Genomic DNA, 57,671 nt, shown 5'->3' on the forward strand with positions numbered 1-57,671 from the left:
GCGGTCTCTTGTACCGGGTTCTGCGGTGAACCTGGTTCTTGCGGGTTCGGGTCCTGGGGAAAGTGACTAGTGTTCATATTTTCACCCTACCACCCCCCCATGAGGTCTAGCAGGTTTGGTGATGAAACCTGCATTATTAAGTACTCACAACGCATAATATGGACATTCCCGGGTGCTATGCGTAGCGTCCTGGCGCGCTATCAGACAGGTTAGGGTTTCTGCTCTCCCCCACCTCAAAACCACAAACACAGAACGGGCTACCGCCTACCCCACAGCCCGAGTGCGTGGGTAGACGATAGCCCGTCGGTATTCAAAACTCCAGATTCAAAGTTCCAGATTCAAAGTTTCAGCCGGTTAGACCGGCTCATGACGCTTCCCTAAAGACAGCGTCTTTTAGAACAGCGCCATGGTCAGTGCCGCACGCGCCTTGACGGTGCGCGGGTCAGATGCACCCACCACGTCGAAGAGCTGCACGAGGCGCTCGCGCACGCGCGCCTTATCGTCGGGGCCTACCGCGCTGAACAGGCGCAGCAGACGGTTGTACGCGTCCTCCACGTGGCCGCCCACCAGATCCAGGTCGGCTACATTGAATGCGGCGTCAATGTTCATGGGGTCTGCCGCGGCCGCCGCGCGTTCGGATGCCATGTCCAGGTCCTTCACGCGGGCGAGCAGTTCAACCTGTTCCAGGCCGAGCTTCGCTTCCTTATCGCCGGGGTTCTCGGTGATTGCCTTGCGGTATGCGGCGCGGGCGCCCTCCAGGTCGCCGCGGTCGAGGGCGGCGACGGCTTCTGCGTGCAGGGGCGGCAGGGGCTTTTCATCTTCGGGAACGACCGGGTCGAAGCCGCCGGGCAACTGGTACTGTGCCGCGAGCTGCAGAACCTGGGAGAGCACATCGCCGAGGTCTTCTGCGCTGACCGGGCCGGTGTAAATCGGTGCCGGGCGGCCCGCCAGAACGGCAACGCCCGCGGGCACGCCGCTCACGCCGAATGCCTGGGCAGCTTCGGGGAGCTTAGTGACATCCACGGCGGCGCAAATCATACTACCCGCGGCAGAGTCGACGAGCTTCTGCACGCCTTCGAGCATCTGCAGGGAGGAAGGCGAGTGCGGTGCGTAGAGCGCAAAAATCACGGCACCCTGGCTGGAGAGCTGCACGAACTTCTGGAACTCTTCGGGGGTGTTGACCTCGTAGCGCCAGGTGGGAGCGGAGGGGGTCTGCTCGCCACCCTGTGCACCAGCAGACTGTGCCGCTGCGTTCTGTACCGCGTTGGGGTTCAGTTCCATAGCGTTGCGTACGGAGGCGGGAATCTCCTGCGCCGCACCGTTCTGTGCTGCACCACCCTGGGCAACGTTACCCTGTGCCGCGTTCTGGGATGCGCCGCGGTCTGCCGGATCAAAAATAATGCTCATCCTGGGATCCTTTACGTTCTGTACCTATTGTTGCGTGCGGGCTAGATCCTTCACGCGTTCCTTCCTCTATTATCCCCACAATGCGCCGTTGCGAGCGCGCGTTCCCTGCCGCCTACGCTCTGAGCTCATGCCGGGGCTAGCGCGTAGGCTAATCCTTGAACAGCGCGCAGATACCTCTCCCACTTGCGCTCCCCTATCTCTAGCGTTCACCGATGACGCCGTAACAAAGTAAACCAGCCGGTAGAATGGCACAGTAGAGAAAAATACCCGGAAATGTTCCGGAAAGGAAGAGCATGAGCGAGAAGAAAGCCTCAGCAGCTCCCGAAGAGACGACATCGTCCCCCGAGACGCGTAAGAAGGAATCCCTCACCGACCAGCTGACGGAGACCTTCAGCGAGATAACCGAGAGCATTAGCCAGGTGCGTTCTAACCGCCGCCGTGCTTCCATGCCTCCTACGGATACCATTCCGGTGGTTCCCGCCGCTTCTGAGGATGCGCCTCCCGCACCGAAGGTGGTCGGCAACGGCAAGACCTCGATGATGCATAACCCGGTCGCTTTTGGTTTCCTCATGACCGTGGGCGTGGGTCTGGCGCTCTTCGCCTACTACATTTTCAATAATGTGGGTGCCCTGGTGGGTTGGGTGACCGGCGCTATTTTCATTGCTCTGGGTCTGGATCCGATTGTGCGCCGCCTGGAGTCTTGGGGCATTAAGCGCGGTATCGGCGTGATTGCTGTGCTTGCTGGTTTTGCTGGCGCTGTGACCGGCCTGGTCATGACGATTGGCCCGGTCATTAGCGAGCAGGCGTCTAAGTTTATCCAGTACGCGCCGGGTATTTATCAGAACACGATTGATTCTGATTGGTATCACGAGCTTGATCAGCGTTTTAACATCAGCACCTGGGTGAATGAGAACGTCCCGAAGTTCTTGGAATCAACGTTCTCTTCGTCGCAGGTCAATAGCTTCATGTCGAGCCTGGTTTCTGCGGGTTCTACCCTGGCGCAGAGCGTGACCGGCGTGATTATTGTGCTGTTCCTGTCCCTGTACTTCCTCACGTCGATGGACACGATTAAGGCGTGGGGTGTGCGTTTGGCGCCGGCGTCTAAGCGTGTGCGCGTCAAGTACATTACCGACAAGATTACTGAGTCGGTGGGTAACTATGTGATGGGCCAGGCGATGGTAGCCATTCTGAACGCCCTCTTCGCATTCTTCATAATGTTGTTCTTGGGCTTTAGCTTCCCGCAGTTGATGGCTTTGGTCGTTATGATTCTGGCGTTCATTCCGCTGGTTGGTGGCGTGATTGCGCTGATTTTGACCTCGCTGATTCTGCTGACTCAGGACTGGAGTCTGGCGCTGTGGTTTTCGGTGGCGTACTTCCTGTACTTGCAGGTGGAGGCGTACCTGATTTCTCCGCGTATTATGGCTCGCGCTGTCTCGGTTCCTGCCGGTGTTGCGATTATTTCGGTGGCTGCCGGTGGCGCGCTCTGGGGCGTGCTGGGCGCGCTGATCGCTATTCCGGTGGCGGCTTCCATGCTGATTTTGGTGCGTGAGGTGTTCATTCCTCGCCAAGACCAGCTGTAGTCACTTCCCAGTTGTGACCTCTAGGTTCTCTACGCGTTCACTGCTCTTCCACTGAGCAGGCATTTAAGACAAAAGGCGGCGGCTTTGGATGTTCTATCCAAAGCCGCCGCCTTGATGCTTTTACACAGAGCCTTTAGAGCTCAGTGATTTCTTCTGCCACCGGACCGTTGTACTCGGTGGGCAGTTCGGTGGGTGCACCGGTGACGATGCTGACCACGGTGTTCAGAACCTGCTGCACGGACTTCTCGCCCACCCACAGGTGCTTGCATCCCTCAAAGGGAATCACCTGAGTGCGCGGTACAGCCGCGAAACGCTCACGCGCCGCCGGAGGCTGCAGGTAGTCGTCATGCTCGGGCACCAGCGCGTACAGCGGGTTCGAGATCTTGTTCCACTCATCCAGCTCAGCCGGGTGCACGCGGTGCAGCGGCGGGGAGAGCAGAATAGCGCCGGTGAACTCGTTCGCGTATTCGGGCGCATACTTGAGCACCAGCTCGGTGCCGAAGGACCAGCCGACCAACCAGGGGTTCGGCAGGGCGCGCTCGCGTACGAATTTCAGGATTGCGTCGAAGTCCTTCTTCTCGGCAAAGCCGCCGTCAAAGACGCCTTCGCTGGTGCCGCGAATCGAGGAGGTACCGCGAGTGTTGAAACGCAGCACCGCAATGTTCGACAGCGCCGGCAGGCGGAAGGACGCCTTCTTGTACACGTGCGAGTCCATGTAGCCGCCGTGGGTGGGCAGCGGGTGGAAGGTCACCAGGGTTGCCTTGATGTCGCCTTCGGGCAGGGCGAGTTCACCGACGAGGCGCTTGCCGTCCGCGGTGGTGACGGTGAAGTTCTCGCGGCGTGCAGGCAGGACGGTACGTGCCTTAATGGGGGTGGGTTCAGCGGCGGTGCTGAAGACGTAGCGGGCGGGATCGAATTCCTGCTCGCGGGTGATATCGGCGGTGTTGCTCATTGCGTTCCTTCAAGAAATGGATTCGAGAATGTGGTCTTGGTCGAGAATGTAGTCTGGTCGAGAATGTAGTCTTGGGCTGCACCTTATGTGCAGTGTTCAGCCTATTTGCGGCGGATGCGCCAGCAGTGCTGATGCCAGTGCCTGCGCTCATCAATAGCGCGGCTACGGCCCATCGTGTGGCTTTCTTGCCACACCACCAGATGCGCTGTTCTGGGCGGAATCGATCGGTAGCATTCGGGGCAGGTGTAGGTTTTTTGGGCGTTGACGGCGGGAATGTATTGCACCAGCCAGTCGCCGTATCTGTCACGTTCCAATCGGGGCGCAGGGTCGAGGATCCTGCTGATATCACGCCCTGCGGGTGCTTGACGGTGCCACTTATCGCTGGTGGTGCCGGATACTCGCCTGCCGGGATGATTCTTACGTGCCATGAGCCCTATTCTACCGCGCCGCTCAGCTATCTCTACCTACCAGCCCTGCCACTGTTCGCTCTGCGCTCTTCCTCGCGCTGTACTCTTCTTTGCCCCGTGCTCTTCTTTGTCCTGCGCTCTTCCTCTCTCTGAGGCGGCACTCCCCCGCTCTGTACCGCGCCCCCCCTACTGTGCCCCGTACCGCGACCTGTACCAAGCTCGGGTTCCCTAGCTCATACCCTCACCTGCTAGAGCCAAACACTCGTACCTGCTAGAGTAGACGGATGCGTATTGTCATTGCTGAATGCTCCGTAGATTATGAGGGCCGCCTCCGCGCCCACCTGCCCCGCGCTACCCGCCTGCTGATGGTTAAGAATGACGGCTCCGTCCTCATTCACTCCGACGGCGGTTCCTACAAGCCTCTGAACTGGATGAGCCCTCCCTGCTCCCTGCTGGTGGCTGAGCGTGAGGACGTTCCGCAGAGCATCCGTGAGGACCTGGAGTCTGATGTTCAGCAACTGTGGACCGTTCAGGCGGCTAAGAGCGATGACCGCCTCATGATTCGTATCTACAAGATTGAGCACGAGTACACCACCGACCTGGGTGTTGACCCCGGCCTCATTAAGGACGGTGTGGAGGCTGATTTGCAGCGTCTGCTGGCTGAGCAGATCCACACTCTCGGTGAGGGCTATTCGCTTGTGCGCCGCGAGTACCCGACCGCTATCGGTCCGGTAGACATCATGGCGAAGGATGCGCACGGCGTCTCCGTGGCGGTGGAGCTCAAGCGTGTGGGCGATATTGACGGTGTGGAGCAGCTGACCCGTTACCTGGAGCTGCTCAACCGTGACCCGCTGCTGGCTCCGGTGCGCGGAGTGTTTGCGGCGCAGACGATTAAGCCGCAGGCTCGTACCCTGGCTGAGGACCGCGGTATCCGCTGCGTGAGCCTGGATTACGACGCGATGCGCGGCGTGGACGACTCGGCTGATCGCCTGTTCTAGCTGACCGTCTGTTCTAAGCGGCTCTAGCTAGGCGGCTACACATAGCTTGAGGGACGCCTCCCGATACATGGGAGGCGTCCCCTTTTCTGTGCGCATCATCTTTCTATGCGCGCTGTCGTTCTGCATGTGCTCTTCCTGCGCGCTCTCTTTCTGCGCGCGCTCTTTCTACGCACGTAGCCTACCCAGATACACCAATCGCCGGTGCCCCTCCCCTTTCGGGACGGAACACCGGCGAGGTGTACACAGTGGTCAATTCCCTTTACAGGGAACCGGCTTTAGATCTCTGCGTGCTTTGCAGCGATGGTCACGTGATCGTTCGAGACGGTCAAGAAACCTGCGTTGAGGATGGTCTTAATGGGCTCACCCTCAACAGGTTCAATGAGCAGCTCGCCGTCCTGTGCCAGCAGCGTGCAGGTGGGGATCATGCCCGGCAGGATGCCGAGGTCACCGCTGACGGAGCGTGCACGAACGTAGTTCGCTTCGCCAGTCCACACGACGCGTTCGCGGGAAACAACTTCAACTTTCAGAGCCATGATTACTTAGCTCCAGTCTGTGCCTTGATTTCCTCGTAGCGGCGCATAACGTCGTCCATACCACCAATGTTGTAGAACGCCTGCTCGGGGATGTGGTCGACATCGCCGTTGCAAATCATCTGGAAGGACTCGATGGTGTCCTTCAGCGGAACGGTCGAACCCTCGACACCGGTGAACTGCTTTGCAGTGTAGGTGTTCTGGGAGAGGAACTGCTCGATACGACGTGCACGTGCCACGACGATCTTCTGCTCCTCGGAGAGCTCGTCCACACCCAGAATCGCGATGATGTCCTGCAGTTCCTTGTTTTCCTGCAGAATAGCCTTCACGCGAATTGCGGTGTCGTAGTGCTCCTGACCGATGTACTGTGCGTCCAGAATTCGGGAGGTGGAGGACAGCGGGTCAATTGCCGGGTACAGACCGCGCGACGCGATTTCACGAGAGAGCTCGGTGGTCGCATCCAGGTGCGCGAAGGTGGTTGCCGGCGCCGGGTCAGTGTAGTCATCCGCAGGCACGTAAATTGCCTGCATGGAGGTGATGGAGTGACCGCGGGTGGAGGTAATACGCTCCTGCAGCAGACCCATTTCGTCCGCCAGGTTCGGCTGGTAACCCACTGCGGAGGGCATGCGGCCCAGCAGGGTGGACACCTCAGAACCTGCCTGAGTGAAACGGAAGATGTTGTCGATGAACAGCAGCACGTCCTGGTTCTGAACATCGCGGAAGTACTCCGCCATGGTCAGACCGGTCAGTGCCACGCGCAGACGGGTTCCCGGGGGCTCATCCATCTGGCCGAACACAAGAGCGGTGTCCTTCAGAACGCCTGCTTCTTCCATTTCGACCCACAGGTCATTACCCTCACGGGTACGCTCGCCAACACCGGTGAACACGGAGGTACCACCGAAGTTACGAGCCACACGGGTAATCATTTCCTGGATCAGCACGGTCTTACCCACGCCTGCACCACCGAACAGACCGATCTTACCGCCCTTGATGTAGGGGGTCAGAAGGTCGATGGACTTAATACCGGTCTCCAGCATTTCGGTGGAGCCTTCCAGCTCTGCAAAGCCGGGAGCGGCACGGTGGATCGGCCAGTAGGTGTCAGCCTTGATCTCGGAGTTCGGCACGTCGAGTGCGTCACCGAGAACGTTGAAGATGTGGCCCTTCACGCCGTCACCAACGGGGACGGAGATCGGTGCGCCGGTGTCGACTACAGCCTGACCGCGGACCAGGCCGTCAGTCTGCTGCAGGGAGATAGCGCGAACGATCGAGTCGCCCAGGTGCTGTGCGGTCTCGAAGGTGATGGTGCGGGTGCGACCGTCGAGGGTCAGCTCGGTGGTCAGAGCGTTGTAAATCTCGGGGACCTGACCGGCGGGGAACTCGACGTCGACCACGGGGCCGATGACGCGGGCAATACGACCCGTTGCGCCCTGAGTCGGTGCGGAGACCGATTCGTTGTAGGTGGCAGTCATATTTCTCACTTACTTAGAAAGTTTGGACAGTTGATGGCTTCGTTGGCGTACCAATACTAGGAGCCGAGGGCGTCTGCGCCGCCCACGATTTCGGAGAGCTCCTGAGTAATTTCCGCCTGACGTGCGTTGTTCATCAAACGGGTGTACTTGGTAATCAGCGTCTCAGCGTTGTCACCTGCGGTCTTCATTGCGCGCTGGCGGGATGCCAGCTCACTTGCTGCTGCCTGCAGGAGGCAGGAGAAGATACGGGATGCAACGTAGCGCGGCAGCAGCTCGTTGAGCACTTCCTCAGCGGAGGGCTCGAACTCGAAGGATGCCGCCTGCTCGTACTCAGCCTTGGTCAGTTCCTGGTCGGGAACGATTTCCTCGCCCATAGCCTTTGCGTCACCCACGTGGATGGGCAGCAGGCGCAGGATCTTGGGTTCCTGAACAACCATCGACTTGAACTCGGTGTACACGATGTGCAGTTCGTCCACGCCGCCCTCTTCGAAGGGCAGGTCGTAGGCTTCGAGCAGCGCGTCACGAATTTCGACGGCGGTTTCAACGCGAGGTGCATCGGTGTGGCCTTCCCACGCACGGGCGTAGGGGCGCTCACGGAACTCGAAGTAAGCCTTTGCCTTACGGCCAACCAGGTACAGCTGTACCTCCTGGCCGTTAGAGCGCAGCCTCTCAATCAGAGATTCGGTACGACGCAGGATAGCGGAGGAGTACGAACCTGCCAGGCCGCGGTCGCTGGTGACAACCAGGATTGCGGAGCGGCGGTGTTCGTAGGTTCCGAACTCGTGCGGCTTGTGAATCAGCGGGTGCTTGATGCCATGCTGAGTCGCAACCGCAGTCACCACGCGGGTCAGAGCGTTCGCGTAGGGGCCGGCTGCCTGAGCAGCGTTACGAGCCTTGTTAATGCGGGAGGTCGCGATCATCTCCATCGCCTTGAAGATCTTCTTCATAGACGACGTCGAAGCAATCTTCTGTCGGTAAACCCTAATCTGGGCTCCCATAGAGCTTCCTTTCTCCTTGCTTTCTGCCCCGCCCCAGCCTCATAGCTGAGGCGGGGAGAAGGCGAGGACTAATCGCTAACCGATGGTTTCCTGAGTGATGTCGCTATCGCGAGCTGCCTTGTGCTCCTCGTGACCTGCGTCGACGAGGTGGCTGCTGCCCTCAGACTTGAAACCCTGCTTGAAGTCAGCAACTGCGGTCTTCAGCGCGGCAACGGTGTCATCCTCAAGCTTGCCGGAGGAAGCGATATCGGTCAGTACCGAGGTCTTGTGACGCAGGTACTCGATGAAGCCTTCCTCGAAGCGCAGCACGTCGGAAACCTCAATGTCGTCGAGGTGACCGGAGGTACCAGCCCAAATGGAGACAACCTGCTCTTCAACTGCGTACGGGGTGTACTGCGGCTGACGCAGCAGCTCGGTCAGGCGAGAACCGCGGGTCAGCTGTGCCTTGGTTGCGTCGTCCAGGTCGGATGCGAACATTGCGAACGCTTCCATAGCACGGTACTGTGCCAGCTCCAGCTTCAGGGTACCGGAGACCTTCTTCATAGCCTTGGTCTGTGCGGCACCACCAACACGGGAGACGGAGATACCGACGTCGACTGCCGGACGCTGGTTAGCGTTGAACAGGTCGGACTGCAGGAAGATCTGGCCGTCAGTAATGGAGATGACGTTGGTCGGAATGAAGGCGGAAACGTCGTTTGCCTTGGTCTCAATGATCGGGAAGCCGGTCATCGAGCCTGCGCCCAGGTCGTCGGAGAGCTTAGCGCAACGCTCCAGCAGGCGGGAGTGCAGGTAGAAGACGTCACCGGGGTATGCTTCACGTCCCGGCGGGCGGCGCAGCAGCAGGGACACAGCGCGGTATGCTTCTGCCTGCTTCGACAGGTCGTCGAAGATGATGAGGACGTGCTTGCCACCGTACATCCAGTGCTGGCCGATAGCCGAACCGGTGTAGGGTGCCAGGTACTTGAAGCCTGCTGCGTCGGATGCGGGAGATGCCACGATGGTGGTGTACTCCAGCGCGCCGCGAGTCTCAAGGGTGTGGCGGACAGCTGCAATGGTGGATGCCTTCTGGCCAACAGCCACGTAGATGCATCGAACCTGCTTGTTGGGGTCACCCGAAGCCCAGTTGTCCTTCTGGTTCAGAATGGTGTCGATCGCAATAGCGGTCTTACCGGTCTGGCGGTCACCAATGATCAGCTGACGCTGACCGCGACCAATCGGAATCATCGAGTCGATTGCCTTCAGACCGGTCTGCAGCGGCTCGTGAACCGACTTACGCTGGGTCACGCCGGGAGCCTGCAGCTCCAGTGCGCGGCGACCTTCAGCCTCAATGGGGCCCAGGTCATCGATCGGGTTACCGAGGGGGTCAACAACGCGACCGAGGTACGCGTCGCCAACGGGCACCGAGAGGACCTCACCGGTGCGGTGTACGACCTGGCCCTCTTCAATACCGGTGAAGTCGCCCAGGACAATCACACCAATATTGCGGGTATCCAGGTTCTGTGCGAGGCCGAGGGTGCCGTCTTCGAAACGAAGCAGCTCATTCGCCATAACCGAGGGAAGGCCCTCGACACGAGCGATACCGTCGGAGGCCGATACAACTCGACCCACCTCAACACGTTCTGCATTGCCGGGTTCGTAAGACGCTGCAAACTCGTTCAGCGCATTACGGACATCTTCGGCATTGATGGTCAGTTCGGCCATCTTGTGTCCCTGCTCTCTCATTGTGGTTGCGTTCCGTCAACGGAACCAACCGAAACTTGCAATTCGGGTTGAACGGGCGGGCAATGCCACTGCTTCTGCGAAGGAGGCATCTGCCACGCACCCGCTACCCGAGGTATCTTCTAAATCACCGTTGCGACGAACGGTTCAGCGTCGCTAGCTTGAGCCGCTAGCCGATGGAACGAGCCAGGTCGGACATGCGGGTTTCGACGGTACCGTCGATCACCTCGTCGCCCACCTGAACACGCAGACCGCCCAGAACGGCGGGGTCCACCGAAACGTCGAGCTTCAGCTCACGGCCGTACACGGCGTTGAGCGCGCGACCGAGACGTTCAAGCTGTGCCTGCGACAGCGCAATCGCGCTAGTTACTCGCGCAATGTAACGGTTCTGTCGCGTGACGATGATTTCTGCGAACTCATCGGCTACCCGTGCAGCGTGACGGCCGCGGGGGTTGGAGCCAACTCGTTCGAGCAGAAGCACACCTTCGGCGGTGGTGGCGGGGCCACCGAGCGCCACGGCGAGCTTCTTCTTTGCTTCTTTGCTTGCCTGATGGTCGGACAGCGCTTCCTGCGCCTGAGCGTTGGAATCAACGGTACGCACAAAGGTGAGTAGTTCGTTGAGTACCTCGTCCAGGGCGTCCACGCCACCGCGAGACTGAGCCGATGCGGTCACGGCGAGCACTGCTGCACGCTCCAGGGCATTCGCCAGATCAGCATCATCAGACCAGCGCTGAGCCACCGCACTGGTGAGCACAGCCATAGCCTGAGAAGAGATCTTGCCGCCGAAGACGGTGTTAGCGATACCCTGACGTGCTGCTGCATCACGCGAAGAATCGGTGACAGCACGGCGCAGGGTGCCGTTGTGGTCGAGAACATCAACCACAGCGAAAAGCTCGCTCGCCAGGTTCAGGGGCTGCAGGGAAGCGTGAGCTTCCAGCACCTCTTCCACCTTGCTCAGTGATTCAGTAGATACTCCTGCCATTACCGAGCCGCACCTGCGTTCTGCTTCTCGGTTTCAAGGTCAGCAAGAAAACGATCTACCACACGGGCCGATCGCTCATCATCGTTGAGGGCTTCGCCCACAATCTTGCCGGCAAGGGTCGTAGCAAGAGTGCCAACCTCGGAACGGAGGGACACTGCTGCTGCCGCACGCTCTGCCTCGATAGCCTTTGCTGCATTATCGCTAATGCGCTGAGCCTCAGCGGTTGCACGCTCGCGAGCATCGGCAATGATTGCCTCGCCCTCTGCGCGTGCCTCTTCACGAATCTTCTGAGCCTCCAGTCGAGCGCTTTCGAGCTGCTGGGTGTACTCATCGCGAGCCGCTGCAGCCTCTGCCTGTGCCTTCTCGGCCTTGGCAAGGCCACCTTCGATTGCTTCCTTACGGTCCTGGTAGATCTTCTCGAACGCCGGGACAACGTACTTAGCAACGATGTAGTAGAGGATCAGGAATCCGATGAGGGTAATGACAATTTCCCCGACGTCGGGAATCAGGGGGTTCGAAGTTGCCTCCGCTCCCCCTTCGCTTGCCAGATAAATCATGGAGGGAATCCTGTTCTATGGGATGGGTCGTTTAGGATGTGGCAGAGCCGGTTACTTGATGAAGACGAGAACCAGGCCCAGAATTGCCAGTGCCTCGACCAGTGCGAAGCCCAGGAACAGCATGGGCTGCAGGGTCTTCTGGGACTCGGGCTGACGAGCAACGCTGGTCATGTATGCCGCGAAGATCAGACCCACGCCGATGCCGCCGCCAATAGCTGCCAGACCGTAGCCAACCGCAGTGATGGAACCAACCATTATTTTTCCTTTCAACAGTGTTCGACCGGGAACATACCCGGACCGAACAGAGTTTGATTTGAGTTAATAGCCCGCACAGTGAACGTGTGGGTTGCTTTATTCACGCCCAATGACGAACGCGAAAACCTAAAAAACTAGAGAGTTTAGTGTCCCTCGGAAACCGAGCCCTGCAGGTACACAGCCAGCAGCAGAGCGAACACATAAGCCTGGATGCACTGAATCATGAATTCCAGGAAGTACAGGAACATGCCCAGAGCACCGGGAGCAATAGCGGCCAGGTAGCCGATGCCGCCCAGAGTCTCAACCATGTAGGTCACCATGCTGGATGCAACCATCAGCGCCAGGTGACCACCGAACATGGTCGCGAAGAGACGCAGTGCGTGAGTTGCGGGACGAATCAGCAGGTTCGAGAAGAACTCGATCGGGATCAGGATGGGGTAAATCCACACCGGCAGACCCGAAGGCATGGTGATGTCCTTGAAGAAGCCGCCCAGGCCCTTGCGCTTGATACCAACGCCAACCCAGGTCAGGTACGCTACGCCAGCCAGTGCGTAGGCGCTACCGGGGTGGGAAAAGGAGGGCAGCTGAACAAACGGAATCGAACCGAAGAGGTTGTTCACCAGAACGAAGAAGAAGGAGGCGAACAGGATCGGCACGAAAGGCTTGTAGTGCTGTACGCCCAAGGTTTCCTTACCGAGGGAGTTACGAGCAAACATGTAGCCAGACTCAGCGATGAACTGAGTCTTGCCGGGAACCATGGCGCGCTTACGTGCTGCGGTGAGGAAGAAGACCGCGATAATCACCACGGACAGCAGAATCAGTACGTTCTGCTTACCGAAAGCGAAATCACCAATGGTGAAGAAGGGGGGCAGATGCATGTCTTCGGGGGTCGGCGGCACATAGGCTTCCGCGAGGATCAACCCGTTCTCGATCAAAGCAAGTCCTTTCTTGCTACTAGTGGCTATCAAGAGCCCATGTCTGCCTCTAAGCGACTGACATGCTAACTACATGGATGAATGTGTGACCTAGCGGTCCGCGTTCAATGACCTAGCGGTCTTTATTCTGCCTGGTCATGTGGGTAAAGACGAGGGTCAAACCTCCGACAGCGCCAATCAAGACGCCAACCCACACCAGCCAGGTGGTAGAGAAGGCCAGGTCACCGAGGTAACCGATGCCTCCCCACACTGCTACACCGATGATCAGATAGAGAATCGACATGACTGCGCCGGAGAGACCTCCGTCAGATACCAATTCTCCGGTAGTGCGGAGCTTTTTATCTCCGTCCCACCATTTCTTCTCTTCGGCCAAACGTATTTCCTTTCAAACACCGATCGCGTTACCGACCATGGTCTTCTAGATCGGTGTCGAAGTATAGAATTCTCAGTCGTGCGATGCTGACTGTTTCAATAACAATCCACAGGATCACGCCGGTACATGCGCCCGCGAGAGTCCAACCGTGCCTCAGATTCTCGGGGAATGGCACGAACATCAATACCAGACCGAGTAGGGCAATCTTCACGAGGTAGCTCACCACCAGCGATTTGGGTACACCCCAGTCGAAAATGGGAGCAACCAACATAACTAATACGCCCAGAGTGAAGCATATATAGATTATCAGAAAGCCCAATGTTATTCCTAGCGCGCCCACAGGGCCCGCAAACAGGTACGCACTCATCATACCGCCCAACCAAGCCAGCAGAGAGTAAGCCGATACCCTGTAGAACAAAAATTTCCAGGAAAGCTCCTGGCTCTCGAAAGAAGAGGCCTTCAAACCTGCTTGAGCGCGCTCTCGGCGGCGTTTCTGCTGCCGCCTACGTTCCGCTGGCGGATACCACAGAACGTCCACCACGCGCCTCCAGAGAGGCTCAGCAGGAGCCTCGACCGAAGGTTTAGAGTGTTCAGAAGTCATTAGTGTTTCTCCCCACGGTTTCGATGAGAAGACGGCTGAATAGAGGAATGAGCAGCAGAGGAGCGAGCAGTAGAAGAGCCGTCTGCACGGTCTTTCACCGAATCCGGCATAATCGGCTCCGGATGCAACGAGGTCGGCTCCACATTCTCAGGAGTCGCCGGAACACCGGTTGCAGAAGTCAACGAACCAGTAGCAGGCTCCAAAACAGTCTTCTTCGCCTCAGGAGCTGTCGTCTCAGGATCCGAGGCAAAACGCTTCGACAAATCAATCGCAGAAGTAGGAGCCTCGCCGCCAAAGAGCTGCGGCATACGCAGATACACCACCAACACGGCAAGAGCCACCAGCACAACACCCACGGTCGCCACCACAGATCCCGCAGTGTACAGGTCAGAGGCAAACGCCAACAACACCCACACCAAAATGGTCGTACCCGTCACCACGGCGGTCGAACCGAGGTGGCTGAAACCAACATCCGTCAGACGCTGATACGTGTGAGTACGGTGCGGCTTATACCACTGCTCCCCCGCCATAAAACGACGGAACAGAGTAATACCAGCATCCGCAAGGTAGGTCACCAGCGGAGCAAAAGACAGTAGGAACGGAACATCCGCAAACCACGCACCCACAGCCATCGTGCCCAGCGCCGCACCCAAAACATAAGAACCCGCATCGCCCAAAAACACGTTCTTACCCGGGCGCACATTCCACGGCAGGAACGCCGCAAAAGCACCAGCAACAGCCACACCGGCCAACGCCAGCCACGGCAGGTTCACCATCCAGCCGGTCAGCGCATACGCCAAACCAGCCACCAGACCGTGAGCACCAGAAATGCCGTTAATGCCGTCCATAAAGTTCGCCACATTAATGTATCCGGCAATAAAAATCGCACCCAAAACCAGCAGCAGAATGTTCGTACCCTGCACCGTCGCAAAGCTTACGCTCACCAAAAGACCAATGACCAGTTGCAGGCCCGCACGACGCACAATGCTCACGCCGCGAATGTCCTCCAGCCAGCCCAGGGCAAGAGCGCACAAAATCGCCGCGGCAATCGTCACCGCCAGCTGCAAAGACTCAGAAGAACGGTACGTCCAGCCAAACACAGTAGCCGCCACAAACGCCAGCAAAGTCGCCGCAGCAGTCGCCAAACCCATACCGCGGTAGGTCGGAGCAGTATGCGAAGAACGCTCATTAGGAACATCCACCATATTGTTGCGGTGCAAAATCGGGCGCACCGCAAACGGCAAAAGGGCACCCAAAACAAAAGCAAGAGCAAAAATACTCAACAGCTCAGAAAAGGAGGTCATACCAGCTCCAAGGCATTGGCACCGTCGAAGCTGGAACCAAGCTCCAGAATCGCGGCTAAGGGACGATATGTGTGTAGTGTGTGTTTACTTCGTATTCTATAGAACTCTTCTGAAGCCCGGGGCTAAACGTTACAGAATCTCTCCATACGCTCCGCATATTCTGCGTCCTGAAATGTTCTACACCGAGAAAGGGAAAAACACCGGATGCCGCACCCGCCACGCAAGTGCAGCATCCGGTGTCATTTCCGTAAAGATTAGAACGTCTGTGCATCCGCCAGAGTACGCGGATCAGGGGCACGCTCCAGGCCATGACGCTCATAGCCGCTGTGCTCCCGATAGTTCTGAATCCAGCGCTCATAATCGAGCTCATCAGGGTCAAGCGCCGGGGCACTCGACCGGGAAATATACCGGTTCTCCTCGCTAGGTACCAGCTTCTCGGTACCACCGAAGAGAGTCTCATCCAGCTTCTCACCCTTGCGAAGACCAATCTCCTTGATCTCCACGTCATACCGCTCATACGCCTGGCGCATCGCCTTCGCAACGTCCAGAATCTTGACCGGCTGACCCATGTCCAGCACCATGACCTCGCCCGGGCGACCAATCGCACCGGCAAGCATCACCAGCAGGCAGGCATCGGTAATCAGCATAAAGTAACGGGTCGCGCGCTTATCCGTCAGAGTAATCGGACCACCCGAAAGAATCTGCTTCGTAAAGAGCGGCTTAATCGAACCGCGCGAACCAAACACATTACCGAAACGAACCGACACGTAGGTGTTGCCGGTCTTCTCACCAAAGTACGCGGTCAGACGCTCCGCCACACGCTTGGACTGGCCCAGCGCAGTCTTCGGGTCCGCAGCCTTATCGGTCGAAACGTTCACGAAGGTCTTCACGCCCACCGCCTCCGCGGCACGCAACACGTTCAGAGTGCCCAGGGCGTTCGTCTTCCACGCCTCCTGCGGGTACGCCTCCAGCGCCGACACATGCTTCAAAGCCGCAGCGTGGAAGACCACCTCGGGGCGACGGTCACGGAAAATCTCCAGCAGGTTATCGCCCTCACGAATATCAGCCAGAATAATGCGGTCATCATCCAGGCTCGACTCGTGAGTAATCGAAACCTTCGTCTCCATCAGCAGAGTCTCATCATGATCAAGCATCATGAGAGTCTCAGGCTCAAACTCGCTAATCTGACGGCACAGCTCAGAACCAATCGAACCGCCCGCACCCGTGACCAGCACACGCTTACCGTGCAGGTACGAACGCAGAATATCGCGGTCAATATCGTAGTTAATCTCGCCACGAATCACGCGCATCAGGTCGTTATCGCTCGCGGTAATCAGACGCTCACCCATCAGGCGAGCATTCGCACTACTAATACGCTGAACCTCAACCTTAAGCTTACGCATGCGGTTGCAGAAGGACTCGAAGTAATCCTCCGGCATATCCGAAATCGTCACCAGAATCTTACGGGTACCCGACTCGCGAATTATCTGCTCCAGCTCGCGGTACGTTGTAATCACCGAAATGCCGTGGAACTTCGTACCGGCCTTCAGCTGGTCATCGTCAAAGACAGCAACCGGGCGAAGCTTCGCGTCCTCATCATGCAGCATCGAATCCATGACCATGCCGCCAATAAAACCAGCACCGTACACAATCACCGGCTCACCGGTCAGCTCACGCACAGCACCGCGCTCAGTGTACACACGCTTCGCCATACGGGCACCAGCCATCATAATCAGGCTAAATGCCGCCGCAATCGCAGGCACACTATGCGGAATATGCGGCAGACCCAGCAGCTCATCCACAAAGGAGAACGCAGTCAACGCCGCGCCCGCACTCAAAGCAGCCGCACCGGCACGCCACGACTCGTCAAACGAACCGTACGAATACACGCCGTTATAAATCTTCACTCCCGCCAGGCCAATAGCCAGATGCAGCACCACAGCCAAAGTAGCGGTCATCGTCAACGACGCCGGGTGAATAATATCGAACACCGAGCCGTTACTGAGCAGCACACTATAGCGGAGCATGTACGCAAACAAAACCGCCAGCAACCACGCGCTCGAATCAATCAGAGCCTGCGCAATCAGCCACCACGGCTTACGCTCATACAGACGGTTCACCAGCATCGTGCCGGAGTCGCCCTCCGTCACCATCGTGCCGCGCTGAGCAGCCTTCTGCATCACCACATGGGCGTGAGGTTTCAACTGAGCCACTACATGCCTCCTTCAGATGCGGTACCAGAAGAACGAGAAGAAGCACGAGCCGTCAAAGACGACAACGCACGAAACGCCGAACGGCGCGCCTGCTCAGGAACAAAACGGTACACACTACGCACCGCCATGTTCTGAGCCCACTGAAGCTTAGAAATACCGTGACCGGTGTACAGTCGACGCTGAATCGCCACGTCCTGCAACCAGGCGTCCACTCCCCCGCGCTTCGTGTACGCGCCCGCACCCACGCGGTAACGCACCAGAGCCTCGGGGATATTACCCAGACGGTAGCCGGCATCGCGCAGACGCATCCACAGCCACCAATCCTCAGCGCCGGGCACATACTCATAACCGCCAAGCTGCTGCACGGCACTCTTCACGAACGCCACAGACGGGTGATAAATCGGGTTGCGCGAATCCATCGCGCTGAGCAGACGCGCAGAATCAACAATCGCCTCGCGGGTCGACTCCACCGCAGTATTGCTCTCATTCACCTCAAGCATGGCAGAGCCCAGCACCGTGTAGCCGCCCTGCACCAGGGCAGGAATCAGACGCGCAAAACGAGTCGGCTCAGACAGGTCATCAGAATCAGCACGAGCCACCAGCTCATAGGAACACGCCTGCAGACCGGCATTCAGCGCCTCCGCCAAACCAACATTCTGAGCCAACTCCACCACCTGAATCGGCGGGCAATCCAGATTCTCAGCGCGCTGAACCCAACGGTCCACCACGGCATCCAGCTCGGGGGTCAGCGGGCCGTCCTTCACCAAAACCAGCTCAGAAGGACGCACCGTCTGGTTCAGCAGATTCGACTCCAGCGCCTGATCCAAATAGGCGGGATTCTCCTTCGCGTACACGCTCATCAGCACCGAAAAATCGGGTACAGAACTCACGCAACCGCGCGCCTTCTCAGCCTCAACGGCGTTAGCACTAGCCGGCACGCCGTAGCGGCCGGGGAAAGTCAGCGGGTAAATACCCTCAAGCACCTGAGCATTCGGGCGAGGCGCACGCAAACCATCACGCACACCATTGAGGAAATACCCCAGGTAGGTGCGGCGGTCATCAGTACGCAGGACAGTAGAAATCCACAAACGCGCCGACGAGCCACCATAGAGCAGCTTCTCCAGCGGATTCAGGGTACGCGAACGGGTAAAGACCCACAGCTTATTACGCACATCGTTATAGAAACGCGGACCCGGGTCAGCGTTCGTCGTACCGAAAGTCTTCGTGTGGTGCTTAGCCACCGAGGAAGGCACCGCAATACCGTCACGGTGATGAATCAGACGAGTCGAAAACTCGAAGTCATCATTCCAAATGAAGAACTCAGCAATCGGCAAACCACCATTACGGCGAATCGCCTGCGCATCCATCAGAATTGACACGAACGAGGCGCTACGAATCGGGCGGGCACCCACAGCCTGCGCACGAGCATGACGCTGCTCCCCCGCCGCAAACATGGTGCGCGGAGTATTCATCGGGTGGTCCTCGCCGTTCGTCCACACCACGCGAGATGCCACCACCGCGGGGCGGTGCGAAGGCACCTGCGAATAGTTCAGCCAGGCGGCAACCGCCTCCGACAGGGTGTTCTCGGTCGGCTCGGTGTCATCATCCATCACCCATACCAGGTCCGGGTTATGGCATTCCAGCGCGCGGTCAATACCCACCGCGAAACCGCCAGCGCCGCCCATATTGCTCTCCAGGCGGATGCAATCCACCGGCAGCTCATAGTCCAGGGCGCGCAGATACTCGGCGGTACCGTCCGTGGAGGCATTATCAACAATCACCACCGCCGCAGGCACGCGCTCACCCGACGCGATACCAGCGAGGGTCTTCGGCAGCAGGTCCTCACGGTTATAGGTCACCACCACGGCGACCGTGCGGGGATACTCGTTCAAAGAATCGCAAGAAGAAGACTGTTCGGAAGAAGGCTGTTCTGAAGAAAGCTGGGCAAAAGCGGTCACGTCGCTGTACTTTTCTGCCATAAGTTCTCCCTCCGCGGCGCGATGCGCCTGAATCAGCCGGTACGCGATACACCCATACCGTGCCGGGCGCTTCTGGTGTTTCTCGCGCCCTCGGTACTCAACCGTGTGGATATATCACTCAAAGAAAACATTTTACCCGCGGTCTCCACTAGAGAGTGAACCATCACCCCAAAAGACGCGCTATATGACAAATAAACAACCGAATTCAGTTGATTTATCCGCATATCGGACGTACCCGCACACCCACTTTTGGGTATCCCTCAAGCTATCAGCTTCACAGCCTGTGTTTGCGCTGTGCACCCCGTGCGAAAAAACGACCAGAGACCGAATAAAACCCCACAAATTCCCCATAAACTGTTCAAATATGGGAAAGTTGAAATGACCCCATTTTTCCCCGCAACGTACGCGGGCTCGTGAGAGGTAAAAGAGATGTCCGAATCCAAGTGGAAAGTCATTGGCGCCAGCGGCTTCGTTGGTTCCTCCATCGTCGCGCGTCTGAATGCAGAAGGTATCAGCGTCGACCCCATTGAGGCACCTCGACTCGCAACTCGCGCCCTCGACGTAGACAGCATCATCGACGAAGCAGACCAGCTTGAAGGCATCATCGACTCCCTCGCAGAAGCCTTCGCAGGCGCGCAGGTCGTCGTCAACGCAGCGGGCCTCGCAGCACCCAACATGCAGGATCTGCCCCCGCTCGTCGGCGCAAACGCCCTGCTTCCCGCCGTAATCGCCATCGCCGCGCAGCGCACCGGCGTGCGCCGCGTCATCCACCTCTCCTCCGCAGCGGTACAGGGCCCGCGCCTCGTGCTGGATGATTCCGAAGAGACCAACCCGTTCAGCGCCTACTCCTTCTCCAAGGCGCTCGGCGAAGAAGCACTGCTCGACCTGCAGGACTACTTCCTCGAAGAGCACCCCGACTGCGCACCCGAACTGTGCATCCTACGCGCAACCAGCGTGCAGGGCCGCGGCCGACGCACCACCGAACTCTTCGCCAAGATGGCGTCCTCCCCCTTCGCCTCCGTTGCGGGTGCAGGCACCGGCAAGTCCCCGGTCTCCAGCGTGCACGCCCTCGCAGAATTCGTGGTCATGCTCGGCACCTTCCCCGGCGAGCTGCCCACCATCGTGCTACAGCCCTGGGAAGGGGCAACCGTCGCCTCCGCAACGCTGGATGCAGGCCGCCGCAAACCGCTGCACCTGCCCGAATGGCTCTGCCGTGTAGCCGTCAAAGCGGGCTACACCGTCTCCGAGCTGATGAACGACAAGTTCGCAGGTTCCGTGCGCAAGGTCGAGGTCATGTGGTTCGGCCAGGGCATCGACGACTCCTGGGCACGCGAAAACGGCCTTCTGCCCACCCCGCGCGTACGTGAAGTACTGCGCAACGCCCACACCGCGCTGGGCAAGAAGAAGGACCGCCGCTTCGACAAGAACTAGGTGGTGCAGAACTAGGTAGCGCGCGTGCTCTCCTAGAGGTGCACAGCCTGAGGCACGTAGCCTAGGGGCTTGCTGACTGAGGCGCAGAACCTAGAGACTCATAACGAAAGGGAACCCCCGATATATCTGAACGATATATCGGGGGTTCCCTATACGTTTTTATGCTCGAGATTTTATACTCCGAGCTTTTACGCTCCGGGCTCTATAACGCGCAGAGGTTTAGAGGTGATCCTCCGGGGCGTCCTTCTGCTCAGTCTTTGCCTCAGACTCAGTTGCAACAGCCTCGGTCTCAGCCGCCTCAGCCTTAGCAACATCAGTCTTAGCGTCTTCAGCCTTAGCTTCTGCCGGCTTAGCCTCGCTCTGAGCGGGGGCACTCTTAGCGGCAGTCTCAATCTTCGACTCGCCGAAGACCAGCGCACGCGCGGTATCAGCAGGAACCGGCAGAGTCTGCGGCTCATCCGCACGAACCGGCTTCGGGGTGTTGTCACGGTAGCCGCGCGCACGTTCCTGATCCACGCTGGTGCTGAAAGCAGAAGACAGAGCCGAACCAGCGCCCAGCAGGGACGCAGCGACGGAACCGGCAGCCGGTGCCGAAGCGCGACGAGCAGGCTCACCGCTCACAGTATGGGTGCTGTCCCACTGCTCGTACGCCTCATCCAGGTCAGCCTGATCGTCCAGGGCACGCTCAGAAGGAGTCGACTCAGACGACGCGGAAGAAGCAGACTCAGCTTCCTCAACCTTACGAGCCGCCTGCTCGTCAGCCTCCGCACGAGTCAGGATAGTCGGAACAACCTCGCGCAGCTCCTCCACCGAAATCGCGCCCTCACGAACCACCACGTAGGGGAAGGAGGTGCAATCCAGAATCGTGGACGGTGCCGGCTCACGCTCAGTCACCACAACCACGCCGTCCTCATTCGGCTCAGACTCAAACGGCTTAGGACGAGCGCCACCGTCAATGATCACGGCAACGTCCTCGCCCAGGGACTCCATGGCGGTCTGCGCATCCAGTGCGGCTTCCTGACCGGTCTTATTCGCGCTCGAAACCGCCAGCGGACCGTGCTCAGTCAGCAGCTTCAGGGCGAACTCATCATCGGGGACACGCACGGCAACGGTACCGCGGGTCTCACCCAAATCCCAGCTCAGCGACGGGTACGCGTGAAGAATGATAGTCAGCGCGCCGGGCCAGAAGCGACCACCCAGGTCGTAAATATCGTCCGGAACGTCGTCGACCACGCCAGCGAGCGCAGCAAGATCAAAGATCAGCACGGGCGGCGGCATGGTGCGGTCGCGGCCCTTATCTGCCAGCAGCTTGGCAACGCCCTGATGCGAGAAAGCATCGGCGGCAATACCGTAGACGGTATCGGTGGGCATCACAATCGTGTCGTGCGCCTTCAGCGCCTCGCGGGCAGCCTCGATGGCCTCGCGGGTCTCAGTTTCAGTCGTTACGGGGTACAGCTTTGCAGTCACGGGTCTTATTCTCTCATGTTTTTCTGGATGCGGCGAGACACCGGCACCCACAACGCGCCATGTGGAAGCGCTCTTCCGGGGGTTCGCCATATTTCACCGGCTCTGGGCTGGTTACTGAGGCGGACGCGTTGCCTTCACGCAGCCCGGCACGGGCTAAGTGATGCATTTACTAGTCTAAAGGCTCTAGTGGGCGCGGTTTATAACCGACGCTATGACGCGGACGATTATTCAGGTCACGCACCGGGTAGCAACCCTCGAAGCCGATGCGTGCCAGCAACTCGGCGACGGCTTCTTCCTGGGTGTCGTCGTGCTCCATGATGAACAGACCGCCGGGGGCAAGAAGTTCGAAGGCGCGGGCGGCAATCGCGGAGGGCATCTGCATGCCGTCCTCTCCCCCACCGTACAGCGCCAAGTCCGGGTCGTGCAGGGCGGCTTCCGGGTCGGCGGGTACGTTCGCCGGCGGAATGTACGGAGGGTTCGAGAGCACCGCATCAAAGGTTCCGGCAAGCTCGGGCAGGGCGGTGAGAGCGTCCCCCTGAACCAGGTGCACGCCAAGCGGCTCCAGGTTTTTACGGGTGTAGGGGATGGCGTCTTCGGAGAGTTCCACCGCGAACACCTGGGCGTTCGGCAGTTCGCTCTTGATTACCGCGGCGATAGCCCCGGAGCCGGTGCACAGGTCGACGATGCGCAGCGCACCGGTTGCCGAAGCGGTACCGGTTGCCGAATCAGTGCCGCTTGCTGATTTGGTGCGTGTGCTCAGCACTTTGAGGGCTTCTTCGACGAGTAGCTCGGTCTCGGGGCGGGGTACGAACACGCCCGGCCCGACTGACAGCTCTAGGTGGTAGAAGGGAGCGGAGCCGGTGATGTGTTGCAGCGGTTCGCGGCTGGCACGGCGGGCGACCAGCGCCTCGTACTCTGCGACCTGTTCGGGGGTGAGCCGCTCCCCCATGAGCGCGGCGTGCTGGAGGCGCGAGCGTGAGCCGTCGTAGAGCAGGTGCGCGGCGAGTAGCTCGGCGTCGACGCGGGGGCTGGGCACCTGCGCCAGTGCCGCGGTGGCGCGCGTGAGTACCTGCGCGAGTTCTTCCCCGCGCGGGTCGTGCACATTCACCTTCATGAGCTCTCCTCCTCGTCTCTCAACGACTCAAAACCTGTCACAGCATATGGCTGAGGGGCTCCACCGCCGTAGCGGCGAGCCCCTCACCAACATCTCACGTCGATTCAGCGAATCGGCAAGAGCAAATACAGAACTACTTCTGTACAGAGCTACTTCTGCTCCTGGCCCACCTGAGCGAGGCGGTGCGCCTCGTCCATCTCAATAGCGGACTGAACCACAGGCTCCAGGTCACCATTGAGCACAGCGTCCAGGTTGTACGCCTTGTAGCCGGTACGGTGATCCGCAATGCGGTTCTCCGGGAAGTTGTACGTACGGATACGCTCCGAACGGTCCATGGTACGCACCTGCGAAGCACGGTGCGCCGCGTTCTCAGCATCAATCTGCTCCTGCTGGTGAGCCAACAGGCGCGCACGCAGAACGCGCATCGCAGCTTCACGGTTCTGCAGCTGAGACTTCTCATTCTGCATCGCCACCACAATACCGGTCGGAAGGTGAGTAATACGCACCGCCGAGTCAGTGGTGTTCACCGACTGACCACCGGGGCCCGAAGAACGGTACACGTCGATCTTCAGGTCATTCTGGTTAATCTCGATTTCTTCCGGCTCATCCACTTCGGGGAACACCAGAACACCAGCAGCAGAAGTGTGGATACGGCCCTGAGACTCAGTCGCCGGAACACGCTGCACACGGTGCACGCCACCCTCATACTTCAGGTGCGCCCACACGCCCTCAGCAGGCTCATTCGAGGAGCCCTTAATGGCAATCTGGGCGTCCTTGTAGCCGCCAACGTCGGTGCTGGTCGAAGAAATAATCTCAGTCTTCCAGCCCTTGTTCTCGGCGTAACGCATGTACATGCGCAGCAGGTCACCAGCGAACAGAGCCGCCTCGTCACCACCGGCACCAGCCTTCACCTCAAGAATGACGTTACGGCCATCATCCGGGTCACGCGGAATCAGCAGGCGGCGCAGCTTCTCCTGAGCAACCTCCAGCTCCTCCTCCAGACCGGGAATCTCTGCCGCGAAATCCGGATCCTCATCAGCCATCTCGCGAGCAGCCTCAAGGTCATCCTTCAGCGAAGTGTACTTGTTGTACGCAGTCACAATACCGGTCAGCTCCGCGTAACGGCGGCCCACGCGGCGTGCCTTACCCTGGTTCGCCTGCACAGCGGGGTCGGCCAGCTGATTCTGCAGGTCAGCGTGCTCATCCAGCAGAACCTGAATAGATTCAAACATTCTGTTCTCTCTTCCATCTCCCGCACTTTACGCCGCACGGGCAGGCACTAGACATCTCACACCCCTCACAACGGGGATGCACAAAACGAACGGCTCACGCGCCCCACCCACGTTCAGGAGGTGGGGCGCGTGAGACACGAGCCTTAGTCGACCAGACGCAGACCGTTCTTCTGAACCGTCAGAAGGAACTCCACGTTGCTTTCAGTCTTACGCAGCTGGTTAGTCAGAACACCCAGAGCCTGCTCGGGCTCCATACCCGCCAGGGCACGGCGCAGACCCCACATAATCTTGATCTCATCCGGGGAGAGCAGGTTCTCCTCACGGCGAGTACCAGAAGCGTTAATATCAACCGCCGGGAAGATACGCTTATCCGCCAGCTGACGGGACAGGCGCAGCTCCATGTTACCGGTGCCCTTGAACTCTTCGAAGATCACTTCATCCATCTTCGAGCCGGTCTCAACCAGGGCGGTAGCCAGGATGGTCAGCGAGCCACCCTCTTCAATGTTGCGGGCTGCACCGAAGAACTTCTTCGGCGGGTACAGTGCGGCAGAATCCACACCACCGGACAAGATACGACCGGATGCGGGAGCCGCCAGGTTGTATGCGCGGCCCAGGCGGGTCATGGAGTCCAGCAGCACGACCACATCGTAGCCGAGCTCCACCATACGCTTCGCACGCTCAATCGCCAGCTCAGCCACAGTGGTGTGATCCTCAGCGGGGCGGTCGAAGGTCGAGGCAATAACCTCACCCTTGACGGTGCGCTGCATATCGGTCACTTCTTCAGGACGCTCATCCACCAGGACCATCATCAGGTACACGTCCGGGTTGTTCACGGTAATCGCGTTCGCAATGGACTGCAGCATGAGGGTCTTACCCGCCTTCGGCGGGGACACAATCAGACCACGCTGACCCTTACCAATCGGGGACACCAGGTCCACCACGCGGGTACCCAGCTTCTTCGGGGTGGTCTCCAGGCGCAGACGCTCCTTGGGGTACAGCGGAGTCAGCTTCGAGAAGACGCGGCGGTTCGCTGCTTCCTCAACGCTCTGACCGTTAATCGCCTCAACCTGAACCAGCGCGTTGAAACGCTGGCGGTTGTTCGACTCACCCTCGCGCGGCACGCGAATCGCGCCGAGCACGTGGTCGCCCTTACGCAGGTTGTACTTCTTCACCTGAGCCAGGGAGACGTACACGTCGTTGGTGCCGGGCAGGTAGCCGGTGGTACGCACGAAAGCGTAGTTATCGAGAATGTCCAGAACACCCGAAATCGGCGCCAGCACATCGTCTTCGCTCAGGCGAGGCTCGTTCTCCTCGCGGCGGCGAGCCTGCTTCTCAGCACGCTCAGCCTGACGGTCACGCTTGGAACGGCGCTCAGTACGCTCGGCACGCTCTGCGCGTTCTGCACGCTCAGCAGCCTTACGCTCGGCACGTTCACTACGCTCAGTGCTGCGCTCTGCACGCTCAGCCTGACGCTCACGCTTAGTGCGACGCTCAGTACGCTCACGAGTGCGGGTACGCTTGGAGCTCTTCTCACCGTCGGGGGTGCCAAAAGTCATGTCCAGGGCAGCATTCAGGCTGTCCAGGCTCGCGGTGCCGTCAGCGGTAGCAGCCTTCAGCTCAGCCGAGTTACCGGGCAGTTCAATCTGCTCCGAACGCTCGCCGATACGCTCAGCAGCCAGCTCAGCGCGCACATCCAGCGGAGGAAGCTCAACGGGCTTCTCGTCCTTACGGGTGCGGGTGCGGCGGGTACGCTTCTCCGGCTTCTCGGTCTGCTCAGTCTTCTCGGACTTCTCAGCCGATGCGTCCTCACCCTCAGCGGCACGGCGAGCGCGCGCACGCTTCTGAGCGGGAGTCTCGTAACGGGAAGAGCGGGTACGCTTCTCAGACTTTTCAGCCTTCTCAGCGCCCTCAGCGGGGGCTTCAGCAGCCTCAGCTTCGGTCTTCTCAGCCTTCGCCTCGGCATCCTTCTGGGCGTGAGTGCGGCGGGTACGGCGAGGCTTAGACTCTTCAGTCTTCTCAGCGCCCTCAGCGGGGGCTTCAGCAGCCTCAGCGGGCGCTTCAGACTTAGATGCTTCAGACTTAGGCTTTTCAGACTTGGGCGCAACAGGAGCGGCTACGGCGCCACCACGCTGATGCTCCTCAAGAGCCTGAACCAGCTCAGCCTTCTTCAACTTCAGATAGCCGCGGATACCAAGCTGCTGGGCGAGGACACGCAGCTGCGCGACCTTCAAGTTTGCAAGTTCCGGTGCGGCAGCTGCCGTACCGTACTCATCGGTGACAACAATATTCTTTGCCAACTACAATTCCTTTGGTTATAAGCCCTGAAAAATCTTCAGAATAAAGATCGGGCGGGCGCTATAGCGCGGTCAAAGGTTTAGACACTGCCGAAAGAAAACAGCAGTCTGCACCTTCGACTCCCTCGAACCGCACTGGAGGCGATTCGCGTCTCTTACCGTACACGCTGATTCAGACACAGCGAGCACACACGGAAGATAAGGCGCTCTATCACAAATGTGGGCAAGCCCAAACCATCATCTATACAAACCATCTACGCGAGATGAAGAGGATGGATTGGTCACTTTGAAAGGGCACCCGCCGCGAAACCGAACCTCCAGAAAAGTCTTCCCCTATGCGTCAGAAATAAAGAAAGACGTGAATCCCAAAGGCACTCCCCCGAACCTTGCCGGCTCCCGCCCAGATACAAAAGCATCTGAGGTATTAGGGGAAACGGAAATACGTTACGAAGGATAGTATCGACGGTCTACATTGAACGACGGGCGAACCTCAACGTAGGACGAACTAATAACGTCCTACTGAGTAACTATAACACCTTCAGTATCAATTTCAAGGGGAAGAACCCGCCAGTTCAAGCGGCGATCCACAATAGCGCTACACGGGTGGGTCGCCTCAAACTCGGCAATCGCTTCCTGGACCTGTCGCACCTGCTCATCGCCGTGCGCAAAGGTCAAAACGGTCGGGCCAGCGCCAGAAATCACCGCAGCAAAACCCTGACTGCGCAGGTACGCAACCAGCACAGCGGACGGCTCCATGGCGGTCACACGGTAACCCTGATGCAGGTAGTCCACGGTCGCATCCATCAGATGCTCGGGAGCATCAGAGAGAGTACGCACCAGCAGCGCCGCACGAGCAGAATTTGCGGCCGCCTCAGCGTGGGGAATCTGCGAAGGAATCAGTGAACGGGCAAGCTTCGTCGACACCTCATAATCGGGCACAGCTACCACGGGGTGAACGTCAGGATGCACCGGAATAATCAGGGACTTCCAGTTGCCCATCTCGCCCCAGGACACCGACAAGTTGCCGTAAATCGCCGGAGCCACGTTATCCGGGTGGCCCTCCATATCGGAGGCGACCTGCAACATCTGTTCACGGCTCAGACGGTGCTCTTCCGGCAGCAGACCGCTCGCCGCAGCCACACCCGCCACAATAGCCGACGCCGAAGAACCCATACCGCGAGAATGCGGAATCTTATTATCAGCAATCAGCTTCACCGGCGGCAGTTCATCCAAACCAGCCGCCGCAAAACCAGCCTTCATCGCCTGCAACACCAGGTGGCTCTCATCGCGAGGAACATCCGCGCTACCCTCACCGCTGAGCTCAAACTCCAGGCCGGACTCAATACGCTCAACAACCAGCTCATCATAGAAGCCAAGACCCAAACCCATGCTGTCATAGCCGGGACCCAGGTTAGCGCTCGTAGCGGGAACGCGAACCTTAACGGACGCGCCCACCGGAATATCAGAAATATGCAGGGAAGACATGAGAAGAACCTCGCGATCGGTGACGTAATGAGTGAATAGGTGAAAGATACAAAAAGGGGCTGTCATGCAGGTGCACCCCGCCCCGCAAACACGGGACGGAGTGCACAACGTAGTACGAATAGGCTAGTGCAAATCGAGAATCTCTGCCACAGCAACCACGTCGAAGGGAGCCTTAGTCGGCTCAACCTTCACACCGTTAACAGCCTCAAGAGCCCACTGCGGGTCCTTCAGACCGTGACCGGTCACGGTAATTACGATGGTCTTACCCTCGGGAGCTTCACCTGCGCGGTGCTTCTTCAGCAGACCCGCAACGCCAGCAGCCGAAGCCGGCTCCACGAAGACACCCTCGCGGGCAGACAGCCAGCGGTGCGCCTCCAGAATCTCCTCATCGGTGACAGCCTCAATCACGCCGCCAGACTCGTCACGAGCAGCTTCAGCCTTCTCCCACGACGCGGGGTTACCGATACGGATCGCGGTTGCAATGGTCTCAGGAGCCTCAATCGGGTGACCAGCAACGATCGGTGCAGCACCAGCAGCCTGGAAACCCCACATGATCGGACGCTTGGTCGCAACCGGCTCCAGAACCTTACCGTCACGGTTGGTGTAAGGCTCCGAGTACTCCTTGTAGCCCTTCCAGTACGCGGTAATGTTACCCGCGTTGCCAACCGGCAGCAGGTGGTAATCGGGAGCGTCACCCAGGGTGTCAACAACCTCGAAGGAGCCGGTCTTCTGGCCCTCAATACGGTAGGGGTTGACCGAGTTCACCAGGAACACCGGGTAGTTCTCGCTGAGCTTGCGAGCAATCTCCAGGCAGTTATCGAAGTTGCCGTCAATCTGAATGATGTCAGCACCGTGAGCAATCGCCTGAGACAGCTTACCCATGGAAATCTTGCCGTCCGGAACCAGCACTGCACAGCGCATACCAGCCTGCAGAGCATACGCAGCAGCCGAAGCGGAAGTGTTACCGGTCGAAGCACACACAACAGCCTTCGCACCGTCACGCTTAGCGGCGGTCATCGCGCTGGTCATACCGCGGTCCTTGAACGAACCGGTCGGGTTCATACCCTCAAACTTCAGGTAAACGGTGTTACCGGTCTCAGCAGACAGTGCCGGCGCGTGAATCAGCGGGGTACCACCCTCGCCCAGGGTCACTGCCTTCACATCGTCCGCGAAAGGCAGACGGTCACGGTACTCATTGATAACGCCCTGCCACACGTGTGCCATTGGCTTCTCCTTCAATCTTGGCGCCCCGCCTGCCGGACCTTCCATAGGTTCGACGCGGTAGCGGGGACGCGGGTTCGTTCGTGAGCGATGCTTCTACACGCGAGCATCGCACGTTTAGTAAGCGGCGCGTGCCGCACGACGCTTTCGCGCCCAGTAATTCTCAGCGCTTAGTGCTTCTCAGACTCCACGCGGATGACCGAGTTCACCTCACGCACAGTGTCCAGAGCATCAATCACAGCAATCGCACGGCGCAAATCGGAATCCTTCGCCGAATGCGTGACCATACGAATCTGAGCCGCACCCTCCTTCGGGGCGGACTGACGCAGAGAATCAATAGAAATACCGTGCTCAGTCAGGATGCGGGTAATGTTCGCCAGAACGCCCAGGCGATCCTCCGCCACAACACCCACCGAGTAGCGAGACACCACGTTATCCAGGCTGGTTGCGTGCAGCTGCGCGTGAGAAGTCTCCGGAACACCGGGACCACCCAGCACCAGACGACGAGCCAGGGACACGAAGTCACCCAGAACAGCCGAAGCAGTCGGAGCGCCACCCGCGCCGGGACCGTAGAACATCAGCTCGCCAGCGTTCTCCGCCTCAACAAACACAGCGTTGAACGCACCGTGCACGCCCGCCAGCGGGTGCTGACGAGGAATCAGGGTCGGGTTCACGCGAATGTTCGCGCCGTTCTCACCCTCGCGCTCGCAAATAGCCAGCAGCTTGATGACGTAACCATCAGCATCCGCGGCAGCAACATCATCGGCGGTGATGGAGGTAATGCCCTCGGTGTGCACATCATCAATAGTGAAAGTCGAGTGGAACGCCAGCGAAGCAACAATCGCTGCCTTCGACGCGGCATCGTGGCCCTCAACGTCAGCAGTCGGGTCAGCCTCCGCGTAGCCGAGCTTCTGAGCCTCAGCCAGTGCATCCGCGAAGGATGCGCCGGTGGTGTCCATCTGGTCAAGAATGTAGTTGGTGGTGCCGTTCATGATGCCCAGAACGCGGGTCACGCGGTCACCAGCCAGGGAGTCACGCAGGGGGCGCAGAATCGGGATAGCACCCGCAACAGCAGCCTCGTAGGAAAGCTGAGCGCCAGACTCATCAGCGGCAGCCTGCAGCTCCACACCGTGCTTAGCCAGCAGCGCCTTGTTACCGGAGACTACAGACTTACCCGCCTTCAGAGCACGCAGAATGCGAGTGCGAGCCGGCTCAATACCGCCGGTCAGCTCGATAACCACATCCGCTGCATCAATGAGAGCGTCAGCGTCGGTGGTGTACAGCGAGGGATCCGCATTCCAGTGGCGGGATGCATTAGTATCGCGCACAGCAATACCGATCAACTCCACGGGCGCGCCAATGCGCTTTTCAAGGACGGCGTTATCCTCCACCAGGATGCGAGCAGCCTGGGAACCGACATTACCGGCACCAAGCAGTGCTACTTTGATCTTTTCAGCCACGATAGTCTCTTTCTACGGTCTGTTCCGGGTTCGCCCCGGTATCTCTTCGGGCTAAGGCACGGATACGGCGCAGAGCACGCACCCAACAACCACTTTATCAAGAGGCGGCGACGGGGCTGCAGCCTCAAGGTGCGACTTTTACTCTCTGAGATGAGGTATCCCTCACAGTTATGAGGTGAACCTTATCTTCTGCAAAGTTTTGAACGCACAAAACCGTGAAGACCCCGCCCGCAACCGCCGCTTCACGGCGCACGTTGCAGAGACGGGAACTTCACGGTTCTGGGGTTCTCAGGTTTTGAGGGCCTGGGATTCTCAGGCTCTGGGGTTCTGAGCTAAGGACTCTAGATATCCGAACCCATATCCAGCGCCAACATATCATCCTCACGCTGACGGCGAATCATCACGCGCGAAGGCTGCCCCTGCGCGGTCGCAATCACCGGCGGGCGAGTCAAGAAGTTATAGTTCGACCCCAGCACATAGCAGTACGCGCCGGTCGCCGGAACCGCCAGAATATCGCCAGCCTGCAGGTCAGCAGGCAGGTAGCAGTAGCGAACCACCACATCGCCGGACTCGCAGTGCTTACCCACCACGCGAGAGAGCACCTGCTCCCCCGCCGGGGCACGATTCGCCAGGGTCACCGAATAATCCGATTCGTACAGCACCGGGCGGGCGTTATCGCTCATACCGCCGTCCACCGAAACGTAGCGGCGCACGCGAATCTCACCGTTCTCATCCTCAATGCTCACGTTCTTGATGGTGCCCACCGTGTACAGGGTCGCACCCGAAGGACCAGAAATGGAACGGCCCGGCTCAAAAGACATGTGCGGAATCGCCATGCCCAGGCGCTCGCAGGTCGCCGCCACGGATGCGGCAATCGACTCGGTCACCTCGGTAATGGAACGGGGGTGATCCGCCTCGGTGTAGCCGATGCCGTAGCCGCCGCCCAGATCCAGCTCCGGCAAGGTCACACCCAGGTCGCGGTTGAGGCGGTTCATGAACTCCAGGGCGGTAGTCGCCGCCTGTTCGAAGCCCTCCGCCTCAAAAATCTGCGAACCAATATGGCAGTGAATACCGCGGAAATCCAGGGAATCGGTCGCATTCAGAATCACGGCAGCCAGCGCCGCGTAAGAATCGGTTGCCTCAACACCCCAGTGCTCCATCTCTGCCTCTTCCAGACCGGCGAGCGCGGCGGTGCCGGGCTGCAGGGACATGCCGAACTTCTGATCCTCGTGCGCGGTCGCAATGGACTCGTGAGTCGAAGCATGCACGCCGGGGGTGATGCGAATCAGCACCGGAACCGGGGCGTAAGGTTCCTCGCCCTCAGCTGCACGCTCGGCGGCAAGCTCTGCGTACACGTCCTCAATGAGCTTGAGCTCATCCACCGAATCAACCACTACGCGGCCCAGGCCGTTACGGATCGCGCGGGCAATCTCAGCCTCCGACTTGTTGTTACCGTGCAGGGCGATGTTCGCACCCGGCACCTGCGCGCGCAGAGCCAACGCCAACTCACCACCGGAGGCGGTATCCAGGCACAGCCCCTCCTCGGTCGCCCAACGCGCCACCGCAGTGGACAGAAACGACTTACCGGCGTAGTAGACGCTCACCTTCGCACCGTGCGCCGCGAAAGCCTGCTCAAAAGCAGTGCGGTAGGCGCGGGCGCGGGCACGGAAAGTCGTCTCAGAGAAAACGTACTGCGGGGTTTCGTGCTCAGCGACCAGGTCGCTGACGGTCACGCCATCAATACATAGCTCGCCCTGCTCATTGCGGGTGAAGGAGTCAGTCCAGATGGTGCGGGACAGGGCCTCGGGGTGCTCGGGGTAGGTGAGCCATTCGGGGGCGTAGAGGGCGCGGGCTTCGCTCATCGTGTCTCTTTCTTAGCTATCTTTGCCGGCATACGCTCAACCCCCGCCCCGGTAGCACCGGGTCGGGGGTTGAAACGAGAGTATTACATGCGCTCGGGTGCGCTCACGCCCAGCAGGTTCAGGCCGTTTGCCAGCACCTGCTGCGCTGCATTGTTCAGCAGCAGGCGGGTACGGTGCAGGTCGGTGACCTCTTCATCAGCCTTGGGGGCGACGCGGGAGACACCGTACCAGCTGTGGTAGGCCGAAGCGAGCTGCTCCAGGTAGCGGTTCACGCGGTGCGGCTCGTAGAACTTCGCGGCATCACGCACAGCAGCCGGGAACTGGCCGAGTACAGCCAGCAGCTCACCGTCAGCAGCCGAGTCGAGCAGGGAGGTGTCCACGCCGTCCTCAACCTTCACGCCAGCCTCCGCGGCGTTACGTGCCACAGCGGCGGTACGTGCGTGAGCGTACTGCACGTAGTAGACCGGGTTCTCGTTGCTCTTGGAGGTCAGCAGGCCCAGGTCAATATCGATGGGGGTGTCCACCGAGTAGCGGGTCAGCTCGTAGCGTGCCGCGTCAACACCAACAGCCTCGACCAGGTCCTCGAGGGTGACCACGGTACCGGCGCGCTTAGACATACGGACGGGCTTGCCGTCCTTGACCAGGTTCACCAGCTGACCGATCATGACCTCAATCTGGTCGGCGCGGTAGCCAAGAATCTGGGCAATAGCCTTCAGACGGCCCACGTAGCCGTTGTGGTCAGCACCGAGCATGTAAATCGCCACGTCGGCGGGGTTTACCGCACGGGTCATCTTGTCCTGGTAGTAGGCGATATCGCCCGCCACGTAGGCGTGGTTACCGTCAGACTTGATGACCACGCGGTCCTTGTCGTCGCCGTAGTCGGTGGTGCGCATCCACCATGCGCCGTCGGCCTCGAAGAGCTGACCGTTCTCGCGCATGGTCTCGAGCAGGGCATCCACCTTGCCGCCTTCGAACACGGAGTTCTCGTGGAAGAACACGTCGAAGTGGGTGCCGAATGCCGCCAGAGACTCCTTAATCTGATCGAACATCAGGTGAGTACCGATTTCGCGGAAAATCTCTTCGGGGTTCTCAGCCTCAAGCGCGTCGGGGCGCTGAGCCAGAATCTGGTCCTTAATGTCAACAATGTACGCGCCAGCGTAGCCGTCCTCGGGGGTCTCCTCACCGCGGGCAGCGGCAATCAGGGAGCGCACGAAACGGTCAATCTGGGTGCCGTGGTCGTTGAAGTAGTATTCACGCACGACGTTAGCGCCCTCAGCCTCAAGGACGCGGGCGAGCGCATCACCGACGGCAGCCCAGCGGGTGCCGCCCAGGTGGATGGGGCCGGTGGGGTTCGCGGAGACGAACTCAAGGTTGATGGTCTTACCGGCGAACTTGTCGCTGCGGCCGTATGCTTCGCCAGCCTCAACGATGGTGGCGGCAAGCTCACCGGCAGCTGCGGCGTCCAGGGTGATGTTCAGGAAGCCGGGGCCAGCAATATCTACGGATGCAACACCGGGGATGGCGCCAATCTTCTCTGCCAGAAGAGCTGCTGCCTCACGCGGGTTCTTGCCCACCTTCTTAGCGAGCTGCAGAGCGACGTTGGTTGCCCAGTCACCGTGTTCGCGGGACTTGGGGCGCTCCACTCGGACGGCGGGCAGTTCAGCGCCCTCCACGAGGGTCAGCTGGCCGGAGGAAATGGTTTCTTCAAGGGCAAGCGCAATGGCTTCGGAGAGTTCTTCAGGAGTCATAACAAACTATTCTAGCAAGCCTTGGCTGGTGTCTGACCGTTTATCTGGTGCTTATCTGATACCATGGTGAGGTTGCCTCTGTAGCTCAGCGGATTAGAGCACCAGTTTCCGGTACTGGGGGTCGAAGGTTCGAATCCTTTCAGGGGCACGATGTTCTTATTCGAGAGGGAACACGGGAGCCGATATCCGAGGCGTATCGTTCGGGTATCGGCTCCTTTTTATTTAACTGCCCATGCCGGACTGCTCCCTCCCTTCACCCCCAGAGGCAGGAAACCTCAGAGGCAGGAGACCTCAGAGGGTGGACACTACCCACTTCCCTGTTGTGGCAACGCTCGCACCCTTGAGAGAATGGGGAAACGCGCACACCATTCCAATACGCACGGCCCAAGTCACGACAGCGGAGGTAACCCGATGACCACCATGCGCCAGATTCAGCTCACCGAATGGGGCGATGAAAGCGTTCTGCACGAAGCAAACGTGCCCATCCCCTCGCCGGTGCGCGGTCACGTGCTCATCAAGACGGTCGCCGCCGGTGTCAACCCGATTGATGTGACCACTCGCAAGGGTCTGGGTCCCGCCGCCCAGCTGGCAGATCCCTCATACAAGCCCTTCGTGCCCGGCTGGGATGTTGCGGGCACCGTGGTTGCTACCGCCGGCGACTACACGGGTTTTAAGGTGGGCGACGGCGTCTTTGGTCTTGTTTCTTTCCCCTCCCCCGCCGGTGCGTACGCCGAGTATGTTCTCGCTCCGGCGCATCAGCTGGTGAAGGTGCCCGCCGATGTTCCCTGCGCGCAATTGGGTGGCGCTCCCCTGGCGGCGCTGACCGCCTACCAGGCGCTCTTCGAGGTGGCGCGCTTGAAGGAGGGCGAGCGCGTGCTCATTCACGCCGGTGCCGGAGGCGTCGGTCACCTCGCCGTTCAGCTGGCGGCGCAGGCGGGCGCTCAGGTTTTTGCGACCGCCTCCGCGGCAAACCACGAGTTTGTGCGCTCGCTAGGTGCCCAGCCCATTGATTACCGCACCGAGGATTTCCGTGCCGTACTGGGTCAGACCATGGATGTGGTGCTCAATTCCACCGGTCAGCAGACCTTCCTCGATTCGCTGGAGGTGCTGGTTCCCGGCGGTCGTATTGTCACCCTGACCAGCCCCGACCCGCTGGATGTTGCGCGTGAGCGCGGCTTCGAGGCGCAGTGGCTGACGGTTCACCCGGACCGTGTGCAGATGCAGGAGATTGCCCGCCTCATGTCCCTGGGCCTGTTGAAGGTGCACGTGGATCAGGTGCTTGATTTTTCGCAGGCTGCGCAGGCTCACGCCCTGGTGGCGACGGGTCGCACCCGCGGCAAGATCGTACTGGTTCCCTAACGCGGCGCTGATTCATGCAGACTTCTGAGAGCGCGCCGAAGATTGAGGGCGCAATGAACGCTGAGGGAGCAATGAACGCTGAGAATACCGAGTACCGCTCCGGTTTTTACCGCGAGGCGGGCTTTTACGATGCCCACTCACTACCCGACTACGGTGCGCAGTCGCCGGTAGCTCGCGAGGCGTTCGCCTACGACTTCTTCCCCGCGGCTGCTGGAGCTTCAACTGCTGAAACTTCAGCTACCGAGCCTTCTTCCCCCGCGCCGCTACTGGTGTGGGTTCACGGTGGCGCCTGGCGCTTCGGCACCAACCAGGCCCTACGCGACACCATCCTGCGCACCCCTGACGTGGAGCAGCCCAACACCCAGGCGCTCATGCGCGCCGCTTTTCAGCAGGCAGGCTGGGCGGTCGCGTCCATCAACTACCGGTATTCGCATCAGGCGCTCTTCCCGGGCGCCCTGCACGATGTGAAGGAGGCGGTGCGTTTCTTCCGTGCCAACGCCCACGAGTTCGGTATCGACCCGCAGCGCATTGCGGTAGCGGGCGGAAGCGCCGGCGGGCACCTGAGCATGATGGTTGCGCATACGGGAGATTCCGCCGCCGGTAACTCTGTATATGGGGACTCTGCGAGCGCACCCGAGCACGAGGAATACTTTGAAGGCAGGGCGGCGAGCGCCTACCCGTCCCATAGTTCGCAGGTGGCGGCGGCGGCTTCGTTTTACGGGGTCAGCGATTTGAGGACCATCTTCACCGACCGCCCCCTGGCTGGCTACGCCCTCGATCACCCCGAGGATGATGGCGCCGAATGGCGTCTGCTGGGAAGCACCTACCCGGTGCCCGCAGATGCGTCTACCCTCGACGCTTCCCAGGGTGAGCGGGCGGTTCCGGGTGTCTGCCTCGAGCGTGCCCAAAAGAACTGGGAGCGTGCGCATCCTATTGATGCGGCACGCCCCCAGAAACAAGTGAACCCGAAACGAGTGAATAAGTTCGAAAGTGCCTTAGCACAGGGTGCAAGCGGCGGTGCCACTGCCACTGCCACGCCCCTCATGCTCGTGCACGGTATTAGTGATTCGTGTGTGCCGTACCAGCAATCGGTGCGGGTGTATCAGGCGCTGCGCACGCGGCAGGTGCCTACCGATTTGGTGCTGGTTCCGGATGCCGAACACGGGGATTCGCGCTGTTTTAGCCCCGAGATTGTTCAGCAGATGCTGCAATTTCTCAACCGCGCTGTTTAGTTCAATCGCGCGGTGTAGCCTGAGCGGTTCGACAGGTTAGCGAACGCGGCGGTTCACGTATTCGTGCTCAAGGCGGTAACGTTCGAGGTCATCAAAAGCAACGCGACGGTGCGTGTTAATGCGCTCGAACGGAATATCTCCGCGCTCCAGCAGGCGAACAACGGTCGGGCGGGATACGCCCAGGTAGTCTGCCGCCTCCTGCGTGGTCATCAGGCGGTCCTGGCGTACCACGCAGACATCCTTGCGGTCGGCGAATGCGCGCGCTACGGAGGTGAGGGGTCCGTACATTTCGGGAGAAATCTGTACGCGCTCGCCGTCGCCGGTCACCAGGTAGAGGGTTTCTTCGGCGCTGAGGCGGTCGAAGTGGGTGCGCAGACTCGCGTGAACGAGGGCTTGGAAGAGTTCTTCGCAGCGGTGGTGAATTTCTTCCTGCTGCCCATCTTCGCAGCAATCCAACACTGCAGCACGTGTTGCCGGGTACGTCTTTGGTGATGGCATAGTCACTCCTTCGTTACTGTGTTATTCACCACTGTAGCAGTTGAACGAAACTATCGAAAGAAAGTTAAGAGGCGCAGTTAATTCGCATCTGCGGCGCATATAATTCAGATGAATATTTATTAGCTATATATATAGCATTTGATGTCATTTATTGTATCTTAACTGTCCTTTTGAGGGCCATCATTCCGCCGCTACCCACACAGGGTTCCCGCGAACAAACCCAAATATGACAAACAAAGCACACCCCAAGCCCACCGCGGGCAAGGCGAGTACACTGGATAGGATATGTCTGAGCAGAAATCCACGAAGAAACACGCAGATACTTCTAAGGCCCCCCGCACCGCCCCCACCATGGCGAGCATGGCAGCCGCAATCCACGCGGCAAAGGTACGATCCTCCGAAAAAACCGCAGCTAAAACCGCTGAGAACAACGCGGTAAAAAATGGTGCCCCGAAGAAGGGTGCACAGAAGAACAGCGCCCAGAAGAATAGCGCAGACCGCAAGAACTCCTCCCACGGCGCATCCGAACGCAACTCCAACGCCTCCCGCTCCAACCGACGCGGAGGCGGTAACAACCGTGCCCGCAAGCAGGGCAACCAGCAGGGCGGTACCCAGGGCAACCAGCAGGGCGGCAACCAGCAGAACCGCCCGGCACCGCGCCGCTACGAGCCGCTCATCCCCGAGGTCATCACCTACCCCGAAGAGCTGCCCGTCAGCGAACGTCGCGAAGACATCATGAACGCGATCCGCGACAACCAGGTCGTCATCATCGCGGGTGAAACCGGCTCCGGTAAAACCACCCAGATCCCCAAAATGTGCCTCGACCTGGGCCTGGGCGCAAAGGGCCTCATCGGCCACACCCAGCCGCGCCGACTCGCCGCACGCTCCGTCGCCGAACGCATCGCCGAAGAACTCGGACAGAAAATCGGCGAAACCGTCGGCTACCAGGTGCGATTCACCTCCGAAGTTGGCGAACACAGCGCTATCAAACTCATGACCGACGGCATTCTGCTCGCCGAAATTCAGAACGACAAGCTACTGCGCCGCTACTCCACCCTCATCATTGACGAGGCGCACGAACGCAGCCTGAACATTGACTTCATCCTCGGCTACCTCAAGCGCATCCTGCCGCAGCGCCCGGATCTGAAGGTCATCATCACCTCCGCGACCATCGACCCGGAGCGTTTCGCGCGCCACTTCTCCCCCAGCTACGTGCCGGGCAAGGGCATCGTCGACGAAAACCTCAGCGCCGAAGAACGCGAAATCGCCGAAGCAATCCTGCCCGACGACGCGCCGCCCATCATTGAGGTGTCCGGCCGAACCTACCCCGTGGAAATCCGCTACCGCCCGCTCGACGAGGAAGACTACCTCAGCGACGACGAAATCGAAGACGACCACGACCCCACCGACGGCATCCTCGACGCCATCAAGGAACTCTCCAAGGAAGCCCCCGGCGACATCCTCATCTTCTTCTCTGGTGAACGCGAAATCCGCGACGCCAAAGACGCTATCGAGGCGATGGTCGCCAAGTCGCCGCGCCTGAACTACGAAGTGTTGCCCCTGTACGCGCGCCTCTCGCTCGCCGAACAGCACCGGGTGTTCTCCCCCGGATCGCGCCCGCGCATCGTGCTCGCCACGAACGTTGCCGAAACCTCGCTGACCGTGCCCGGCATCAAGTACGTCATCGACACCGGCACCGCCCGCATCTCCCGCTACTCGGCACGCACCAAGGTTCAGCGCCTGCCCATCGAACGCATCTCGCAGGCAAGCGCCAACCAGCGTTCCGGTCGATGCGGCCGCGTCAGCGACGGCATCGCAATCCGCCTCTACTCCGAAGAAGACTTCAACTCGCGCCCCGAGTTCACCGACCCCGAAATTCTGCGCACCAACCTCGCAGCCGTCATCCTGCAGATGATCGCAATCGGCGTGGTCCGCGAACCCGGCGACATCTCGCGCTTCCCGTTCGTGCAGCCGCCCGCATCCCGCGCCATCAACGACGGCGTGAACCTGCTGCGCGAACTCGGCGCACTCACCGAACGCCCCCGCGGCCCCCGCAAGGGCCGCGGCAATAGCGCAACCCTCACCGCCATCGGCCGAGCCATGGCGGCATTCCCCGTGGACCCGCGCCTCGCCCGCATGATCATCGAAGGTGGCCGCCGCAACTGCGCCAAGGAAATGATGGTGCTCGCCGCCGCCCTGACCATCCAGGACCCGCGCGAACGCCCCGCCGACGTGCGTGCCGAAGCCGACGCGATGCACGCCCGCTTCATCGACGACACCTCCGACTTCTCCTCCTTCCTGCTGCTCTGGGACTACATCAACGAGCAGCAGGCGGCGCTGTCCTCCTCGCAGCTGCGCAAAATGTGCCACCGCGAATACATCAACTACCTGCGCATCCGCGAATGGCAGGACCTCTTCGCCCAGCTACGCGAAATGGGACGCACCGCCAACATCCACGCCAGCGGCGGCAGGGACATCAACGCCTCCGCCCACGAAATCGATATCCACAAGAGCCTGCTCTCCGGCCTACTCTCCCACGTGGGCGTCAAGGAAGAACGCGAAAAGGACTCCAAGGGACGCAACCGCGGCCCCCGCGAATACCTCGGCGCACGCGGCACCAAATTCGCGATCTTCCCCGGCTCCGGCCTGTTCAAAAAGAGCCCCGACTGGGTGCTCTCCGCCGAACTCGTCGAGACCTCCCGCCTGTGGGCGCGCACCAACGCCTCCATCGACCCGCAGTGGATCGAAGAAATCGGCAAGCACCTCATCAGCGTGCAATACTCCGAACCGCACTGGTCGCTCAGCTCCGGCGCGGCAGTCGCCTACGCCAAGGGCACCCTCTTCGGCCTGACCATCTACGCCGACCGCCCCGTGCAGTACGCCCGCGTAGACGCCGCCGCAGCCCGCGAACTGTTCATCCAGTCCGCCCTCGTCGAAGGCCAATGGCACACCCAGCACAAGTTCTACCTGCGCAACCAGCGCGCCCTCGCCGAAGTCGAAGAACTCGAAGCACGCCTGCGCCGCCGCGACCTACGCGTGGACGACTCCGTGCTCTTCGCCTTCTACGATGCCCGTATCCCCGCCCACGTGACGGATGTGCGCGCCTTCGACAAGTGGTGGAAGCAGGCACGTCTCGAAGACGACAACTTCCTGGACTTCAACCCCGAGAAGCTCATTAACGAGGAAGCCGCCGACTACGACGACTCCCAGTTCCCCCGCCAGTGGGTGCAGCGCACCGACAGCGGCGAACTGACCCTCGACCTGCGTTACGAATACGCCCCCACCGCCGGCATCGGAGGCGCCCGCACCGACGCCGCCAAGCGCGACGGCGTAGCAGTCCAGGTACCCATCCTGTTCCTCAACCAGCTGAGCCCCGAACCGTTCCGCTGGCAAATCCCCGGCCTGCGCCACGAACTCGTCACTGCACTCATCAAATCGCTCCCCAAGGCGATTCGACGCAACTTCGTGCCCGCACCCGACGTGGCACGCGCCGCCTGCGCCGCCCTGGAAGAGGAATACTCCCCCGCCACCGACGAACTCATCCCCTCCCTCGCACTCGTACTACGCCGCCTGCGCGGCGTCGTTGTCGAGCCCGAAGCATTCAACTGGGACGCCGTGCCCGAACACCTGAAAATGGGATTCCAGGTGCGCAACGCACGCAACAAAATCCTGGGCGAAGGCAAGGACCTGCGCGCCCTGCAACAGCAGCTCCACAAGGAAATCCGCAGCGCCCTCGCCGACTCGCTCGGCGCATCTGACGACACCATGGCAAAAATGGTGGCGCTCGCCCAGGGCGGCACGGGCAACTCGGACGGCTCGGGCAACTCGGGCAGCTCCGCAGCTTCAGCCAAGAAGGGCGCGAAAAACGCACAGGGCGGCACCGCCCAGGCGGCACAACCGACCGATGCGCACGGCTCGCAGGTACGCGAAATCAGCGGCCTCACCGAATTCCCCGCCGACCTCTTCCCCAACGGAGAAATCCCCCGCAAGGTACAGCGCATCATCGCCACCCAGGCAGTCAACGGCTACCCCGCCCTCGTCGACGAAGAAACCAGCGTAGGCCTGCGTATCTTCCCCACCGAAGCCGAACAGCTCCACGCCCAGCGCCGCGGCATCATCCGCCTGCTCCAACTGCAGGTGCCCTCGCCCGTACGCTACGTGAGCGAACACCTCTCCCACAAGGAGAAAATCGTCTTCACGCAGAACCCGCACGGCTCCATCGACGAACTCATCCGCGACTGCACCGTCGCGGCACTCGACCACTTCGTGCCGCACACCCCCATCTTCACGTACGCCGAATACAGTGAACTCTACGAGCACGTGCGTGCCGAACTCATCGAGACGGTCTTCGACGTCACCAAGCTCGTCGCCGAAATCCTCTCCGAAGCCACCGCACTGAAGAAGGCCATCAAGAAGGCAACCTCGCTGACGACCATGCATGCCGTCTCCGACGTGAAGGCACAGATGGAGAACCTCGTCTACCCCGGATTCGTCGCACAAACCGGCTACGACCAGCTGGTTCACATCCCGCGCTACCTCAAGGCCGCCCAGGTACGCCTGACGAAGCTCGGCCCGAACCTGCACCGCGACAACCAGCTCATGCTCACCGTGCAGGACCTGGAAGACTCCTACGATAACGCGGTCAAGTCGCTCCCGGCAGGCACCATCGTGCCGGATGCGCTCCGCCGCGTGAACTGGATGATTGAGGAGCTGCGCGTCAGCTTCTTCGCCCAGGAGCTCGGCACCGCCTACACGGTGTCTGAGAAGCGCATTGCGAAGGCTCAGCGTGAGGCGCTAGACGCCATCAAGCGCTAGATTGTGAAGTTGTGCGGACGGCGGTGTTCGTCCTCGCTCCTACAGGGGCACCCGCCCTCGCAGAGCTCGGGCACCCTGATGTCGCTACGGACGACACCGCCTATCCGCGGTAGGTTCCCGCCTCAGCTTGCACACTATGAACGGCTAAGAGCCCCCACACAATCACCTCGTGTGGGGGACTCTTCTGTCTCTATGGTTTTCTGCACCCGGTGGGTCGGCAAGCTATGCACTTCCTCCGCTCCTGCGGGGGAACCCGCCGCACCCGGACGCTCCGCACCTCCTCGCTCCGCTAAGGAGAGCGCCCGGGGCGGCACCCTGATGTCGCTTCCGGAAGGTGCGGCGCTGGGGCACAATTTCAGCTCACCTGTCCGGCGGAGCCAGCAAAAAGTTGAGAAGGCGACAGCCCCCCCTCCCTTTCCAGTTCGTTATGCCGGTATCGCACACCCAAGCCCCGCACTTACTGAACCGGGGCCGAGTGTTTCACCTACGAGGTGGAGGGGCGGTGTCCTCCGCCGTGATTTCCGAGGCGCTGAGCGGTGCGAACGTATTTTCCGGATGCGCCCTCAGGGTGCCCGAAGCGAAGCGAGGGCGGGTCCCCTGCGACGGCGCGGAGGAAATATACGCAGCAACGCCTCTAAAACAAACACAAGTCAGCTGAGGAGTACCGCCCCTCTAACCAAAACCAAAAAGTTAAATACAAAACCCCTTAGCCGTAAAGCTAAGGGGTTTTCCTTTGTGCGCGATACTGGGATCGAACCAGTGACCTCTTCCGTGTCAGGGAAGCGCGCTACCGCTGCGCCAATCGCGCTCACAAAACAATTGTTTTGTTGCGAGGTGAGGACGGGATTCGAACCCGCGTACACGGCTTTGCAGGCCGCTGCCTAACCACTCGACCACCTCACCGCATACGCTCCACGAGGGAACGCGTTCGAACTCTTGGAGTCCTTACGAGCGGTTGACGAGACTTGAACTCGCGACATCCACCTTGGCAAGGTGGTGCTCTACCAACTGAGCTACAACCGCATATCAGCGTATTCAATTTGAATCATTCCGAGGAGTTTTTCGCTCCGTCGTGCTGACAGGTAAATACTATACGGGGTTTTTGAGTGTTTGCCAAATCTTTTGTTAGACACCTCGTGTTCCGCGTGTTTCCGGGGTAAAACGGGGTATTTTGCGTCTTTTTTGGGCTGTGCGAGCAAAATTTATTTTCATGGTGCCGGTCACATTTTCGGGGTTTTGGCGTGGTTATTGGTCCCGTGAGGGTAGCGGCGGGCACACGATGCCCCGCACGATGCTCGTCCAGAGTCCACAAAATCTGCTCAGCATCTACAAAATCCGCCGAGTATCCACAATTTTTTCACAAGAGAACGCGCAAGGGAGGGGCGGGGAACCAGGCTCCCCGCCCCTCCCCTATGAAAACCGCGTCCGCTAAAACGCTTGGCTCATGGTTTTAGAGTTCTTCGAAGAAGAGGCGTTCGTAGACCTTGCGGGCGTTACGGGTTTGGCGCAGGTAGTCCTCTTCGAGGGCGCGTGCGCTGCCGGCGGGGTATCCGCACCAGCGGGCGATTGCTTCCAGGTCGGCGCGTCCCGAGGGTAGGGTGTCGGATTGGCGCACGCCGCGCAGTACGTTGCCGCCGCGAATCTTCGTGGCGAGCAACCAGGCGCCGCTGAGGATTTCAGCGTCCGCTGCCTCGACCAGCCCCGCCTCAACCGCCGCATCCAGCGCCTTCAGGGTGGAGGTGGTGCGCAGCCCCGGCACGGCGTGCGCGTGGCGTAGCTGCACGAGCTGGACCAGCCATTCCACGTCAGAGAGTCCGCCGCGGCCGAGCTTGAGCTGGCGGGTGCGGTCGGCACCGTGCGGCATGCGTTCGTTCTCAACGCGCGCCTTCATGCGGCGAATCTGCTGCACCTGTTCGGGCGTGAAAGTTGCCGGGTAGCGGTACGGGTCGATGAGCTCCACGAAAGCCTCGCCGAGCGCCTCGTCGCTGGCGATGGGGCGGGCGCGGGTGAGCGCCTGGAATTCCCAGGTTTCCGCCCAGCGTTCGTAATAGGAGCGGTAGGAGTCCAGCGAGCGCACAATAGCGCCCTGCTTGCCTTCGGGGCGCAGGTCGGCGTCCACTTCGAGGGGCCGTTCGGCGCGAATGGCGGGCTTGACGGGCTGTTTGAGGAGCGCCAGGGTGCGGTTGACGATGCGTGCTGCCTGTTCCTGTGCGGCGTCTTCGTCGACCCCGTCGAGGGGTTCGTGGACGAACATGACGTCCGCGTCGGAGCCGAAGCCGTTCTCTGCGCCGCCGAGGCGGCCCATGCCGATGACGGCGATGCGGGTGAGCAGCTTCTCCCCCGCTGTTTCCTCAGCTTCGGCGGCTTCGGTAGCTTCGGCGGCTTCGGCAGGTTCAGCGCCTTCCGGTGCCGCCTGGAGTTCACGCAGGGCAATCTGCAGCGCCGCACCGATCGTGCACTCGTCGATCGCGGCAAGACCGGCGCAGGTGTCCTCAATGTCGACGATGCCCAGGGTCCAGCCCATGGCGGTGCGCAGGGTTTCGCGGCGGCGCAGGTAGCGCACGGCGCGCATCGCCTCGGCGGCGTCCTCGTGGCGTGCCAGCAGGGAGGAAATCTCGGAGGCGAGCGCCTCCTCCCCCAGCGGTTTGAGGTCGGCGACCTTGTCCAGCCAGGCGATGGAGGCGGAGGCGTCCTCGAGCAGGTCGGTCATGAGGCGCGAACTCGAGAGCAGCTGGCTGAGGCGTTCGGCGGCTGCGGGTGAGTCGCGGAGCATGCGCAGGTACCAGCTGGTGCTACCGAGCGATTCGGAGACGATGCGGAATCCGAGCAGGCCAGCGTCCGCGTCCACGCCGCAGGCGAACCAGCCCAGGAGCACGGGCATGAGGTGCCGCTGAATGTCTGCACTGCGGGAAAGTCCCGTGGTGAGCGCCTTGATGTGGCGCATGGCGCCGCGCGGGTCGCGGTAGCCGAGGGCGGCAAGACGGTCCTGTGCCGCCTGTTCGCTGAGCACCACTTCGTCGCGGCTGAGCGTGGAGACGGCGGCGAGCAGCGGGCGGAAGAAGATGCGCTCGTGCAGTGAACGGACGTTCCGTTTAATTTTCTGCCACGCCTTGAGCATCTGCTCGGCGGAGAGCGTGCCGTTGCGTTCCGGGGACAGGATCGAGCGGGCGAGGGCGCGCTGTTCGGCGTCTTTCTCGGGCATCAGGTGGGTGCGGCGCAGCTGCTGCAGCTGGATGCGGTGCTCGAGCACGCGCAGCTTCTTGTAGTCGCGGCTGAACGCTTCGGCGTCGGTGCGGCTAATGTAGCTGACGGCGGTCAGCGCCGCCAGGGAATCCACGGTGGACTTGGTACGCACGGCGGGGTCAGTTCGACCGTGCACGAGCTGCAGCAGCTGCACGGTGAACTCAATATCGCGCAGGCCGCCCGGGCCCAGCTTAATCTGGCGGTCCACCTGGTTCGAGGGAATATTGTCGGTCACGCGGGCGCGCATGGCCTGCACGGATTCCACGAAGGATTCACGGGCGGCGGACTCCCACACGAAGGGGTCGATTGCGCGGGCGTAGCGGGCGCCCAGCTGCGCCGAACCGGCGATGGGGCGCGCCTTGAGCAACGCCTGGAACTCCCAGTTTTCGGCCCAGCGCTTGTAGTACTGAACGTAGGATTCGACGGTTCGAACAAGCGGGCCGTCCTTGCCTTCGGGGCGCAGGTTCGCGTCGACCTCCCAGAGGGCGGGTTCGGGTGCGGGGCCCATGATGGCGCGGGTGAGGGCGTGCACGAGCTCCGTGCCGATGGTGGAACATTCGTTCTCGGTGAGCTTGAGCGGGGCGCTCTCCCTCTCCGCCCCGGTATTGGGTACGGCGGCGGGTTCTACGGGTGCAACCACGTACACCACGTCAACGTCAGAGATGTAGTTCAGCTCGCGGGCACCGCACTTACCCATGCCGATAATCGCCAGGTCCAGGGCGTCTACGGCTTCGCCTCGGCGAGGAGCCGCCAGGCCGGGGCCCAGCCCCTCCGCTACCTCGGTACGCGCAATGGCGAGCGCACCCTCCAGCGCGGCGGCGGCCAAATCAGCGAGGTGACGACCGATGGTGGGCATCATTTCGACCGGGTCTTCACAGCACACGTCGAGCAGGGCGATGCGAGCCAGGGCGGCGCGGTAGGCAACGCGCAGGGTCACGTAGCCGTCCTTGCCGGTCTGCTCGACGGCAGCGCGCGGACGCTCCGCACGGGGGTCGGCGCCGAGGGCGGTGAGGATATCGCGACGGTAGGGGGTGTCCAGCGGTGCGATGGGGGTCAGGAATTCCCCGTCGGTTTCCGGCAGAATCGACGCCGGGTGCTGGGAACGAATCAGCACGCTCTCAGCCGGGTACACCTGCGTGTCGAAGAGCGGGTCGATGAGCTCGGGGCGGCGGTAGAGAAAATCGCCAATCGCCTGGGAGGCACCAAGCAGTCGGTACATGCCGAATTCTTCTTTGCCGCGGTTGGCGCGCTCGGCGACCGCCGGGTGCTTCTCGATGAGGCGCACGAGGGCGGGCAGGGCAATATCCGGTGAGGGGGCGAGGTGCAGCCCGGCAAAGAGCGCATCCTGCGAGACGTGCTTCAGTTCGGGTGCGTTGAGCCAGCGTTCGGCCTTGGACGGGTCGTGGAAGCCGGTGGCAATCATGCGGGTGTGCAGGCGCAGCTGGGCTTTGCGTTCGGCTTCGGCACGTTGTTCGTCGTCGAGTGCGTCGGGGGCGATGTCGGTGAGCGGTTTGGGCTCTTTGGCGGGGTCGATAATGCGAATGAGCCCGGTGGCCGGGTAGTGGGAGCTGTCAGTCATAGCGTGAGAACTGGGGGTTGAGAGTAGATCCGTGGGGTGGAAAGTATGGGTGGAGAGTAAAAATTTCGGCGGCTAAAATTTCGGCGGCTAAAATTTCGGCGGCTAAAAAGCGGTGAACGGTGTAGCAGATAGGTGCAATTGATAGACCTGTGGGCGGTACCCGCCGGCGTGTTACCGGTAGCGGGTACCGCCCTGAAGCTGTCATCGCTCACTCACCGCCAGAGGAGGTGAGAAGAGCCAGCCGTTAGAGGATTCCGAGGTTGTGCTTGAGCTCGTAGGGGGTCACCTGAGCCTGGTACTGGTCCCAGTCGGCGCGCTTATTGCGCAGGAACTGCTCGAAGACCTGCTCACCCAGAACCTCCGCCATGAACTCGGATTCTTCGGTGAGGTTAATGGCTTCACGCAGGGATGCGGGCAACGGGTTATAGCCCATGGCACGGCGTTCGGCGTTGGTCATGGCGGCGAGGTCTTCGGTCACGGCGGGCATGAGCGGGTACTCGTTTTCGATGCCCTTCAGGCCTGCGGCGAGAATCACCGCGTAGGCGAGGTACGGGTTCGATGCCGAGTCCAAACCGCGGTACTCGATGCGTGCGGACTGCATCTTGTTCGGCTTGTACAGGGGCACACGTACGAGGGCGGAGCGGTTGTTGTGGCCCCAGGAGACGTAGGAGGGTGCCTCGCCGCCGCCCCAGAGACGCTTGTAGGAGTTGATGAACTGGTTGGTGACCGCGGTGAATTCGGGGGCGTGCTTGAGCACACCGGCGATGAAGTGGCGTGCGGTCTTGGACAGCTGGTATTCGGCACCGGCTTCGAAGAATGCGTTGGTGTCGCCTTCGAAGAGGGAGAAGTGGGTGTGCATGCCGCTGCCGGCGTACTTGGTGAAGGGTTTGGGCATGAAGGTTGCGTACATGCCCAGCGAGTAGGCGACTTCCTTGATGACGGTGCGGAAGGTCATGACGTTGTCGGCGGTCTGCAGGGCGTCGGCGTGGCGCAGGTCGATTTCGTTCTGGCCGGGGCCGGTTTCGTGGTGGCTGAATTCGACGGAGATGCCGACTTCTTCGAGCATGGTCACTGCCTTGCGGCGGAAGTCCTGCACGATGCCGCCGGGGGTGTGGTCGAAGTAGGATTCGTAGTCCACGGGCACGGGGAATCCGTCGGCGCCGAGCTTGGAGGATTCGAGCAGGTAGAACTCAATTTCGGGCGAGGTGTAGCAGGTGAAGCCCATCTCGGCCGCCTTGTTGAGCACGCGCTTGAGCACGCCGCGAGTGTCGGAGGCGCTGATCTCGCCGTCGGGGGTGAGCACGTCACAGAACATGCGGGAGGTGTAGTCTTCCTCGCCGCGCCAGGGCAGGATCTGGAAGGTGGAGGGGTCCGGCTGCAGCAGCATGTCGGATTCGTAGATGCGGGAGAAGCCCTCAATCGAGGAGCCGTCAAAGCCCAAGCCCTCATCGAAGGCGCTTTCTACTTCAGCCGGTGCGAGCGCAACGGATTTGAGGGTGCCGACCACGTCGGTGAACCAGAGGCGGATGAAGCGGATGTCGCGCTCTTCGATGGTGCGCAGTACGAATTCCTGTTGGCGGTCCATGAGTTGCCCTCTCGGTGCGGGCGCGCATCCGCGTGGTACCCGTCTGTGGGTAGCGGAGGCGCGCTAAATTTGCTGCCGAGGCGCGGAAGACCCTGCATGTCCCATGGGTTCCAGAAGATTCCAGAGGGTTGCGGCGGGCGGCGTGCCAGCGGTGCTGGCGCCTCCTTGCCCCGGCGTGTGTCCTGTTGTTATCTAGCCTATCGGGTTCTGCTGTGCGGCGGGTGGGTGGGAGGTTTCGTTTGTGTAAATTCTCGCTTGTGTGCTCTCGCTTGTGTGTTCTCGCTTGTGTGCCGCGGTAGCTCAGATTTTGGGCGGTGCCGGGGGACGGAGGGTGACCGCTCCCCCGCTTTCGCTACGGTCGGGTGGTTACTTCTTATCTATGTCTGCCTATCTGTGCCCAGATAGTCGGCATATGACGGTTCGCGGGGCGTGTTCGGGGTCGCCTTGCGATAATGGGGGTATGCTACATTCCATTCTTCTCTCGACTGTGCAGTTTCCGCTGGCGCAGCTTCCGTTGGCGACCAGCATCGTTGCTGCCGACCCCACCGGTTTAGAATGGCTGCTGCTCATTGCGGCGCCTGTTGTTTTCTGTATTGTCTACCTGGCGTGCATCATGGCAATTGCGGCGTTTGGTCCGCTGGTCATGAGGAACAACAAGTCGGGCGGTGCGACCTACCTGCTGGACCGCCCTTCCCGCGTGGCGTTTAGGACTCGCACCGTGGCGTTCTTTGCTGTGGTGGGTGCGTTTGTGGAGCTTCTGTGGCTCGGTTATACGGGTCGTGTGGGGTCGATTGCGGTCATTCCGATTCTTCTCTTCACGTGGTCGTGGAAGTTCGCGTTCTTCTTCCTGCCGCTGCAGCTGATTCGTGCCTGGTATGTACACGCGACGCGCGGCAAGTATGATGCTCTGTCGGCTGAGGGCGCTCAGCGCCGTGAGAAGCTGAACCGTAAGAGCGCCTACGAGGTGTCGAAGATGATGCAGCGTGAGCCGCAGCAGTTCGCGATGAGCAAGGAGCTGCATAATCTGGCGCGCGGTCAGAAGATTGCGGGTGTGCGTCCGTTCCAGAACCTTGATGAGGCGGGCAAGAAGCGCCGCACGAACTATACGGTGGAGTTGGCTGTGGCGCTCATGCAGGCGCGTGCCATGAACCCCGGCAAGCTTCCGTCGGAGGCGTTCGGTGAGGGCATCCTGGGCATGGGTGTTGGCATGACGTCTGATCGGGCGGTGGAGCAGACCTGGCTGACTCTGTGTACGGAGCGCGTCAACGCGCCGGACGCGCCGAACTACCCGGATTCGCTGTACCCGGTGGCGGCTCGTTTTTCGCTGTTTACCACGATGTCGCTGTTGCAGCCGGTGATGGGTCGTCCCTATTCGCCGTTTACCGCGCCGGATGCGCGCCGTTTTGTTCCGCGTGATTTCTCGGCGGATACCGTGCTGTTGAAGACTGAGGAGCTGGGCAAGAAGGCTCTGGCGCAGAGCGCGATTTTCCGTCAGCTTCATGAGCGTCTTCTGCCCCTACATCAGCAGCAGCCTCAGCTGGTGGATGGCCGCGCCCTGGCGTATTGCGGTGCCCTGCATGCGACTGTGGCGAAGGCGGAGGCGCAGAGCCAGCGTCTGACGAGCCAGATTCTGGCGGCGGCAGCTTCTGAGCGCGGCATCCTGCCCTATGGCTTGTTCTCGCAGATTGCTGAGGATTATCAGTGTGTTCAGCGTCTGCTGAATCTGATGGTGAAGGCGACCGCCAACATTGAGCGTTTCATGAACGCGGTGGAGGCGCTGGTGCAGATGCATTCCGGTCCGGTTCAGCCGTCCGGTATTGCGTACGAGAAGGTGCAGATGGAGTACATCGCTGCTCTTCTGGAGGTTATTGTCTTCTCTTCACACGCCCCGCTTGCCGGTTCTATTCAGGCGTCGTACGCCCTGCTGAAGGCAGACTATGAGGCATTTACGTTCAACACTACCGATGAGTTGAGCCGCAGCTACTGGTTGCAGTACGCGAAGAACGCGGTGAGCGCATGCGATACCGGTCTATCTCAGGGCTACGAGGGTTTCTTCGGCTCTGATGATGCGGCGAAGACAGCGTGGGAGTCCTACGCGGAGGACGTCGTGAAGGAAGTCTGCACCTACTCGATCACCCAGCTCTACTGGGATGCGCTGGTGCAGCAGGCGCTCATTCAGCGCGATCTGCCGCGCGAGTTTGAGGATGCTTCTTCCGCTATTCCGGAGCTGATGAATAAGAACGCCGCTGCGTCGTTCCCGACCTACTACATCAACCTCATCTGGAACTAGGCATAGTTGTTCCCTCGTGGTGAGCGGTACGCCAGGTTGGAGCCGTACAGGGTTAGAATAGTCAGCATGACTACTGAGCGTTCTTCCGAGATCTCTTCGCCCTACGCGGCACAGCCTGCCGCTACCTCCGCGGATGCTCCCGCTTCTGCTAACGCATCGAAGCCTTTTGACCTGGACACCGTCAAGAAGGTGCGTACCGTTCACCTGGCGCAGGCTAAGGCGACCGGGCAGAAGTTCTCCATGCTGACCTGCTATGACGCCCTGACCGCGCAGATTTTTGATCGCGCGGGCATCGACATGCTGCTGGTGGGTGATTCTGCGGCGAATGTGGTGCTCGGTTACGAGTCGACCCTGACCATTACCCTGGATGAGATGATTCCGATGGTTGCGGCGGTTTCTCGCGGCGCTTCCCGCGCCATGGTGGTTGCCGATTTGCCGTTTGGTTCGTACGAGCAGTCCCCGCAGCAGGCGGTGGCGAGTGCTGTTCGCCTGATGAAGGAGGGCGGCGCGCACGCGGTCAAGATTGAGGCGGACGCTTCGATGACCGAGTGGGTTCGTGCCCTGGTGCGTACCGGTATTCCGGTGGTGGCTCATGTTGGTTTCACCCCGCAGTCGGAGCATGCCCTGGGTGGTTTCCGGGTTCAGGGCCGCGGCGATGCGTCTGCGCGTGTTCGTGAGGATGCGGTGGCGTTGGCTGAGGCTGGCGCGTTCTGCGTGCTCATGGAGATGGTAACCACCCAGACCGCGCAGCTGGTGGATGAGGCTGTGGGCGCCGTGCCGACTATCGGCATTGGTGCCTCGAATGTGACGACCGGTCAGGTGCTGGTGTGGCAGGACATGATGGGTGTTCGTGCCGGTCGCGTGCCGCGTTTTGTGAAGCAGTTTGCGCAGGTTGGCCAGGTCATGGAGGACGCTGCGCGCGCCTATCGTGAGCAGGTTCGTTCGGGTGAGTTCCCGGCGGCTGAGCACACCTTTGAGTAGGCTTTAGGCTGAGAAAAGGCTTATGCAGAAAGCCTGAGAAAAAAGCTTGATGAAGAAAGACCCCCGTACCCGGTGCTTCCGGGTGCGGGGGTCTTCTGTGTCTCAAACTTTTTGTGGTGTTGGTAGCCTCAAACAACGCCGGGAGCGTTGAATCTTTAGAGCCAGCCGCCGTCCTTTTCCCAGACGTCGTTGCGTTCGCGGGCGCGGTCCATGGCGTGTGCCGCCTCCTCGTAGGTTTTGAAGGGGCCCCACAGGGAGGTGACGGCGCTCTGCTGGCCGCGTTCCACCTGACCGGTTTTGAGGTTGTACCAGTACTCTTCGGGGTGCGGGCTGGTGGCTTCGGTCGCGGAGTTCAGGGTCTTTTCGACCGCCGATTCGATGGCTTCGCTCAGGCGGTTTTTCTTCTCACTCACGGGTTCTCCTTCGACAGTGCGGGGTTGGTGTTTCTAGCTTCTCACGCGCATAGGTTCGTGGCAATGAGGCGGGCGGAGTTTCTCACGGCGCTCCCCCTCCACGATCTTCTGTCCCGGTCTTCCGCTGCGCGCCGTTTTGCCGCTAGCGTGCATGAAATTTTATTCACAATCTGGGAAAAAGGTACGGCTTATGTATCCGCCGCTTTTTAGCGCCCCCGCAAGGGACACAACCCGCCCACGCCCGGTAAGATGAAACTATGTCTTCAACCAAAACGAACACTTCGCATAATCTTCCCGCAGAGCCCGGTCGCGCACCCGTCGGTTGCCTGACCCCCGGACGCGTCACCCCCATGCGCCCGGTCCCCTCGCACATTGTTCGCCCCGAGTACGTGGGTAAGCCCACCGCCAACGAGGGTAACGACTCGAACATGTACACCCCCGAGGAAGTTGAGCGGGTTCGCGCAGCCGGCAAGATCGCGGCAGGCGCCATCGTTGAAGCATCCAAGATTTGCGTGCCCGGCACCACCACCGACGAAATTGACGTGCTGGTCCACGAGTACATTTGCGACCACGGCGCGTACCCCTCCACCGTGGATTACCGCGGCTACCCCAAGTCCGTGTGCACCTCCCTGAACGAGGTCATCTGCCACGGCATCCCGGACTCCACCGTGCTGGAGGACGGCGACATCCTCAACCTGGACGTCACCGCATACCTGGACGGCATGCACGGCGACACCAACAAGACCCTGCTCATCGGCAACGTGGACGAAGAGTCCCGCCTGCTTGTTGAGCGCACCGAGGAGTCCCTGAACCGTGCAATTAAGGCTGTGAAGCCGGGCCGCCAGATCAACGTGATCGGTCGCGTCATTGAGAAGTATGCGGCTCGCTTCGGTTACGGCGTGGTTCGCGACTACACCGGTCACGGTGTGGGTCGTGAGTTCCACTCGGGCCTCATCATCCCCCACTACGATGCGGCACCCGCCTACGACACCGAGATCCGTGAGGGCATGATTTTCACGATCGAGCCTATGCTGACCCTCGGCACCATCGAATGGGACCTGTGGGATGACGACTGGACCGTGGTCACCCGCGACCGCAAGCGCACCGCACAGTTCGAGCACACCCTCGTGGTGACCGCTGACGGCGCAGACATCCTCACCCTGCCCTAAAGCGCAGACCTCTGGGTTTCCTGCTTGTAGAGATACGACTTGTACAGATACGGCAGGTACGAGCCCAGCACCTCACTTTTATATCAGTTCACCCACTAACAAACCCGCCCGCTCCCCCAGTTACACGGCAGTAGGCGGGACGAAAGAGAGAAAACCATGAGCGATTACGCAGAACCCGGCGTCATCACCGAACTGCCCGCACCCACCCCCAAGGACCTGCAGATTGGTGTGGACATTGGAGGCACCGGCATTAAGGGCGGCATCGTTGACCTGCGCACCGGTAACCTCGTGTCCGACCGCTTCCGCATCGACACCCCCAAGCCCGCAACCCCCGCCGCTGTGGCTGAGGTTGTACGCCGCGTAGTTGATGAGCTGCAGGGCCGCGACCTGGCACCGGACCCCGAGTCCGCTGTCGGTATCGACTTCCCCGCAGTGGTGAAGAACGGTATGGTCTTCTCCGCAGCGAACGTGGACGACTCCTGGATTAACACCGACCTGGAGCAGGTCATGAGCGAGGCGCTGGACGGCCGCACCGTCTACGGCCTCAACGACGCTGACGCAGCCGGCCTGGCTGAGGCAACCTACGGTCAGGGCCGTAACCGTGACGGCCTGATTGCTGTCATCACTCTGGGTACCGGCATCGGCTCCGCCCTCATCAACGACGGTAAGCTGATCCCGAACACCGAGCTGGGTCACCTGGAGATTGACGGCCACAACGCCGAGTCTCAGGCTTCCGCGCGTGCCCGCGAGGTGCACGAGCTGTCCTGGAAGAAGTACGGCAAGCGCCTGTACCGCTACTTCGAGCACGTTCAGATGCTCTTCTCCCCCGACCTGTTCATCATCGGCGGCGGCATCTCCAAGAACCCGGAGAAGTTCATGCCCTACTTTGAGGATCAGATTCGTACCCCCATGGTCATGGCTGCCCTGCGCAACAATGCCGGTATTGTGGGTGCGGCACTGTGGGCTGGCGGTATGCTGCCTGAGCGTCAGCGCCGCGGCGAAGCGTAAGAGCGTGCCTCCCGCTATCCGCGTCGGATAGCGCTTCACTTACGTACGAAGGGACCGCCTTCCGATTCACTCGGAAGGCGGTCCCTTCATGTTTAGTAGTACCCAGCTACCCGCGGCTACCGGCTGAGTTAGCTAGGTTTAGTTAGTTACTGAGCTAAATAGTTACTGGGCGATGCGGTCCTCACGCAGACGCGCAATCGCCTCCTCAAAGTCTTCAAGGTTCTCAAAGGCCTGGTACACGCTCGCAAAACGCAGGTAGGCGACCGCGTCCAGCTTCGACAGCGGCTCCAGGATGGTCAGACCCACCTCGTGCGCGTTAATCTCCGCCAGACCGCGAGCACGAATCAGCTCCTCAACTTCCTGGGCGAGCTTCGCCAAATCGTCCTCACCCACGGGGCGGCCCTGGCATGCCTTACGCACGCCGGCGGCAATCTTCGAACGGTCGAAGGGCTCGGTCACGCCGGAACGCTTAATCACCGAAATGGTGGTGGTTTCAACGGTCGTGAAGCGGCGAGCGCAGGAGGTGCACTGGCGGCGGCGGCGAATTGCGGCGCCGTCATCGGTGGTGCGGGAATCGACCACGCGCGAGTCGGTGTGCTTGCAATAGGGGCAGTACATTCATTTCTCCTTGGCTGGGCGCTAGCGCCCGCGTATACAGCGCTCAAGAATATTTATACCTATTCTACCGTGATATACAGCGCAGACGCCGTATGTTGTGAGTGAATATACGCTCAGGGTGGACTCTGCTATGCAGAATCCACCCTGTCATTCCCCTCACGGGGGTGTTATTAGCGCGCGTTGTTAGCGTCGAACGCAGCTCGGACCGAAAATCGTTTTGATTTCACCGAAGAGGCTCGGGTTCGGCTCCACGCGCACACTCGGGTCCAGCAGCACCAGCTGCTCCTTATCGCGGGTACGCACGAGCATGCGCACATCCGCGGTGCCCTTGTGGTCGCGCAGGGTCTCCTTCAACTCCTTCAGGTTCGCCTCGGTCACCAGGTACTCGGGTACCACGATGGTGATGGGGGCGGCGCGGCCGTCATCGCTGATTTCCAGAATCTGCAGTTCCTGCGCGCTCATGTTCACGCTGCCGTCGTCGCGGCGCTGCACGCGGCCACGAATCGAGCAGATGAGGTCGTCAGCCAGGGCGGCGCCCATCGTCTCGTAGGCGCGGGAGAAGAACATGACCGTAATGGTTGCGCCCGAGGGGTCTTCCAGCTCCACGGAGGCGTACTGGTTACCGCTGGACTTGGCGATACGGCGCGAAACGCCGGTGAGCATACCCGCAATGGTGACGGTTTCGCCGTCGCGCACGTGCGAGTCTTCACCGATGATGTCGTGCACCGAATGGCTTGCCGCGTCCGAGAGCGCACGCTCCAGGCCGCGCAACGGATGGTCCGAAACGTACAGGCCCAGCATGTCACGCTCAAAGTTCAGCTTTTCACGGCGGTCCCATTCAGGAACATCAGGAATGGTCACGGTCAGTTCATCGCCCAGGGCGTCATCCATGCCGAGGGAACCGAAGAGGTCGAACTGACCCGCCGCCTCCTTACGCTTGACCGCCACGGCCGCGTCCACTGCCGCCTCGTGGATGAGGGACAGCGAACGGCGCGTGTGGCCCAGGTCGTCGAAAGCGCCCGCCTTAATGAGCGACTCGATGGTGCGCTTATTGCACACCTGCAGCGGCACCTTCTTCAGGAAGTCGTTGAAGGACTCGTAGCGGCCCTTCTCCTCGCGGGCGGCAATCATGCCTTCGACCACGTTCGCGCCCACGTTACGGATCGCGCCCATACCGAAGCGGATATCGTCACCGACAGGGGCGAAGGTCAGGGTGGACTCGTTCACATCCGGTGCGAGCACGGTAATGCCCATGGCGCGGCACTCATTCAGGTACAGCGCAAGCTTGTCCTTGTTATCGCCCACGCTGGTCAGCAGCGCAGCCATATACTCCTGCGGGTAATGCGCCTTCAGATACGCCGTCCAGTACGACACCAGACCGTACGCGGCCGTGTGCGCCTTGTTGAACGCGTAGTCAGAGAACGGCAGCAGAATATCCCAGAGCGCCTTAATAGCGCCCTCAGAGTAGCCGTTAGAAATCATGCCGTCGTGGAAGGTAGCGTACTGCTTATCCAGCTCCGCCTTCTTCTTCTTACCCATTGCACGGCGCAGAAGGTCTGCCTCACCCAGAGTGTAGTTCGCGACCTTCTGAGCAATCGCCATCACCTGCTCCTGATACACAATCAGGCCGTAGGTGGTGTCCAGAATGTCCTTCAGCGGCTCTTCCAGCTCGGGGTGAATCGGCTCAATCTCCTGCTTACCGTTCTTACGCAGAGCGTAGTTGGTGTGCGAGTTCGCACCCATCGGGCCCGGACGGTACAGCGCCAACACTGCCGAAATGTGCTCGAATTCCTCAGGCTCCATGAGCTTGAGCAGCGAGCGCATCGGGCCGCCATCGAGCTGGAACACGCCGAGGGTATCGCCGCGCGCCAGCAGACGGTACGATTCCGGGTCATCCAGCGAGAGAGATTCAAGGTCCAGGTCAATGCCTCGGTTAGCCTTAATATTCTCCACCGCATCAGAGATGATGGTGAGGTTACGCAGACCCAAGAAGTCCATCTTGATCAGGCCCAGGCCCTCACAAGTGGGGTAATCGAACTGGGTGATGACCTGGCCGTCGGCCTCGCGGCGCATCACGGGGATCACGTCGATGAGGTCCTTGCTGGACATAATCACGCCCGCAGCGTGCACGCCCCATTGACGCTTCAGACCCTCCAGGCCCTTCGCGGTTTCGAACACCTGGCCGTAAATCTTATCGACCGGGTCCTCAATGAGGGCGCGCAAATCTGCCGCCTCGGCGTAACGCTTATCCTCTTCGTTGTACACGTTTGCCAGGGCAATGTTCTTACCCATGACGTCCGGCGGCATC

General features: G+C 60.5%; 42 protein-coding genes and 4 tRNA genes (2 of these 46 only partly in view). 11 read left to right on the forward strand and 35 right to left on the reverse strand.

Annotated elements, in window-relative coordinates; genetic code table 11:
- Positions 1-77: the beginning of an ATP-binding cassette domain-containing protein gene (locus ACP3RB_RS04950; protein WP_426698685.1), read on the reverse strand. 907 nt of this gene lie to the left of the window's left edge; 77 of the gene's 984 nt are visible here — the first part of the coding sequence; its start codon is at positions 75-77; its stop codon lies off the left edge, out of view.
- 316 nt (positions 78-393) lie between these two features.
- Positions 394-1,407: a co-chaperone YbbN gene (locus tag ACP3RB_RS04955; RefSeq protein ID WP_315428834.1), complete on the reverse strand. Its 1,014-nt coding sequence runs from the start codon at positions 1,405-1,407 to the stop codon at positions 394-396.
- 293 nt (positions 1,408-1,700) lie between these two features.
- On the opposite strand from ACP3RB_RS04955, the gene ACP3RB_RS04960 reads away from it, so the two are divergent.
- Positions 1,701-2,987, forward strand: coding sequence for an AI-2E family transporter (locus ACP3RB_RS04960; RefSeq protein ID WP_426698686.1), 1,287 nt, complete (start codon positions 1,701-1,703; stop codon positions 2,985-2,987).
- A 133-nt stretch (positions 2,988-3,120) separates the two neighbouring features.
- Here ACP3RB_RS04960 and ACP3RB_RS04965 read toward each other — a convergent pair whose 3' ends face one another.
- Positions 3,121-3,939 (reverse strand): alpha/beta hydrolase, encoded by an 819-nt coding sequence (locus ACP3RB_RS04965; protein ID WP_426698687.1) that lies wholly within the window; start codon positions 3,937-3,939, stop codon positions 3,121-3,123.
- 101 nt (positions 3,940-4,040) lie between these two features.
- Positions 4,041-4,367 carry an ATP/GTP-binding protein gene (locus ACP3RB_RS04970; RefSeq protein WP_426698688.1) on the reverse strand — a complete coding sequence of 109 codons (327 nt, stop codon included), beginning with the start codon at positions 4,365-4,367 and terminating at the stop codon, positions 4,041-4,043.
- Between the two features lie 263 nt (positions 4,368-4,630).
- Between ACP3RB_RS04970 and nucS the strand changes: the two genes are divergently transcribed.
- Positions 4,631-5,344 (forward strand): endonuclease NucS, encoded by a 714-nt coding sequence (nucS, locus tag ACP3RB_RS04975; RefSeq protein WP_219101655.1) that lies wholly within the window; start codon positions 4,631-4,633, stop codon positions 5,342-5,344.
- A 275-nt stretch (positions 5,345-5,619) separates the two neighbouring features.
- Here nucS and ACP3RB_RS04980 read toward each other — a convergent pair whose 3' ends face one another.
- The 13 genes from ACP3RB_RS04980 to ACP3RB_RS05040 all read right to left on the reverse strand — a co-directional run bounded on the left by ACP3RB_RS04980 (position 5,620) and on the right by ACP3RB_RS05040 (position 19,259).
- Positions 5,620-5,877 carry a F0F1 ATP synthase subunit epsilon gene (locus ACP3RB_RS04980; RefSeq protein ID WP_294643026.1) on the reverse strand — a complete coding sequence of 86 codons (258 nt, stop codon included), beginning with the start codon at positions 5,875-5,877 and terminating at the stop codon, positions 5,620-5,622.
- Positions 5,878-5,879: 2 nt separating this feature from the next.
- Positions 5,880-7,343: a F0F1 ATP synthase subunit beta gene (atpD, locus tag ACP3RB_RS04985; RefSeq protein ID WP_005507810.1), complete on the reverse strand. Its 1,464-nt coding sequence runs from the start codon at positions 7,341-7,343 to the stop codon at positions 5,880-5,882.
- 56 nt (positions 7,344-7,399) lie between these two features.
- Positions 7,400-8,341, reverse strand: coding sequence for a F0F1 ATP synthase subunit gamma (locus tag ACP3RB_RS04990; RefSeq protein ID WP_005506457.1), 942 nt, complete (start codon positions 8,339-8,341; stop codon positions 7,400-7,402).
- Between the two features lie 75 nt (positions 8,342-8,416).
- Positions 8,417-10,042 carry a F0F1 ATP synthase subunit alpha gene (gene atpA / locus ACP3RB_RS04995; RefSeq protein WP_060823639.1) on the reverse strand — a complete coding sequence of 542 codons (1,626 nt, stop codon included), beginning with the start codon at positions 10,040-10,042 and terminating at the stop codon, positions 8,417-8,419.
- A gap of 187 nt (positions 10,043-10,229) precedes the next feature.
- Positions 10,230-11,042: a F0F1 ATP synthase subunit delta gene (locus tag ACP3RB_RS05000; protein WP_049340656.1), complete on the reverse strand. Its 813-nt coding sequence runs from the start codon at positions 11,040-11,042 to the stop codon at positions 10,230-10,232.
- Positions 11,042-11,599: a F0F1 ATP synthase subunit B gene (locus ACP3RB_RS05005; protein ID WP_049326923.1), complete on the reverse strand. Its 558-nt coding sequence runs from the start codon at positions 11,597-11,599 to the stop codon at positions 11,042-11,044. Before ACP3RB_RS05005 ends, ACP3RB_RS05000 begins: the two co-directional genes overlap by 1 nt.
- Positions 11,600-11,650: 51 nt before the next feature.
- Entirely contained in the window at positions 11,651-11,854 is a 204-nt protein-coding gene (gene atpE / locus ACP3RB_RS05010; protein ID WP_005506461.1) for an ATP synthase F0 subunit C, read from the reverse strand.
- Between the two features lie 143 nt (positions 11,855-11,997).
- Positions 11,998-12,789 carry a F0F1 ATP synthase subunit A gene (gene atpB / locus ACP3RB_RS05015; protein WP_005507804.1) on the reverse strand — a complete coding sequence of 264 codons (792 nt, stop codon included), beginning with the start codon at positions 12,787-12,789 and terminating at the stop codon, positions 11,998-12,000.
- 112 nt (positions 12,790-12,901) lie between these two features.
- Positions 12,902-13,162 (reverse strand): hypothetical protein, encoded by a 261-nt coding sequence (locus ACP3RB_RS05020; RefSeq protein ID WP_303979107.1) that lies wholly within the window; start codon positions 13,160-13,162, stop codon positions 12,902-12,904.
- A 28-nt stretch (positions 13,163-13,190) separates the two neighbouring features.
- The gene (locus tag ACP3RB_RS05025) at positions 13,191-13,763 is read right to left on the reverse strand and encodes a hypothetical protein (RefSeq protein WP_426698689.1); all 573 of its coding nucleotides are present in this window, start codon (positions 13,761-13,763) and stop codon (positions 13,191-13,193) included.
- The gene (locus ACP3RB_RS05030; protein WP_426698690.1) at positions 13,763-15,067 is read right to left on the reverse strand and encodes an MraY family glycosyltransferase; all 1,305 of its coding nucleotides are present in this window, start codon (positions 15,065-15,067) and stop codon (positions 13,763-13,765) included. Before ACP3RB_RS05030 ends, ACP3RB_RS05025 begins: the two co-directional genes overlap by 1 nt.
- 254 nt (positions 15,068-15,321) lie before the next feature.
- Entirely contained in the window at positions 15,322-17,280 is a 1,959-nt protein-coding gene (locus ACP3RB_RS05035) for a polysaccharide biosynthesis protein (RefSeq protein ID WP_426698691.1), read from the reverse strand.
- Complete coding sequence (locus ACP3RB_RS05040; protein WP_426698692.1) at positions 17,280-19,259, reverse strand: glycosyltransferase family 2 protein; 1,980 nt, start codon at positions 19,257-19,259, stop codon at positions 17,280-17,282. The genes ACP3RB_RS05035 and ACP3RB_RS05040 overlap by 1 nt, the downstream gene beginning before the upstream one ends.
- Positions 19,260-19,688: 429 nt before the next feature.
- Between ACP3RB_RS05040 and ACP3RB_RS05045 the strand changes: the two genes are divergently transcribed.
- A complete protein-coding gene (locus ACP3RB_RS05045) occupies positions 19,689-20,690 on the forward strand; it encodes an NAD-dependent epimerase/dehydratase family protein (RefSeq protein WP_426698693.1) in 1,002 nt (333 codons plus the stop codon).
- A gap of 219 nt (positions 20,691-20,909) precedes the next feature.
- Here the strand turns inward: ACP3RB_RS05045 and ACP3RB_RS05050 are convergent, their stop codons facing one another.
- From ACP3RB_RS05050 to argS, 9 genes are all read right to left on the reverse strand, one after another.
- Positions 20,910-22,157, reverse strand: a complete 1,248-nt coding sequence (locus ACP3RB_RS05050) for an L-threonylcarbamoyladenylate synthase (protein ID WP_426698694.1) — start codon at positions 22,155-22,157, stop codon at positions 20,910-20,912.
- A 169-nt stretch (positions 22,158-22,326) separates the two neighbouring features.
- On the reverse strand, positions 22,327-23,271 hold the full coding sequence (prmC, locus tag ACP3RB_RS05055; protein WP_426698695.1) for a peptide chain release factor N(5)-glutamine methyltransferase: 945 nt from the start codon (positions 23,269-23,271) through the stop codon (positions 22,327-22,329).
- Between the two features lie 149 nt (positions 23,272-23,420).
- Complete coding sequence (gene prfA / locus ACP3RB_RS05060) at positions 23,421-24,503, reverse strand: peptide chain release factor 1 (RefSeq protein WP_049337341.1); 1,083 nt, start codon at positions 24,501-24,503, stop codon at positions 23,421-23,423.
- Between the two features lie 143 nt (positions 24,504-24,646).
- Positions 24,647-26,800: a transcription termination factor Rho gene (gene rho / locus ACP3RB_RS05065; protein WP_426698696.1), complete on the reverse strand. Its 2,154-nt coding sequence runs from the start codon at positions 26,798-26,800 to the stop codon at positions 24,647-24,649.
- 513 nt (positions 26,801-27,313) lie between these two features.
- Positions 27,314-28,282: a homoserine kinase gene (thrB, locus tag ACP3RB_RS05070; RefSeq protein WP_426698697.1), complete on the reverse strand. Its 969-nt coding sequence runs from the start codon at positions 28,280-28,282 to the stop codon at positions 27,314-27,316.
- A 123-nt stretch (positions 28,283-28,405) separates the two neighbouring features.
- Positions 28,406-29,506, reverse strand: a complete 1,101-nt coding sequence (gene thrC, locus ACP3RB_RS05075; RefSeq protein ID WP_311452540.1) for a threonine synthase — start codon at positions 29,504-29,506, stop codon at positions 28,406-28,408.
- Positions 29,507-29,673: 167 nt separating this feature from the next.
- A complete protein-coding gene (locus ACP3RB_RS05080; RefSeq protein ID WP_311448813.1) occupies positions 29,674-30,963 on the reverse strand; it encodes a homoserine dehydrogenase in 1,290 nt (429 codons plus the stop codon).
- Positions 30,964-31,304: 341 nt separating this feature from the next.
- On the reverse strand, positions 31,305-32,825 hold the full coding sequence (gene lysA, locus ACP3RB_RS05085; RefSeq protein WP_426698698.1) for a diaminopimelate decarboxylase: 1,521 nt from the start codon (positions 32,823-32,825) through the stop codon (positions 31,305-31,307).
- An 83-nt stretch (positions 32,826-32,908) separates the two neighbouring features.
- Positions 32,909-34,573, reverse strand: coding sequence for an arginine--tRNA ligase (gene argS / locus ACP3RB_RS05090; protein ID WP_296704392.1), 1,665 nt, complete (start codon positions 34,571-34,573; stop codon positions 32,909-32,911).
- A 74-nt stretch (positions 34,574-34,647) separates the two neighbouring features.
- Between argS and ACP3RB_RS05095 the strand changes: the two genes are divergently transcribed.
- The 3 genes from ACP3RB_RS05095 (at position 34,648) to ACP3RB_RS05105 (ending at position 37,164) form a co-directional block, all read left to right on the forward strand.
- Positions 34,648-34,721 (forward strand) — tRNA-Arg (locus ACP3RB_RS05095).
- A gap of 263 nt (positions 34,722-34,984) precedes the next feature.
- Positions 34,985-35,932 (forward strand): NADP-dependent oxidoreductase, encoded by a 948-nt coding sequence (locus ACP3RB_RS05100; RefSeq protein WP_426698699.1) that lies wholly within the window; start codon positions 34,985-34,987, stop codon positions 35,930-35,932.
- 14 nt (positions 35,933-35,946) lie between these two features.
- Positions 35,947-37,164, forward strand: a complete 1,218-nt coding sequence (locus tag ACP3RB_RS05105) for a prolyl oligopeptidase family serine peptidase (protein WP_426698700.1) — start codon at positions 35,947-35,949, stop codon at positions 37,162-37,164.
- A 36-nt stretch (positions 37,165-37,200) separates the two neighbouring features.
- On the opposite strand, the gene ACP3RB_RS05110 is transcribed toward ACP3RB_RS05105, so the two are convergent.
- Positions 37,201-37,662: a helix-turn-helix domain-containing protein gene (locus tag ACP3RB_RS05110; protein WP_060823654.1), complete on the reverse strand. Its 462-nt coding sequence runs from the start codon at positions 37,660-37,662 to the stop codon at positions 37,201-37,203.
- Positions 37,663-37,947: 285 nt separating this feature from the next.
- Here ACP3RB_RS05110 and hrpA point away from each other — a divergent pair, with 285 nt between their 5' ends.
- Positions 37,948-42,477: an ATP-dependent RNA helicase HrpA gene (gene hrpA, locus ACP3RB_RS05115; RefSeq protein WP_426698701.1), complete on the forward strand. Its 4,530-nt coding sequence runs from the start codon at positions 37,948-37,950 to the stop codon at positions 42,475-42,477.
- A 736-nt stretch (positions 42,478-43,213) separates the two neighbouring features.
- On the opposite strand, the gene ACP3RB_RS05120 is transcribed toward hrpA, so the two are convergent.
- From ACP3RB_RS05120 to glnA, 5 genes are all read right to left on the reverse strand, one after another.
- A tRNA-Val gene (locus ACP3RB_RS05120) sits at positions 43,214-43,285 on the reverse strand.
- 24 nt (positions 43,286-43,309) lie between these two features.
- Positions 43,310-43,380: transfer RNA gene (locus ACP3RB_RS05125), tRNA-Cys, on the reverse strand.
- A gap of 47 nt (positions 43,381-43,427) precedes the next feature.
- Positions 43,428-43,500, reverse strand: a tRNA-Gly gene (locus ACP3RB_RS05130).
- 427 nt (positions 43,501-43,927) lie between these two features.
- A complete protein-coding gene (locus ACP3RB_RS05135; RefSeq protein WP_426698702.1) occupies positions 43,928-47,299 on the reverse strand; it encodes a bifunctional [glutamine synthetase] adenylyltransferase/[glutamine synthetase]-adenylyl-L-tyrosine phosphorylase in 3,372 nt (1,123 codons plus the stop codon).
- 244 nt (positions 47,300-47,543) lie between these two features.
- Complete coding sequence (glnA, locus tag ACP3RB_RS05140; protein WP_294644726.1) at positions 47,544-48,884, reverse strand: type I glutamate--ammonia ligase; 1,341 nt, start codon at positions 48,882-48,884, stop codon at positions 47,544-47,546.
- Between the two features lie 460 nt (positions 48,885-49,344).
- Between glnA and ACP3RB_RS05145 the strand changes: the two genes are divergently transcribed.
- Complete coding sequence (locus tag ACP3RB_RS05145; protein WP_426698703.1) at positions 49,345-51,174, forward strand: geranylgeranyl pyrophosphate synthase; 1,830 nt, start codon at positions 49,345-49,347, stop codon at positions 51,172-51,174.
- Positions 51,175-51,240: 66 nt separating this feature from the next.
- Positions 51,241-52,155, forward strand: a complete 915-nt coding sequence (gene panB / locus ACP3RB_RS05150; protein ID WP_426698704.1) for a 3-methyl-2-oxobutanoate hydroxymethyltransferase — start codon at positions 51,241-51,243, stop codon at positions 52,153-52,155.
- Positions 52,156-52,310: 155 nt separating this feature from the next.
- Here the strand turns inward: panB and ACP3RB_RS05155 are convergent, their stop codons facing one another.
- The gene (locus ACP3RB_RS05155) at positions 52,311-52,568 is read right to left on the reverse strand and encodes a hypothetical protein (protein ID WP_426698705.1); all 258 of its coding nucleotides are present in this window, start codon (positions 52,566-52,568) and stop codon (positions 52,311-52,313) included.
- 257 nt (positions 52,569-52,825) lie between these two features.
- On the opposite strand from ACP3RB_RS05155, the gene map reads away from it, so the two are divergent.
- Complete coding sequence (gene map / locus ACP3RB_RS05160; RefSeq protein WP_049350342.1) at positions 52,826-53,737, forward strand: type I methionyl aminopeptidase; 912 nt, start codon at positions 52,826-52,828, stop codon at positions 53,735-53,737.
- A 156-nt stretch (positions 53,738-53,893) separates the two neighbouring features.
- Positions 53,894-54,745 (forward strand): polyphosphate--glucose phosphotransferase, encoded by an 852-nt coding sequence (gene ppgK, locus ACP3RB_RS05165; protein ID WP_311452552.1) that lies wholly within the window; start codon positions 53,894-53,896, stop codon positions 54,743-54,745.
- 162 nt (positions 54,746-54,907) lie between these two features.
- On the opposite strand, the gene nrdR is transcribed toward ppgK, so the two are convergent.
- Both nrdR and dnaE read right to left on the reverse strand, forming a co-directional pair.
- Complete coding sequence (gene nrdR, locus ACP3RB_RS05170) at positions 54,908-55,363, reverse strand: transcriptional regulator NrdR (RefSeq protein ID WP_005506525.1); 456 nt, start codon at positions 55,361-55,363, stop codon at positions 54,908-54,910.
- Between the two features lie 183 nt (positions 55,364-55,546).
- On the reverse strand, positions 55,547-57,671 hold the 3' portion of the coding sequence (gene dnaE / locus ACP3RB_RS05175; protein ID WP_426698706.1) for a DNA polymerase III subunit alpha. Its footprint extends 1,418 nt past the window's final position; 2,125 of the gene's 3,543 nt are visible here — the last part of the coding sequence; its start codon lies off the right edge, out of view; it ends in the stop codon at positions 55,547-55,549.

The organism is Rothia mucilaginosa (genome assembly GCF_049990865.1).
GTDB lineage: Bacteria > Actinomycetota > Actinomycetes > Actinomycetales > Micrococcaceae > Rothia > Rothia mucilaginosa_I.

Bases quoted from the DNA above. Each gene is read 5' to 3' on its own strand.
- ACP3RB_RS04955 (WP_315428834.1), bottom strand. From the start codon at position 1,407: ATGAGCATTATTTTTGATCCGGCAGACCGCGGCGCATCCCAGAACGCG.
- ACP3RB_RS04960 (WP_426698686.1), top strand. From the start codon at position 1,701: ATGAGCGAGAAGAAAGCCTCAGCAGCTCCCGAAGAGACGACATCGTCC.
- ACP3RB_RS04965 (WP_426698687.1), bottom strand. From the start codon at position 3,939: ATGAGCAACACCGCCGATATCACCCGCGAGCAGGAATTCGATCCCGCC.
- ACP3RB_RS04970 (WP_426698688.1), bottom strand. From the start codon at position 4,367: ATGGCACGTAAGAATCATCCCGGCAGGCGAGTATCCGGCACCACCAGC.
- nucS (WP_219101655.1), top strand. From the start codon at position 4,631: ATGCGTATTGTCATTGCTGAATGCTCCGTAGATTATGAGGGCCGCCTC.
- ACP3RB_RS04980 (WP_294643026.1), bottom strand. From the start codon at position 5,877: ATGGCTCTGAAAGTTGAAGTTGTTTCCCGCGAACGCGTCGTGTGGACT.
- atpD (WP_005507810.1), bottom strand. From the start codon at position 7,343: ATGACTGCCACCTACAACGAATCGGTCTCCGCACCGACTCAGGGCGCA.
- ACP3RB_RS04990 (WP_005506457.1), bottom strand. From the start codon at position 8,341: ATGGGAGCCCAGATTAGGGTTTACCGACAGAAGATTGCTTCGACGTCG.
- atpA (WP_060823639.1), bottom strand. From the start codon at position 10,042: ATGGCCGAACTGACCATCAATGCCGAAGATGTCCGTAATGCGCTGAAC.
- ACP3RB_RS05000 (WP_049340656.1), bottom strand. From the start codon at position 11,042: ATGGCAGGAGTATCTACTGAATCACTGAGCAAGGTGGAAGAGGTGCTG.
- ACP3RB_RS05005 (WP_049326923.1), bottom strand. From the start codon at position 11,599: ATGATTTATCTGGCAAGCGAAGGGGGAGCGGAGGCAACTTCGAACCCC.
- atpE (WP_005506461.1), bottom strand. From the start codon at position 11,854: ATGGTTGGTTCCATCACTGCGGTTGGCTACGGTCTGGCAGCTATTGGC.
- ACP3RB_RS05025 (WP_426698689.1), bottom strand. From the start codon at position 13,763: ATGACTTCTGAACACTCTAAACCTTCGGTCGAGGCTCCTGCTGAGCCT.
- ACP3RB_RS05030 (WP_426698690.1), bottom strand. From the start codon at position 15,067: ATGACCTCCTTTTCTGAGCTGTTGAGTATTTTTGCTCTTGCTTTTGTT.
- ACP3RB_RS05040 (WP_426698692.1), bottom strand. From the start codon at position 19,259: ATGGCAGAAAAGTACAGCGACGTGACCGCTTTTGCCCAGCTTTCTTCA.
- ACP3RB_RS05045 (WP_426698693.1), top strand. From the start codon at position 19,689: ATGTCCGAATCCAAGTGGAAAGTCATTGGCGCCAGCGGCTTCGTTGGT.
- prmC (WP_426698695.1), bottom strand. From the start codon at position 23,271: ATGAAGGTGAATGTGCACGACCCGCGCGGGGAAGAACTCGCGCAGGTA.
- prfA (WP_049337341.1), bottom strand. From the start codon at position 24,503: ATGTTTGAATCTATTCAGGTTCTGCTGGATGAGCACGCTGACCTGCAG.
- thrB (WP_426698697.1), bottom strand. From the start codon at position 28,282: ATGTCTTCCCTGCATATTTCTGATATTCCGGTGGGCGCGTCCGTTAAG.
- thrC (WP_311452540.1), bottom strand. From the start codon at position 29,506: ATGGCACACGTGTGGCAGGGCGTTATCAATGAGTACCGTGACCGTCTG.
- lysA (WP_426698698.1), bottom strand. From the start codon at position 32,825: ATGAGCGAAGCCCGCGCCCTCTACGCCCCCGAATGGCTCACCTACCCC.
- argS (WP_296704392.1), bottom strand. From the start codon at position 34,573: ATGACTCCTGAAGAACTCTCCGAAGCCATTGCGCTTGCCCTTGAAGAA.
- ACP3RB_RS05100 (WP_426698699.1), top strand. From the start codon at position 34,985: ATGACCACCATGCGCCAGATTCAGCTCACCGAATGGGGCGATGAAAGC.
- ACP3RB_RS05105 (WP_426698700.1), top strand. From the start codon at position 35,947: ATGCAGACTTCTGAGAGCGCGCCGAAGATTGAGGGCGCAATGAACGCT.
- ACP3RB_RS05110 (WP_060823654.1), bottom strand. From the start codon at position 37,662: ATGCCATCACCAAAGACGTACCCGGCAACACGTGCTGCAGTGTTGGAT.
- hrpA (WP_426698701.1), top strand. From the start codon at position 37,948: ATGTCTGAGCAGAAATCCACGAAGAAACACGCAGATACTTCTAAGGCC.
- ACP3RB_RS05135 (WP_426698702.1), bottom strand. From the start codon at position 47,299: ATGACTGACAGCTCCCACTACCCGGCCACCGGGCTCATTCGCATTATC.
- glnA (WP_294644726.1), bottom strand. From the start codon at position 48,884: ATGGACCGCCAACAGGAATTCGTACTGCGCACCATCGAAGAGCGCGAC.
- ACP3RB_RS05145 (WP_426698703.1), top strand. From the start codon at position 49,345: ATGCTACATTCCATTCTTCTCTCGACTGTGCAGTTTCCGCTGGCGCAG.
- panB (WP_426698704.1), top strand. From the start codon at position 51,241: ATGACTACTGAGCGTTCTTCCGAGATCTCTTCGCCCTACGCGGCACAG.
- map (WP_049350342.1), top strand. From the start codon at position 52,826: ATGTCTTCAACCAAAACGAACACTTCGCATAATCTTCCCGCAGAGCCC.
- ppgK (WP_311452552.1), top strand. From the start codon at position 53,894: ATGAGCGATTACGCAGAACCCGGCGTCATCACCGAACTGCCCGCACCC.
- nrdR (WP_005506525.1), bottom strand. From the start codon at position 55,363: ATGTACTGCCCCTATTGCAAGCACACCGACTCGCGCGTGGTCGATTCC.